The sequence below is a fragment of the Sphaerisporangium album genome, from assembly GCF_003323745.1.
Taxonomy (GTDB): domain Bacteria; phylum Actinomycetota; class Actinomycetes; order Streptosporangiales; family Streptosporangiaceae; genus Sphaerisporangium; species Sphaerisporangium album.
Map to the genome: position 1 here is coordinate 1 of NZ_QOIL01000033.1, position 55,868 is coordinate 55,868.

A 55,868-nucleotide genomic window follows, 5' to 3' on the forward strand; every position below is an offset into this window, starting at 1 on the left:
TGCCCTTCGTCGGCGAGGTGCCGCCGCCGACGAACTCCCCGGTCACCCGGAACATGCATCCGATCTTGTCGGCAGACAGGATGCCGCATTCCGCCCACTACATCGGCATCTTCAAAGTCGTTCAACACCAGGATCAGCGACGCCGACGCAGGAGAGACCGCAGGCGTAGACGACCAGGTCAAGGACATGCGCGTGTTCGTGGCACGCCGGGGATGGAGCCTGGATGAGGCTCACGTGCTGGTGGAGAACGACACCTCTGCGTTCAAGCGCCGCAAGATCAAGCTGCCCAACGGGCAGACCGAACTACGCACCGTCCGGCCCAAGTTCCGCCGCGCGCTGGACTTACTGGCGACCCGTCAGGTTGACGTGCTTGTGGTTCTCGACCTCGACCGGCTTGCCCGACAGCCGCGAGACCTTGAGGACCTGATTGAGCTTGTCGAGGCTTCCCGCTTCGCCGTCACGTGCGAGAGCCTTACCGGCTCTTGCCAGCTCACCAGCGACGCCGGGATCACCATGGCCCGGATCATGTGCGCTGTGGCCAACAAGTCCAGCAAGGACACCGCGCGCCGGGTGAGCCGGGCACGTCTGCGCCAGGCCGAGGCAGGGCAGTTCGGCGGAGGTCCCCGCCCGTATGGGTTCGACGCCGACGGGATCACCGTCCGGCCGCAGGAGGCAGCCGAGATCGTCAAGATGGCGGATCTGGTACTACTGCCCACCTTTGGGAAGAAGGGCGGCCCGAGCGTGGCCAGCATCGCCGTAGATCTACGGGCACGAGGAGTGCCCAGCGCCAACGGGCTTCCATGGCGGGCAACGACCGTGCGTGACGTTCTGCTCAGGCCCCGCAATGCCGCCCTCATGGTTCACAAGCCCGGAGAGGGACGCAAGCAGTACACCCCCGCTGACGTGGTCGCCCGCGCGCCATGGGAGCCGATCATCTCCGAAGACACCTATTGGGCGATCGTTGCCAAGCTGTCGGACCCCTCCCGCCGCACCAACCCCGGACCGGCCCCGCGCTGGTTGGGCAGCGGTGCCTACCGGTGCCCGTGCGGGGAGGTCACCCGCGTGCACAGCGCAGGCGGCAACGCGAACCGTCCGGTGTACCGGTGCCAGGCCACGGGGAAGGGACACGCCACATGCCCCCAAGCCGCGCTTGACGATTACGTGGAGACGGTGGCTATCGCGATGCTGGCACGCGACGCGGCCCATCTGATCAGACCCGCCAATGCCGATGTGGACATTCCCGCCATGCGCGCCGAGCTGATCGCGTTGCGTCATCGCAAAGCCCAGCTTGCCGAGGACTACGCGGAAACGATCATTGAGCGCCCGGAATACCTCAAAGGCATCAAGAAGGCCCAAGTCAAGATCGACGACATCGAGCGCCGTCTTGCCGAAGTGGCCGAGGCTTCCCCCCTGGCACCGTTCGCGGGCATCGAGACCGAGCAGGAGGCCCGCGAGATCTGGAAAGGGTTGGGGGTCACCGGACAACGGGAGATCATCAAGGCGATCATGACCGTCACATTGCAGCCGACAGGCCGAGGCAAGCGCCCGCACATCACCGAGCGCGTCACCATCGAGCCGATCACGCCGACCGCCGCATAACCCCCGGGACATGCAAGTGCGTCCCTGCCGAGGCTTAGACGGCAGGGACGCACCAGGCTTCACACTAACGACCGCTACGCAGCACCAGCGCCACCCGGTCAAGCTGATCTTGTGTCAGCGGAGGCCACTCCGCGATCAGCGCCCGAGCGTACGCGGCTAGATCAATCTCGGCGGCATCTGACGTGTTCCCACGACCCCGCCGCCCTCCCTCTCGACCATCCGACCGTGCCCCGTGACCACGACCCGTAGCAGCCGCTTGCTGTTCCTCCCTCTCTCGGCGGCCCGCCCACCCACCCAGGGGGCTAGCGGTGCCTTCGGCGCTGCCCTATCCGTGCGTCCCTCGCCTGCCCACGCACCCACCAACCCGCTAGAACGCCCCCCGCCAGCCGTTACCGTCATCCCCGAGCTTGCGCTTTTGCCCGCCGTGCCTGAAAACCCACGTCTGCACCACCCCACCCTCGCGACTGGTCACATACACCTCCCTGCCACCCACCCCCCGCGACTCCTCCTTAGCCAGCTCCCGAACGTCCTCCCACGACATCCGGACCTCACGCCCGCCACCCCGCACGGTCCCGATCACCCACACCCGCCGATGCTCACCCCCAGGCCGGTACACCACACCCCGATCACGGTCCGACACCGGCGAACGCCGCACCACCCGATCCTCTGCGTCCTGCCACCGCCGGTCAGCCCGACGAGTCGCCGCCATGACCACCACCGCGACCACCGCCACGACCACGACCCCGACCACCAGCGGACTCAACACCGAACCCACCCGCACACCTCCCGGACCTGACGACCGACCCCGACCGACCCTGCCAGCACACCGCAGCGCCCCGCCCTAGTAGTCGCTGCGCACGTACTCACCACCTACATAGACCTCAGTTCGCCCGCCCCCGCCCGCCCGCGTGACCGTGATCTCCATGCCCTCATTGGCCGCCGACTCCGCTTTCGCAACCTCAACCGCCCGCGCGTACTCACCCCACACGATCTGGTAACCGCCCCCCGGATAACCGACCCGGTACCGCTCACCCGACTCTCGCTGCCACCACTGTTTAGGCTGCGCCTGCCACTTCTCCCGATGGTGATACCAGTACCAACCCACGATCCAGACGGCCAGCCCAAGCAGGCACCACAGCAAAAACCAGTTATCGACGCGATGACGACGCATCACAAGCATGAGAAGCACGTGCATGTCTTCGCCGATCAACGGCACCCCTTCCATCTGTGATCTGTCCTGACACCGAACGACCCCCGCCGCGCGGACGGTACGCGCGCCGGCAGGACTAGCCTCCGGCTGCCCCTCCGGGGTGACCTTCGGTCATCCAACCGGCCCGCTCCCCGCCGCACATCACTCCCAGGGCTTCACATCCCGGAACCGGCCCACCCGCACCCCGCCCCGCCACACCCAGGTCTGGACCACGCCACCCTCCCGGCTGGTGACGAACACCTCACAACCCAGCAGACCCCCCCGCGACTCCCGCCGGGCCAGTTCCACCACTTCCGGCCACGACATCCGCACATCCTGCCCCCCATCGCGAATGGTGCCGATGACATACACCCCCACACCGCCCGCAGGCACCGTTCGATCGCGCTCGGACAGAGACGACCGCATCACCGCCGATGCCTCCTCCTGCGCCCACCGCCGATTACGCCACCGGACCATCAGCCGGTGCAGGATCAACGCCCACGCCCCGCACACCAAAGCGACCGGAACGAAGTCCCACGGACTGCTCATCTGACTACCTCCCTATGTTGAGATCGGATCGGACGCCTCACCCGCAACGGCCTCACCGGACCGCAGCACCCGCCACACCATCCGGCGGCCCCTCAGCCCGCACCGCCAGATCCGCCAGATACGCCCGCCAACGCTGACGCTCCGCGACCTGCCGCAGCGTCCGCACCGCCCGCGACTCAAGACCGGCCGCCCCGTCCGGCACCGGAGCCCACAGGTACCGGCCCGGCTCGTGCGCCTGCTGGTCGTCCGCGATGCCGAGCACGTTCAACACCCAGGCCCGCCGGTCCCGCCTGTGCTCACCGAGCGTCTTGCCCGACCACTTACGCGACACCAGCACCCGCCGCCCCGCATAACCCAGATGTTCCGGCTTGTGCGCCTTGCCCCGGCACCGGCCCGGCACCATCCCCGCCTTAGCCCCCTTGGGCTGCACTCCATACCGCAACCAGTTCGGGCACGTCGGCGCACACGGCTCAAACCGCAGCGCTTCAACCAGCCGGGACGCATGCGCCCGCCGCCTGGACTCCTCCGGTGCCACCGTCCCCCCGATGGACTTGGTCAGGTATTTGGCCAGGTACCGGATGCACTGGTCAGCGTCCTTGGACCCGGCTAGGACGCCTTGCACGTCCACCTGAGAACCGAAGCGGAGCACATGCAGCGGCTCTGCCTGTTCAGCGGAGCCCAGCTCATCCAGCGCATCACCCCACGTCGGCAGCACCTCACCCGACGCAGGATCGACGTAATCCCCGCTCTGGCCGTCCCACCACGCCGAGCCGTCCTCACGCTCCGGACGCTCCACCCACACCGGCAGACGGTCACCCTCGTACACCACTTCATCGGCCTGCGGCCACCACACCTGGTGATACGTGGCCGCCACCACCGCCCGCACATCCGCGCGGCTCATGGTCCCGCGGATTGCCATGTGCAGATGCGGCGCGAGCCGCTTTTGCGGCTCCACCGTCGCGAAGTACTGGAGATCGAACCCCGCGACTCTGCGAAGGTTCTGCACGAGCCGATCCACCAGCTTGGAGAAGTGCAACGCGTCCCGCGCCGCCCGCCGGTAGTCGTACCGATCCGGCTCGACCGGAGCACCGTCCCGCACCCGCCCATAGCTGGGGAGGGTCAGCGTGAGGAACATCGACGGCCGGAACCGCTTGCCGTCCGGCGTGACGTAGACCCGCCCGAGCGTCGTATCCGCCATCTGACGCCGAGGCAGATCCGGCGCGTCCTGACGACGACGCGTCGAGCGCACCCGACGATCACCCGCCGCGCCCTCGTCAGCCACCGGCCCCCGCAGCCCAGACGCGGCGATCTCCGCGTCAACCTCTTCCAGCGCGCCCGCCCAGTCCGCCGCCTCCGGATCCCCCGCCGCCACCGCCGCATCCCGACGCGCCATCAGGTCAGCGCGCCATTCGATGAGCCACTTCTGGTCATCGGTCGGCGGCTCCGCGTCGATCACCGGTTCGGCCTCCAGATGCCAGCCCTCCCGGCACTGAGCCATCCGCGTCTGACGCGCCCGCTTGGCACACGGCCCGCAACGGTCCTCACGCGTCGCCCCGCAGGGGATCTCAACCACCCGGCTTTGACCGGTCTGCGTGTCGGTCACCCGGTAGGCGATCGACCGCACACACACCCCGTTCTGTTCGGCCACCAGTTCGGCCACATCCGAAGCCAGCAACGCCCGCACCCTGCCCGCCACGCCACGCGTCCCCGCGTCGGTCACACGCCCTCCGGTCTCTCTGCTCGTCTCTACGTCTTGCCTGTGGGTCGCTCTCCGTCGCGGTGTCGCCGGCCGGACTCCCTTACGGTCGCCCCTCCGGGGTGCCTGACGGCATCCAGCCGGCCACACCGCTACCGCACTCCGGGATCAGGCCCCCGCCCGCTCAATCTCGCCGTCACTCACCAGCGCCGATTGCCCGCACGACTCACACGAGGCGATGCCCCGCACGTGATCGACCACCAGGTAACCGACCGCCTTGCACAGCGCGCACCGCAGCCCCGACAGCCGCTCAGACATACGCCCGATCCCACCCGCCGCCGTCGTACAGGTCGAAGCCGTAGGACTCCGGACGGCCGGGGTCGTCCTCACCCACCACGTTCCGATCCCCGCAGGCACGGCACTCGACCACGCCCCGAACGGTGTCGTGCCAAAGCTCGTCCTCCGTCTCACAGGCCGGGCACACCAGGCCGTAGAGGATGACCGAGAGCGACGTCACACAGCCTCCATCGAGAGAAGAACCATCTGCCGAATGTCCGCGTCCGACACGTAACCCGCCCGCACCCGCACCGGTTCGGGGGAGTTCTCCAGCCGCACGTACGCCACCCCCGCACCCACCGAAGGGTCGGAAGGGTCACGCGCGATCTGATCGGCCAGCGCGCCCCGATCACGCGCCCCATCCCCGAGAACCATGTCCACCTGCTCCGGCTCGTCCAGCCGAAGCGCGATCCGGTCGGGGAACAGGTTCCGGATCGACAGCACGTCCTTGCGCGGGTCTTGCAGCGCCGCCATCACCCCGACCCCCACCGCCCGGCCCTGCGTCGTCAGCGTGGCGAGAGCAGCCTGAATCCGCACCTTGAGCGCCTTGTCACCCTGGTAGGCCGTCAAGAACGCGACCTCATCCACGATCACCAGCACGAACGGATCAGACGCCGTGGGAACGTGATTGCGCCGCACCCCCGCATACCGGTCCGCCCGCTCCTGCATCACCGTGACCGCATCGTCCAGCAGCTTGGCGCAGTCCTCCGGACGTGCCGCGTACCGGTCGAACAGCGACAGACCGTAAGACAACTCCATCCGCTTGGGGTCCAGCGCCCACAGCTCAACCAGCCCCGCCCGCCGCGCAGGCAGCAGGCCCCGCACCACCGACCACAGGAACGAGCCCTTACCCGCACCCGTCGCCCCCGCGATCAGCACATGCGTCCCATGCACCCGCAAAGCGAACGGCGAACCGTCCTCACACAACCCGACATCCACCGGACCGACAGAAGCCGTCGCAGGCACCGGACGCGCAGCCACCACCGACGCCAGCCGATCCGCCCGAGGCAGCGTCAACACCACCCACCCCGGACGCGGAACCGACACCCGGCACGACGGCGCACCGAACCCATGCGCGATGTTCGGCGCGCGATCCGCGTAATCCTGATCGGACTGCCCTTCGAGCATGCGGACCGTCACCCGATCCGCCCAGCGATCCGACGCGACCTCGACCAGCTCAGGCGCATACCCGCGCCCCCCGACGTTCACAGCCAGGCCCGAGACCGACACCACCCCGCGCCAGCGACGCCGGTAGACCCACATCCACCGGCCCCACGACACCACCCGCCAGCCGACGACCCGCAGGAACGAGGCAGGCCACAGCGCCGCCCAGGCCGCCAAGCCACAGCAGGCCACCGAGCAGGCCAGCACCGCCACGCGCCAGCCGAACAGCCAGCACAGCCCGCCCGCCACGGCCACCAGGCCGCACGCCCACGGGTGCCGGACGATCGTCTTGACCAGGCCGACCAGCAGCCGCCACACCCACACGACGATGACGACGATCGCGGGAGTGCGCACCACCGTAGGCCGCCACACAACCGCCGTGTCCGGCGTCGTGGAAACCACGTTCTGAACCTCTGTGCCAGGCAACTTGCGCAGCACGAAAGAGTCACCCTCTCCGATGACTTGAGGAAACGCGAAGGAACGAGGGGACAGGAAAGGGACCGCCGACAACCCGACAGGAGTCAGCGGCCCCTCGCCCGCCTCACGAATACGGAGCCCCACGCCCCGCAAGAGAAATGCGTGCCCCACGCACGCCCGACCCGCCTAACGTAGGATCGGCATACCGGCCGCCGAGAACTCAGGCAGCCCCGGGGATTATCCGGCCTTAGCCGGTCGAGTCGCCCCCGCCGCGCGCATCCCGCGCGCCTTGTAGCTGTAGGCCAGCCGGTTATTCGACTGATCCACGTACGGCGTCACCGTCAAGCCCTCGAAGACCACCGGGATAAACGGCAGCCCCGCCATCTCAGCGGGAGGCGCAGGAATCTGCGGCTCAACCGCCGAAAGGATCTTAACCGAGACCGCTTTCGCCTTGGCCTTCAAGCTGGTGTCCCCGTCCATCACAGGAACCGCCCACATCAGCTCACCCGTGGCCTTGTCCCGCGCGGGCACCGGCCGATCCTTCGTGCTCGCCTCGAAATCCAGCACAGGCGAGACCTCCCCGACGACGTAACAGCCGAACGGGAACACCACCTCATACGCCACAGGGATAGGACCCTGTAAGGCCAACGCAACCCCTCCGCTCTGCCGACCGACTAACACACGGCCCAACGGATAAGCCACGCATAAGGTTCCCCGAAAACCCCCCGAAACCCACATTCACCAGGAGATGCCCATAACCCCGAGTTAAGACCGCCCGTAAACAGTCCGGTCTCGCTGTCGAATTCGGCTTTGTTGGGTCATTCCAGCATGAAGACATCATCTTTACCGTGTCGGCAACCACGTTTCGTGGCCGAAGATCTACATTCAGTGCTGCCATCGCGGGCCGGGAGATCATCACCCGGCCTGATCAGAAACCTGCCCCCGTACGGTCCCTTCGCTCGAAAAGAGAGCCAGCATGCCGCACATCAAGAAGACCACCACGAGCATCGCCGTAACCCTGACCGCCTGTGCCGCCACGCTGGGCGCATTCGCCGCCCCGGCACATGCCGATCTCGGCGGCGCCACGGGCCCGGCTGTCCGCGCCGCCGCCATCGTCAACGCCAACGGCTCCGTCGTGCGCTCGAAGGGCGTCGTCGGCGTCCGCAAGATCGCCACCGGCCAGTACTGCATCCGGCTCGACTCCGATATCAACCCCGCCAACACAGTCCCGGTCGCCACCGTCCAGTGGCAGAGCGCACCCTGGGACTCCAGCATCTTCGTCCGCCCCGACAACATGGCCTCCTGCGGGGACGGCCGCGATGTATTCGTCGGCACCGGCATCGCCTCCGGCGCCCGCGACATCGGCTTCCACCTCATCGTCCCCTGACCTAAGCCGCCCATGAGGCGGTCGGCCAGTTGCCCAGGCGGTCCGCCGCCTGGGCAACGATTGCCCTAACGACGAACGCGACCTATATACATTGCCGAATTGAGCTTATAAAGATCAAGGCGGCGCGCAAGCGCGCCGCGCGGCCCGCCGCTCTGCCGCACACCGGGCATGCGGCCTTCGGCCGGTCCCGGCGGCGGCAGCTCCGGGCCGCAGCCCACACGCCCCGATCTCCTACATGCCACCAGCCCTCAGCGCTCACTCACCCGCGTCCCCGCGCCCCTCGGACAGCCGTTGCGCCTCCGCATCCAGACGCGCCCGCTCCTTAGCGGTGAGCTGATGGTCCAGAAGCTCCCAGGCGTAGGAACGACGACGCGCGTCCAGCACCCCGTTACGCCAGTCCCACACCCTGTAGCGGTGCTTCTTGTCCGGTTCACTACGCACCCAGGCCCGCACCGTCCCCATCCGACGCGACTCACGTTCCGCCCAGACACGCGCCTGATACCACGTGCCCGTCAGAGGCTTCACCTCATGCGTGCCGTCGCCCCGGTCAACCCCCATCAGCCAGCTTCGCGGCACCCCCCTCGGGGTGTAGAGCCCACCCTCCCGCCTCGTCATCGGCGTACCCGTCTGAATGTTGTAGATCGTGACGGCCAGCGTCACCACCGCCACGCACACCAGGAAGGCCACCATCACGACGACCCCCGGAGGGAAACCCCGACCAGGCTCCTCCACAGGAAGCGGCCACTCACACGCATACGCACCGCACGAAGGCGTCACCCCCATCAGACCGCCCCCGACGACGCCACCTAACGCAGGCCCACCCACCAGACGCACACCCCTCTCTGCCAGCCCCCGAACCTACAAACCGAGAACGCACGACGATACGCAAAAGGTCCGACTGCCGAAAGAACCAGCAGCCGGACCCGCCTCACTCTCCCCCGCAGTGGCGCCGGCCGAACTCCCTCACGGTCGCCCTACGGGTGGCCTACGGCCATTCCGCCGGCCCCACCGCTCCCGTACCAATCACCGGGGCACACCAGCCCGTACGCACTGTCCATCCACGGCACTACCGCACGGGAACCTGCGCTACGAACCGTCTCCCAGACCTTGCGGCCTTCAGCCTTTCAGCGATCAGCGGATGAAGAAGACGCAACGCCTCTTCCGGACGACTCAGCCGCCATGCCTCCAGTTCGCTCGCCTGAAGACGCACCGCCGTTGTGTGCAGATGAGCCGAGAAGACGAACACCAGGCGGCCCGGATGACCACGACGCGCCACCCAAGCCACGATCACCAGCTCGACCGCCCGCAAAGACAGCCCCGTCTCTTCACTGGTCTCCCGTTCGGCCGCAGCCAGCGGAGACTCCCCACGCTGGACCAGGCCCCCCGGTAGCTGCCACCGGCCACGATGACGGACCAGCAGCCAGCGGCCCACATCGTCACTGGCCATCAGGTACGCCGCCGTAGGAAGGGCTACCGCCGTGCTCACTTGCGCGTGGCGGTGATCAGGTGGCGCGCCCCCTGATGAAGCAGATCCGAGGCCACGCGGGACCCGAGCGTCGCGGGATCTTTGGGGTCGCCCCACAGGTGCGAGCGCACCCATTGCGACCCGTCCCGGTTGAACACCATGCCGAACAGGCTCAACTGCCCGTCCGGGGTCGTGCTGGCGTACCCGGCTATCGGGCTGTTGCAGTGCCCGCGAAGCATGTGCAACATCGTCCGCTCGGCAAGGATGTCCCGGGCGGTCTCCTCGTGGTTCAGCTCGTCCAGCAGTTGCATCACCGGCACATCGGCCGTACGCGCTTGAATGCCGATGATCCCCGACCCCACCGCGGGCACCATCGCCACCCGCCCCCCACCAGCGGGAAGAAACTCCACCGGCAGCACCTCAGCCACCCGGTCCAGCAGGTCCAGACGCGCCAGCCCGGCACGCGCCAGAATCAACGCGTCATACCGCGTATCGGCGTCCAGCTTGGCGACGCGGGAACCGACCGCGCCCCGGATACGCTCGGTGCGAAGCTCAGGCCGATACAGCCCAAGCTGTGCCCGGCGCCGAACACTGGAGGTCCCCACCAGCGCCCCGGCAGGCAGATCAGCCAGCGTGCGACCGTCGCGGGTGACGACCACATCATGCACGTCATCCCGGGGCAGGTAGGCACCGAACGCCGTCCCCGCAGGCAACGGCACATCCCCCGGAACGTCCTTCATGCAATGCACGGCGACGTCCACCCGCGCGCCCATCAGCGCACGATCGATCTCCTTGGTGAACGTCCCTTTGCCGCCCAGCTCTGCCAGGTCACCAGGCCACAGATCGGCACTGGTCTTGATCGGGACCAGCTCCACCTTGACCTGTGGAGCCCGCTCGGTGATCAGAGCCGACACACGTTCGGCCTGATGCATGGCCATCGGAGAGGTACGCGTACCCAGCCGCAGCGACGAACCGGCGAACCGCTCAGCCAGCACGGCACCCAGGGCATCAGCCATCGAAGACACTCTTTTCGGGATCAGGCGTCACCATCGACGCGCGGACATGGACAGGGCGACACTGCGGGGGCCGCAGCAGTCACCGCCGCCCGGTGAACGAGATCAGATGTAGGTACTCACCAGCGATAGGTCAATGCGGTCGGTGTCCAGGTCCATGACCACACCCCAATGATCGCTAGCCTCACCGACATCCACACGCCGGTAATCCACGATGGCCGCCTTAAGAGCCGGGGTCACGTGGAACTGATCAACCCGGACCCCGCCCAGTCCGGTAGCGGCCCTCAGCGACACATCGCCCCGTCGATCAGCCAGATACGCCGCTACGTCGATCATCCCACCCGCCGCCAGCTTGCCGCCGACGATCGTATTCGCCCGCCACGGCTCATCCGGAGACGATCGCGGAAGACACCGGTTCATCCGGTTGTAGGGCGGCACCCCCTCCCACTCAGGTTCGGGATCCCCCACCGGGCAGCAGTTCAGATCCCCGCCCAGCACCCCCAGACCGTCGTACCGGTAGGCCCGCGCGGCCAAAAGTTGTGCCTCTTCGGCTGCGCCCTCCACCGAATAGGCAGTCAGGTGAGCACTGATCACCACCAACGGCACCGGCAAGCCAGGGAGAGCGAAGCGCGCCGCACTATAGCCCTGCATCAAGGTGTAGGGGTTGCTCTCGAAACCCGCCACCGGCAGCTCAGGAGCATGCGCGACAACGGTATGGCTCTTGGTACGCGAAAAACCCACCCATACCCGCATCCCCAGATCCTTCTCAGCGGCGATCACCTGTCTCATGTCGTTGTCCAGCCACCCCATACACTCCTGAAGCAGCAAAATAGAGGGATCGTGCTCCCGGATGATCTGAGCCAGGCGCACCCATCGGCCGTCCCGGTGTGCGCCGAGCTGAACATTCTGCGACATGATCCGCAAAAGCATAGACAGATCCTTCCGCTACAGCTATTAATGGTCGGAATTCATCACCCTGCGCTAAAAGGGAGACGGCGCGGGTAAGAAGTAGTCACCGCGCCGCCGCCCGGCTCATAGACTTCGTTCAGACCCAGGCCATCGCACCCCGACGCCTACGCCGACCATCCCCGCGAGAGGCCCCAGTCCCCGCAAGGTGCCAGAAATCGCAATGACGACAGCGATAGGTCCGGAAGGGAAGATATCCAAGCTGCTGTAAGACGGGATCCGGGTTCTCTCGGATCCTGGTCAATGCCGCCCGGCCCTGTTCCTCAGAGAAAAGAACCCTCTTACCCGTCTTGCGGCACCACGCACGCCCTTTGTCGTCACGCTTTACCAGCGACGACGTTTGCCCGCCGCTACCCTTCTTCCGGGACTTGCCCATTAGAAATCCACCTTTCAAAAGGTGAGTATGGCAAGTACGTCAGACGTACCACTGCTGAGGGCATTTCTCGCACTTCATCAGCTCCGACGTCACGTGCTTCATTCTGTGCTTTCGGTCGGCGAAGCCGGGGCACTCATGTGGTTGCAAGGGCTTAGGCTCAGGCTTCGGCTTTTTCTCCTCATTCTTAGCCATTCCTGCCCCTTCCTGGATGGGAATGGATAGCCCCCGGCAACGGAGAACCGGGGACTACCAAGGTGAACACATCATTGACCATGTCATTCGCTACACGCTGATAGGCGGCTCCCATTCCCGGCGACCCCAGACGAGACCGCACGCGTTCGGCATCACAACCCCCGAGATCCCCGATACCTAGCGGTCCTCGGATAGGAATGAAATATCCGCGAGCCGCGATAGCAGGCAGGCTAAAGACTGCGTAGGGACGGGAGGATTTGAACCTCCGAGAGCCCCTTGGCGGGGCGCAGAGCATGACGCCATCGACATCTTGACCCATGAAAGGGGTATTACTAGCCATGCCCGTTTTCCCGCCAAGGACTACAGCTCATCTTCCGGCTATTCGTCCCCATGATTTAGAACCCGCCTGACCGGCGCACCTAACCGTCAGGCTTGAGAGAATGCGACGACTCTTCTAGCGCCAGACTGGTCGCCACCACACGAGCGGCCAGTCTCGCCGTCTCCTTAACCGCACTGCCGTCGTCTGCAAGAGCGCCCCACTTGTAACCGACCTCAAACCAAACCGTCCGCCCGTCAGCGTCGTTGGCGATGCCCCACCGAATAGACAGATCGTCAACGAGCGAAAGCCCGCGCCCACCTTCGGCCATGGGTTCCCGCTTTACATTCGGGAACGACTTCCCACCGGCGTCCATTACATCTACGTGGATGCACTGGAAGCAGTCAGCGACCGCGACTATGACGCTACCGCCGTGCCGTGAATCCGAATGCACGACCGAATTCGTGAACAGCTCCGACACCAACAGCGTCACTTCATCTACGACCGGATGACCGGCCCCGAGCATCCGCCGCACGAAGCCGCGCGCCAAAGCAACGCTCTCCGGATTTGCAGGCAGTTGTACGACTCCTAACAGTCGTCCCGCAATGACCGACTTGCGGCGTACCTCCAATGTCCTAGGATCACCCATAGATCGCACCTCCACTGTGCGGTCGAGGAACCCGTACGGCGTTGTGACGGACGCCTACGGGTTCCGCTATTTCAGCGGTTATACGTTGAGCGAGAGGGCGATGTTCCGCACCGGCCCGCCCCTGTGGCTCCGTGACTACGTTGTGCGGTGTCCTAAGGCTGGACTAGACTTAGGGCCGCTACAAGGCCGTTAAAGGGACGTCAATGGGCCTCCAAGAGGACTAAGCATGGTGCGATTTGTCCACTTAGTCCTAAGAGAGGTTCTTTAGTGCTCCATCAGCCGACCCGCACGGGAGGGAACACCACATGCCCCGCCCCTCTGGAAACGTCCAGCTCAAGAGCGCGCGCCAGTACGCCGGCTATGCCTCGCAACAAGCCCTAGCCGATGCGCTCACCCAGGCTGCCCCTGAGATAGGGCTAGGACCGATGGAGGTGAGTGTCCGACAAGTGCGACGCTGGGAATCATCAACGCCGCCATGGCCACAGGCCCACCATCAGCGTCTGCTCGTGCACGTGCTGCAAGTCCCGTTCGAGGAACTTGGATTCACCCCGCCCTGGGGTGATCACGCGACCGGTGTCTCTCCAGCATCCGCCACGGCTCCACGCCCGCAAGCATCTCCGACCCCGGGCGCCGCGCTTCCTCTCCCAAAGGCTTCAAGCACAATGCAACCGGCAACAGTCGGGGCCGATTATGCCGCGATTACTGCCGCATATCGCCGTCTGTACTGGACGGTTCAGCCAGCACAAATGCATCCCGCCGTTGTAGAACACGCTCGCCTAGGCACTCAGCTGCTGGCGGAGACTGCCACCCCTACGCGGCGACTTCTGGCCACGGCTCTCGCTGAGTCATTTTTACTCGCTGGTCGCATCGAATTCTTCGACCTTCGCCAGCCTCAAGACTCCGCCGCCACGCTTATTCGCGCTCTCCAAGCGGCAGGAGAAGCAGAGGATCCACTACTAGGATCAGCCATTCTGGCACACGCGGCATTTGTGCCAGGTTGGGCAGGGCAGAGCGAAGAGTCTGCCGAACGCATAAGAGCGGCGCGTGCCTACGCTCGCCGTTCCCAGACATCGGCGGAATTCCTTGCTTGGCTCGACGCGGTGGAGGCCGAGTGTGAAACTCGTTGCGGTCACATCAGAGAAGCGCTGCGGCTCATCCACCACGCCGAGGAGGTTCTTTCAGCAGGGAGCCCGCACACATCGCCTGACTGGTTCAATTGGTTCTCGCCTGCTCGGCTTGCCTCTTTCAAAGGCAATGTGGAACTAAAGGCGGGTCACCTTCCTCAAGCACGCGAAACACTTCTCGGCGTCCTTGACGCTCTATCACAGAGCGACGGAAAACAGCGCGTCGTCGTTCTTGGCGACCTAGCGGCAGTAGACGCCGCCGAGAACAAGCCCAAAGATGCATGCGCTCGTCTAGAACAGGCGCTAGACCAGCTAGCCGTGACATGGTACGCAACCGGTATGGACCGCATACGCGACGTGCGACGCGGTTTGCAGGCGTGGGCCGAACAGGATTACGTGCAGCGTCTGGACGACCGGCTATACGAGTGGAAGACGACGCTTACAGCATTGCAGCGTTGAACGTACGGATTCGATCAGGAAGCTCACCCAGTGAATCTATCCGCATAGTAGGGATCCGTTCCGCTTCGGGGTCATTCCGCTGAATGACGCCCCATGGACCTCTGCGAATTAGCGCTGTACGTAGCCCCATCTCTGCCGCCGGTCTAATGTCGTTGTCAAGCCGGTCACCGACATACAAGATTTCACTCGGGTCACATGAAGCTGCGTCCACTACGCATTGGAAGAAGTGGGTATCCGGTTTAGATACACCCCAATCGTCAGAGGTGGCAATCATATCTGCGGGCAGGTCTAAGTCCCGGAGAATGGTGCCAGCTCTGACGGTTTGATTGCCAGCTATGCCAACCCATTGCCCGTTCGCGCGCAGGGTCTTTAAGGTCGGACGTACGTCTGAATAGAGGTCTTCTTCTCCGAACCATTCGCCCTGCCCAAGCTGGACCCGCTTCTCTCGTTCTTGAGTGAGATCGAAGCCGGGGCGAAAAACCTGGAATGTCTCGCGGTAGTCCAAGCCCTGGGCAATGATCGCACCGAATACGGCAGAGAAGGTGTGTCGAGGAACGCCCAGCCAATCAGCCCACGTGCCATACTCTCGGGTCTCGTTGACCAGGCACTCACCGACATCAAAGACCACGGCTCGAATCATGCTCAGCAGTTTACGGCTTACTAAAGCGCCTCCGGCGGGGGACTCCGGCCCCGGGAGCGGCCGAACGCTGGCCAGGACCGTAGGCGGCTGGTGTGGAAGGCCGTCCCGCCCGCCGTCATCCCAGGCCAGCCAAGCAGACCAGGGGGCAGGGGTACAGGTCGTTCATCCAGTGGGGTGCTCCACCTGTACCCCTGCCCCCTGGCCCGCTTCCCCACGGGTGGGATGACGGCGAACGGGACGGCCACGCGGCCCCATGCTGGGGGAACACCACAGGCAGAGGTATCACATAACTGTCACAATCCGTTGTTCGGCTTTCCCGCGCCGTTGGGTCCGAGGAACCCGGTCACCCGTCCGGGCCCGACCTCGAACGACAGCCGGTCGACGGCGAGGGCGCCGCCGTAGCGTTTGGTCAGCTCTCTGACTTCGATCACGCCGCAACGGTGCCGCACGCGCCTCCGGGTCCGCATCGGACCTCGGCCCCGTTCCCCGCGTACCGCCCAGGGCGGACGGCGGCGGGATATGGGCGGCGAATGAGCCCCGAGGATGACGTTCCCAGGGATATGGGCCCGGAGGACGACGTTCCCGGGGATGAGGCGCGGGGTGGTCCCGCGCGGGTACCGTCGTCGGGTGCACGATGCGTACGACCGGCCGCGGAGCCCGTGGCGGTGGCCGATCACGGGCGCCGTCAGGCGTCGCCCGCCGTTCCCCCTCGGCCGCCGGCATCGGCCGGTCGTCCTGGACGGGCTCTTCGCCGCGGGATACGTCGCGCTGTTCTCCGTCTCGACTTTCGAGCGGGTGCCGGACGGCGACGCGGGGACGGCCGTGGCGTGGGGGCTGCTGCTCGCCGGCATGGGGCTGCCTCTGGCCGTCCGGCGCCTGTGGCCGGTGCCGGTCTTCGGCGTGGTGCTCGTCCTGGGCGTGGTGTCGGCCCTGCTGGACGCGGTGCGCGATCCGTTCGCCGGCGCGGCCTTCGCCCTGTACACCGTCGCGCTCACGGTGCCGGGGGTCCGCTGGGTGTCCACGCGGACGATCGGCCTGGTCAGCGCGGTGGTGATCATCGGGTCGGCCATGGCGGGACCCGCGGCGGGCTTCGTGCGCGGCTTCCCGTACCCGGTGCTGCTGTTCGGCGCGACCCTCATGGGCGGCTCATGGACCATCGGCCGGGCCGTGCGCGAGCGCCGCACCTACGTCGCGCGGACCGCCGAGGACGCCGCGCGGCGGGCGGTCACCGATGAGCGGCTGCGCATCGCCCGCGAGCTGCACGACGTGGTCGCCCACAGCATGACCTTGATCACGGTGAAGGCGGGCATCGCCGATCACGTCGCCGACCAGCACCCCCAGGAGGCCCGCGCGGCGCTGCGCGAGATCGAGTCCGTGAGCCGCGGCGCCCTCACCGAGATGCGCCACATGCTGGGCGTCCTGCGCGCCGAGACCGTCGCGGAGCCGGACCGGGACGACCTGCACCCCGCGCCCGGCCTGGCGCGGCTGCCGGAGCTGGCCGAGGGGGCGGCGGTGGCCGGGGTGCGCGTCGAGCTCGACGTCCGGGACGTGGAGGGGCTGCCGGAGGGCCTGGAGCTGTCGGCGTACCGGATCGTCCAGGAGGCGCTGACCAACGTGGTCCGGCACGCCGCCCCGGCGCGGTGCCGCGTCGTCGTCCGCGGCTCGCGCGGCGCGGTGCGCATCGAGGTGACCGACGACGGGCCGGGCGCGCGCGTGCTGCCCGCCGCGGCCGAGTCGGCGCCCGGCCACGGCCTGGCCGGGATGCGCGAGCGGGTGGCGATGTACGGCGGGGAGTTCGCCGCCGGGCCGCGTCCGGAGGGCGGCTTCGCCGTGTCCGCCCGCCTGCCGTACGAGTCTGGGGGACGGGCCCTGTGAGCGGGCGCGCCGGAGACGAGGCCGGCCTCGGCGGGACAGGGCGGACCGGAGACGGGACGGACGCCGGCGCGACGGGGCGGGACCCGGGCACGGGGCGCCCGGTCCGCGTGGTGGTCGCCGACGACCAGGCCCTGCTGCGCGGCAGCTTCCGCCTCCTGATCGACACCGCCCCGGGGCTGACGGTGGTCGGCGAGGCGGGGACGGGCGCGGAGGCCGTCGAGGTGGCCCGCCGCGAGCGGCCGGACGTCGTGCTCATGGACGTGCGGATGCCCGAGATGGACGGCATCGAGGCTACCCGCCGCATCTGCGGCTCGCCACAGACGGCCGGGGTGCGAGTGCTGATCCTCACCACCTTCGACCTGGACGCCTACGTCTACGCGGCGCTTCGGGCCGGGGCGGCCGGCTTCCTGCTCAAGGACACCCGTCCAGCCGACCTGCTGGCCGCCATCGGCGTCGTCGCGTCCGGCGAGGCGCTGCTGGCGCCGACCGTGACCCGGCGGCTGATCGCCGAGTTCACGCGCCGTCCCGAGCCGGACCGGACGCTGCCGCGCGAGCTGGACGGCGTCACCGAGCGCGAGCGCGAGGTGCTCGTCCACATCGCGCGCGGGCTGTCCAACGGGGAGATCGCCGAGCGTTTGCACCTCAGCCCGGCCACGGTGAAGAGCCACGTCGGGCGGCTGCTGGCCAAGCTGAACGCCCGCGACCGCGCCCAGCTCGTCGTCGTAGCGTACGACAGCGGCCTGGTCACGGCCCCGCCCCGCCCCTGAGCCGGCTCCGCCCGGGCCGCGCTCGCCACGAGGACGCCGCCCGCCGTACCCTCACGGGTACCCGGCGACCGGGCGGCGCCTGACCTCGGCGTACAGGCGGCGTCACCCGGCGTACGGACGGCGGTGAAGATTTTCCCGGCTCGGGCGGCCGGGGATGTCCGAGATCGGCGCGCGGCCTCGACGTCCCGGGCGAGCGGCACCGCGGGGGTGCCGGTGGAGAGGAGCGAACGTGAAGTACATGATCATGTTGTACGGCGCGCAGCGGGACTTCGACATGCTGTCCGGGAAGGACGCCGGCCGACCGGCCTGGTCCCCGGAGGACGCCGCCGAGCTGCACGCCTTCATGGTGAAGTGGAACCAGGACCTGGTCGAGTCCGGCGAGTTCGTCGACGCGCAGGGGCTGACCGCGCCCGTCCACGCCCGCAGGATCCGTCTGCGGGAAGGCGTGCCGGTCGTGACCGACGGGCCCTACCCCGAGACCCAGGAGGTCCTCGCGGGCTACACGCTGGTCGACTGCGAGAGCTTCGACCGGGCGACCGAGATCGCCGCGAGGCTGGCAAGGACGCCGCATCCGAAGGACGCGGAGCTGGACCGCGAGTGGTACGTGGACGTCCGGCCGGTCGCCGACGGCATGGGCGACCTCGAGGCGTAGGCGTGCCGGTGACGGGGGACGACGTCGAGGGCCTGCTGCGCGCGCTCGCGCCGCAGGTCCTCGGCGCGGTGGTACGGCGTTACGGAAATTTCGCCACAGCCGAGGACGCGGCGCAGGAGGCGCTCCTCGCGGCATCCGTCCAATGGCCGCGCGAAGGCGTCCCGGACAACCCGCGCGGCTGGCTGATCACCGTCGCCTCGCGCCGGCTGACCGACCTGCTGCGCGCCGAGCAGGCCCGGCGGCGGCGCGAGGACACCGTCGCCCGGCAGGTCCTGCCCGGCGAGTGGCTCGCGCCCGCCGCCGACCGGCCGCCGCCGGAGCCGGACGACACGCTGATCCTGCTGTCCATGTGCTGCCACCCGTCGCTGTCCACGGCGTCGCAGATCGGGCTGACGCTGCGCGCGGTCGGCGGCCTGACGACGGCGGAGATCGCCCGCGCGTTCCTCGTGCCCGAGTCCACCATGACGCGGCGCATCAGCCGGGCCAAGCAGCGGGTCAAGGAGAGCGGGATCCCGTTCGCCATGCCCGCGGGTCCCGAGCGGGCCGCGCGGCTCGGGGCGGTCCTGCACGTGCTGTACCTGATCTTCAACGAGGGCTACGCCAGCACCTCGGGGCCGAGCCTGCACCGCGGCGAGCTGTCGGCCGAGGCGATCCGGCTGGCGCGCCTGGTCCACGGCGTCCTTCCCGGCGACGGCGAGGTGGCGGGGCTGCTCGCCCTCATGCTGCTCACCGACGCCCGCCGCCCGGCGCGTACGGGGCCGGACGGCGCGCTGATCCCGATGGCCGAGCAGGACCGGTCCCTCTGGGACGCCCGCCACATCGCCGAGGGCGTCGCGCTGGTCACCAAGGCCCTGTCCCAGGGCGTGCCGGGCCCGTACCAGCTCCAGGCCGCGATCGCGGCGGTGCACGACGAGGCCCCAAGCGCCGAGGCCACCGACTGGCCGCAGATCACGGCGCTGTACGAGCTGCTGATGCGGATCTCCGACAATCCCCTGGTGCGGCTGAACCACGCCGTCGCCGTGGCCATGGCGCACGGCGCCCCCGCCGGGCTCGACCTGCTCGGAAGGCTCGCGGCCGACGGCCGCGTCGCCGAGGACCACCGCCTGTACGCCGTGCGCGCCCACCTGCTGGAGATGTCGGGCGACCACCCGGCGGCCCGCGACGCCTACCGCGAGGCGGCCGCCCGGACGACGAGCCTCCCCCAGCAGCGCTACCTCCACAGTCGGGCCAATCGCCTCACCTGAAAGGTGACGAAAACGGGACTCCACGGTCCTCCCCGACGGCGCGGATCGAGGGATGTCCTGCACGCGGCGAGGCGGTGAGCCCGCCGGAACGGACCGAACGCACGCGATGCACTCCGTACAACGTCCGGAGTTCTTGCAAGTGCGAAGATATTGATCGTCAGCCCGACCTCGCCCCGAAGGACTCGAAATGACGAGGGCGGCCCAGCCCGCTGACGGGCGGGGCGTGACGGCGGAGGTCACATCTCGGAGAGGATCTTCGCCTTGGCCCGCTCGAACTCCGCCGGCGAGAGCGTGCCCGCGTCGAGCAACTCGCGGAGTCTCTGGAGCCGGACGATCGGATCCCGGCCGTCCACGGGCCCGGTGGGCGCCTGTCCGGGAGGAGCCTGCCCGGGGGTGAACATCTGCCAGGAATGGGGTGTCTCCCCACGGGGGAACACCTGCCCCCTCGTCACGATCACCCGGCCGCCCAAGCGAGTGGCCGGGTCCGACGACGCCTCTGTACGGTCCGTTGGGGCGGGCCCGAAGCCCTTGAATACGCCGAGGAAGAAGCTCAGCAGGCCGCCGATGATGGCGCCGGGAAGGATCCAGGCCCATTTCTCCGTGCCCGGCGGGCATTCGCGCGCGGAGACATAGTTGCCGCCCGACGCGCAGCTACCGCCACGGATCAGCTGATACAGCGCGTAGAGCGCGAACCCCAGGCAGACCAGGGAGATCAGCGAACCGATGCAGACACGAATTCGGTACATCACATCGCGAACCGTACATGAGTGGACCGAACTTCCGCGGTCACCAGGTCGAAGGCTCTCCCTTCTGGTAGAGCCACACGTCGAAGAGGCTCGTCAGGCCATGCCCGACTCCTCTTGCGCCTGACGGACGGAGTCGGCGGGCCGCGACGCCTACCGCCAGGCGGCGGCCCGGACGACCGGCCTCCCCCGGCGGCGCTACCTCCACGGCCGGGCCGATCGCCTCACCAGAAGGTGACGAGAACGGGACTCCGTGATCCCCTCCCTGAGGGCGTGGATCACGGGAGGTCCTGGACGCGGCGGGATGATGAGCCCGCCGGAACAGATCGAAGGCACGCGAATGCACTCCGTACAACGTCCGGAGTTCTTGCAGGTGAGAAGATATGCGCGTGCCACCCACGATCCACCGCAGTGGGGCCGGCGACCCGGCTCGCACCCTCGAATTGCTCTGGAGGGAGCCGGGCGCCCGTCCCTCGCAACGAGGGCCCCGTCAGGGCCTGACCCTCGACGAGGTGGTCGCGGCCGCCATCACCCTCGCCGACTCCGAGGGGCTGGAGGCGCTGACCATGCGGCGCGTCGCGCAGGCGCTCGGCGTCGGCGCGATGTCCCTCTACACGTACGTCCCCGGCAAGGCCGAGCTGCTCGATCTCATGGTCGACACCGTCTTCGGCCGCATGCCACGGCCCGAGCTGTCCCATCTGCCGTGGCGGGCCCGGCTGGAGGCGGTGGCACAGGACAACCGGGAGCTGTACGAGCGGCATCCGTGGATGCTCGCCGTGTCCACGGGCCGCCCGCCGCTCGGGCCCGGGGTGCTGGCCAAGTACGAGCACGAGCTGCGCGCGTTCGAGGGCCTCGGGCTGGACGACGTCGAGATGGACGACGCCCTGACCTACCTGCTGGGGTTCGTCCACACCTCGGCCCGCGCGGCGGCCGACCTGCGCACCGCCCAGCGCGAGAGCGTGCTCACCGACGAGCAGTGGTGGGAGGTCAGCGCGCCGCTGCTGGCCCGCGTGTTCGACGGCGCCCGCTACCCCACCGCCACCCGTGTGGGCGCGGCGGCGGGCGCGACGCACAACGCCCCCGCCAGCCCCGACCACGCCTACGAGTTCGGGCTGCGCCGCGTCCTGGACGGCCTCGGCGTCCTCATCGACCAGCGCGCCGGCGGCTCCCACGAGGCCCGTTAGCGTGCGGCCGCGCCGCCCCCCGTACGGCAGGGGAAGCCCGCTGACCCGCACCGGCCGGTCGTCCGGGCGGATCCGGGGGAACCGCCCGGACACCACGATGGCGGCCGGGAGCCGGGAAATCGATTACGCCCCGGGTAAGCGGCGCCGTGACGGCGAGCGGTGACGCGGCCTCGCAGGGCCGGTCGTGGTCAGCGGCTCAGACGACGGTAGCGCCGCACCGACAGCGGGAAGAAGATCACCAGGATGAGCAGCGGCCAGGCGAGCGCCATCAGCGGCGCGTGCTGCGCGGCCCAGGAGTCGCCGCCCCAGCCCGGGTTGCCGAACAGCTGCCGGGTCGCCGCGACCGTGGCCGACAGCGGGTTCCACTCGGCGACCGCGCCCAGCCAGCCGGGCATGGTGGCGGGCGAGGCGAACGTGTTGGACAGGAAGCCGAGCGGCCACACCAGGATCTGCACCGCCATCACCGCCTCGGGGCTCTTGATGGCCAGCCCGAGGTAGATGCCGATCCACAGCAGGGCGAAGCGCAGCAGCAAGAGCAGGCCCACCGCCGCCAGCGCCGCGCCCGGCCCCTCGTGCCACCGCCAGCCGATCGCGAGCCCGCAGGCGATCATGACGGCCAGCCCGGCGACCGAGTTGAGCATGTCGGCGGCGCTGCGCCCGGCCACCACCGCTGAGGAGGCCATGGGCAGCGACCGGAACCGGTCGGTGACGCCCCTGGTCGCGTCGGTGCTGACCGCCGTGAACGTGGTCTCGATGCCGAAGACCATGGTCATCGCGAACATTCCGGGCATGAGGAACTCGCGGTAGTCCCCGCCGCCGGGGATCACCATGCCGCCGCCGAACAGGAAGGCGAACATCAGGACCATCATCACCGGGAACAGCAGCCCGACGACGAGCTGGGCAGGCCGGCGGGCCCAGTGGGACAGGTCACGGTGGGTGATCACCCAGGCGTCGGACAGCGCCCACCGAAGCCGGTCCGGCCCGCCGCGCGGGGCGACCTCGCGGGCCGCCGGGGAGGCAGTCGTCACGCGGCCACCTCCTCCGCGGCGCGCTCCCCGGCACGTTCATCGGTGCGGTGTCCGGTGAGGCGCAGGAACACCTCGTCCAGGGACGGGCGGCGCAGCGTGATGTCCTCGGCCACGATGCCCGCCTCGTCCAGTGCCCGCACCACCTCGGTCAGGGCGGCCACCCGCTCGCGGACCGGCGCGCCGACCCGGCGCGTGTCCGGGTCGGACTCCGGCTCGCCGCCGGTGACGCGCCCGATGATCGCCATGGCGGCGGGGATCTCGTCGGCGGCGCGCAGCACGACGTCGACGCGGTCGCCGCCGATCGCGCCCTTCAGCTCGCCCGGCGTGCCCTCGGCGATCACGCGGCCGGAGTCGACCACGCAGATCTTCGCGGCCAGCCGGTCGGCCTCCTCCAGGTACTGCGTGGTGAGCAGCACCGTGGTCCCGGCCGCGACCAGGGAGCCCACCGCCTCCCAGACCTCGTTGCGCCCGCGCGGGTCCAGCCCGGTGGTCGGCTCGTCCAGGAACAGCACGGAGGGGGCCAGGATCAGCCCGGCCGCGAGGTCCAGCCTGCGGCGCATGCCGCCGGAGTACTGCTTGACGGGCTTGGCTCCGGTGTCGGCGAGCCCGAACCGTTCCAGCAGCTCGTCGGCCCGGCGGCGGGCCCTCGCCAGGCCCAGGTGGTAGAGCCGGCCGAACATCACGAGGTTCTGCCGCCCGCTCAGCACCTCGTCCAGCGCGGCGTGCTGGCCGACCAGCCCGACGTGGTACCGCGCCCGGGCGGCCTGGCGCACGACGTCGAACCCCGCGACCTCGGCGCGGCCGGCGTCGGGCCGGAGCAGTGTGGTCAGCACCCGCACGGCGGTCGTCTTGCCGGCGCCGTTGGGGCCGAGCAGCCCGCACACGGTGCCCTTGGGCACGGCGAGGTCGAACCCCGCCAGCGCCTCCGTGCCGCCGTACCGCTTGCGCAGCCCCTCGGCGACGATCGCGTGTCCCGTGGAATCCACTGGCATCCTTCCTCGGTTCGCTGTCTCCGTACAATGTACCGTACAAGACACGGGAAGTCGTACGGTACACCATGCGGCGAGTGGGGGCGCGCACACGAGACCAGGCGGACGAGGAAGCGATCAGGGGATCGGGGGCCCGCCGCCGCCCGGCCGCCGGGAAGGGTGGGCGATCCGGGCGAGGATAGGATTCGAGCCACGATGACCACCGAGTACACCGGCGCGGGCGACCCCGCGCGCAGCCTGGCCCTGCTGTGGCGCACCCGCGAGAAGTCCAGCAGGAAGGGCAGGCCGGACCTCAGCGTCGACCGCATCGTCGGGGCGGCGATCGAGGTCGCCGACACCGACGGCCTGGCCGCTCTGACCATGCGCCGCGTCGCCGAGCGGCTCGGGGTCGGCACCATGTCGCTGTACACCTACGTCCCCGGCAAGGCCGAGCTCCTCGACCTCATGCTGGACACGGTGATCGGCGAGACCGCCAGGCCCGCCGTCGAGGGCGGCTGGCGCGCCAGACTGGAGATGATCGCCCGCGAGAAGTGGGCCCTGTACCAGCGCCACCCCTGGCTGCTGTACGTCGCCACCACCCGGCCGCCGCTCGGCCCCAACGTGACGGCCGCCTACGAGTACGAGCTGTCCGCCGTGGACGGCGTCGGCCTGACCGACCTGGAGATGGACTCGGTCGTCACCCTCATCGGCGGGTACGTCCACGGCGCGGCGCGCGGCGCGGTCGAGGCGGCGCAGGCCGAGCAGCGCACCGGCATGTCCGACGAGCAGTGGTGGTACGCCCACGCGCCCTACCTGGGCAAGGTCATGGACGCCGGCCGCTACCCGCTGGCCGCCCGCGTCGGCACGGCCGCCGGCGAAGCGTACGGCGCCGCCTCCGACCCTGCCCACGCCTTCGAGTTCGGCCTCGAACGGGTCCTCGACGGCATCGCGCACCTGATCGACCGGCGCACTCCGCCGCAGTCCTAGCGGCCGCCTGACCGGGTCCGCGGACCTCGATCGGCCGGCCCGATCTACCGGCTTCGCCCGGTCAGGCCGGTTTGCGGGCTTCGATCAGGAAGCGGGTCGAGTGCGCGATGAAGGGGCCGTCGGCGGCGATCTTCTCGTGGAGGGCCCGCAGGCGGGTGAGGTGCTCCTCGACCGTGAAGCCGGGGACGGTCCAGATGACCTTCCGCAGGAAGTAGATCACGGCTCCGACGTCGTGGAACACCATCCGCAGGCGCTGGTAGCGCAGGTCCGCCACGCTGAGGCCCGCGGCCTCGGCCGCCGCTCTGGCGACCTCGGGGTCACGCGTGTACGGGCCTGGCCGGGGGCCGAGGAAGAACTCGGTCAGCTCCGCCACCGTCCGGGGTCCGACCTGCTGCGAGAAGTAGGCGCCCCCCGGGCGCAGGACCCGGGCGATCTCCTCCCAGCAGGTCGACACCGGGTGACGGCTGCTCACCAGGTCGAAGACGCCGCCGGCGAACGGCAGCCGCTCGCCATGGGCGTCGATCACCGCCACCCCCCGCGGGCGCAGCCTCTCGGTGGCGCGGGCCAGATTCGGCGGCCAGGATTCCGTCGCCACGGTCAGGGGCGGCAGCAGCGGCACCCCCGCGAGCACTTCGCCACCGCCGGTGTCCAGGTCGAGCGCCGCCGACGCGCGAGCCATCCGCTCCGCGAGCAGCCGCGCGTACCCCCACGACGGCCGCTCCTCGGTCGCCCGCCCGTCCAACCAGGAGAAATCCCACCCGTCAACCGAAACCGCCGCGGCCTCGGCCACCAACTCGTCAAACGCCCGCCCAGCACCCATGCCCCGAGCCTGACGTCCGAGCCCCCATTGATCAAACCGATTTCCCCACCCCGGCACGCCGAGGCGGCCCCGCCCGCGGCGCGTGGGCGAGGGTCCGGGGGCGCCCCGTGCGCCGTGCGGGGTCGCCCTGGGCATGACCAAAGGCGTGCAGGCAGTATGGTCGTCGCGGTAGCGGACTCGTGCCGGGTCGGCGGCTGGCTATGTAGGTGGAGGGTGCCGGTGGATGTCAGTGGGCGAAACCCCGCGTACTGGCCGATCACCGATGATCTGGGTGGGTTGCGCAGGCAGGTCGGCGGTTACGCCGGCGATGCCGGGCTGGCCGGTGTCCGCCTCCAGGATCTGGTCCTGGCCGTCAACGAGGCCGCCGCCAACGTGCTCGACCACGCCGAGGGCCAGGGGCACGTCCTGGCCTGGCACGACGACCGTTACGTCACCGTCGAGATCCACGACCGCCTCGGGCTCCTGGTCCCCGCCCATGCCAACGCCTCCGACCCGGGGGTCGGGAGGCTCCGCGGCCGGGGGCTGTGGCTGATGGGGCAGCTCTGCGACGAGGTGAGCATCATCCGGGACGACCGGGGCTCGGCCGTGCGGCTGCGGCAGGCCCTCACCGCCGCGCGGGAATAGACCCCGCTCCGCCCAGGCTCCGCCGTATCAGGATGGAGGTCAGGGAGCCGGGATCGCCCGGGAGAAGCCCGCCGGGACGTCCGGGCCGCGACGGCGGGGATCGTGGCGAGTGGGCAGGCAACGCCGGTTCGCATATCGTCACCGACGTGAAGGATCCGCCAACGGGGGCCCGGCTGGCGTGCCCACGTGGCCGTGCCCGCCATACCCGCCGTACCCCTGTGCCCGCCATGCCCGCCATGACGTTTCCGCCCCTCCGCTGGTCCAGCGCCCGCTTCGAATAGGTCGTCCATGAACTTCACCGTGCACGTCGACGCCGGCTCCGGCGATCCGCAGCGACCCTGGGCGCGTACCCTGGTGCTCACCGGGGAACTCGACCACGGCAGCGCCTCGCGCCTGCAGAAGGCTCTGGACAAGGCTTACGCCGAGGACGCCCGATACCTGGTGATCGACCTCACCGGGCTGACGTTCTGCGACTCCACCGGCATCAGCGTCTTCCTGGGCGCGCGCCGCGCCGTGGCCGCCCGCGCGGGCGGCGTCCTGCTGGTGGGCCTCAACTCCCGCATCGAGCGGATCTTCCGCCTGACCGGGGTGGCGCGCGCCTTCGCCACCTACCCGACCCTGCGGGAGGCCCTCGCCGCGCTGCCCGAGTCCTGACCGCCTAGCGCGGGCACGGTGCCCTCGGGGTCGCGGGCGAGCACCGACCGGCCTCCGTCCACCGGCACCGTGGCGCCGCTGACGAAGCTCGCCTCGGGCGACAGCAGATGGACGATCACCGCGGCGACCTCCTCGGGCCTGGCCACCCGCCCCGGCGGGTGCAGCAGCCGCATCTCCTCCTCCACCGCCGCCCGCGCGCCGGGTTCCTGGGCGTCGAGGAACGCCTGGTAGCGCTCGGTGCCGACCGAGCCGGGCGCCACGGCGTTGGCGCGGATCCCGTGCGGGCCGTACTCCACCGCCAGCGCGCGGGTCAGCCCTTCCAACGCCGCCTTGGCCGTCACGTACGGCAGGCAGCCGGGGACGGCCTGGCGGGCCTGGTGGGAGGAGACGTTGACGATGGACCCGCCGGTGCCCGCGGCCAGGAAACGGCGGACCGCCACCGCCGATCCCGTGACGGCCGCCTCCAGGTTGCCCGCGACCAGGTCCAGCACCAGGCGGGCGGGAGACGAGTGCAGCGAGGCGTCCCGGAACGTGGCGGCGTTGTTGACCCAGCCGCCGAAGACCCCGGCCTCCCCCGCCAGGTCGGCGGCCCGCTCCGCGACGGCCTCCTCGGCGGCGTCGCCCTCGACGAGGGACAGCCGGTCCCCCTGCGGACGTCCCCGCGCCCAGGTCTGCGCGGCGGGGTCGCGTTCGATCGCCACCACGGCGTGACCGTCGGCGAGGAGCCGCTCGGACACCGCCCTGCCGATGCCGCGCCCGCCGCCCGTCACGACGTAGGACCGGACCAGCTCGCCCACCCGGTCCGAGGGGCATGAGCCCGGCGGCGTCGAAGCCCTCGCCGGGGACGTGTCACGGGGTGTGCCGGTCATCTGCCCGCACCTTCCTTCGCGGATGCCTTACCGAGCCGCGGACGGGGCGGCGGACGCCGTCCCGCCGTCTCTGCCGTTTCCATGAGACGCCACATCACGCCGATCAGTCAAGCGCTTCGATCGAAGCACTTCGATATACCATCGCCGCCGACGCCCCCGTAGTGACCCGCGTCCTGGTGACCCGTCTCAGGTGGTGCGGCGTTCGACCAGCCGCAGGTCCAGCCTGATCTCGCGGGCGGGGGCGGAGGGCGACTCCAGCCGCTGGAGCAGGCGTTCCATCGCGGCCCGCCCGGACTCCTCCAGGGGCTGGCGCACCGTCGTCAGCTCCAGCGCCTCGGCCAGCTCGCCGTCGTCGAACCCGGCCACGGCCACATCGTCCGGCACCCGCAGGCCGAGGCCGCGCGCGGCCTTCACCACCCCCGCCGCGAGGACGTCGTCGCCCGCGAAGACGGCGGTGGGACGCTCGGGCCCGGCCAGCATCGCGGCGGCGGCCTCGGCGGCGGGGCCGACGCCGTGGACGGTGAACCGCACGTCGCCCCCGGGAAGGCCGTGACCGGCCTCGGCCAGCGCGGCGCGGAAGCCGTCGAGCCTGCGCCGCGAGGGCGAGACGTAGGCGCCGGTGCGCTGGGCCTCGCCGAGGAACCCCAGCCGGCGGTGCCCGCGGGCCAGCAGATGCCCGGCGACGAGCCGGCCGCCGGCCTTGTCGTCGGCGTGCACGGAGTCGAAGCCGGGGTGGCGCACGTCGACCAGCACCGCGGGAAGGCCGAGGCCGGTGAGCCGCTCGGCCGCGCCGTCCTCCAGCGGAAGGCTCACCACCAGCAGGCCGTCCAGCCGCCCGGTGACCGGCAGGCCGGCCAGCAGCGGGGAGGAGCTCGTGGCGGCGGACTCCTGGTCGAACAGCACGACCTCCAGCGGCCGCCCGGCGACGGCGGCGAGGACGCCGTTCACGCGCCGCGCCACGGTGGCGTAGGAGGTGTGGGGGCCGACCACGCCGATGCGGCCCACCCCGCGGCGGGCCCGCGCCACGGCGTCGGTCTTGGGGACGAAGCCGAGCGCGTCCACCGCGTCGAGCACCCTGCGCCGGGTGCCCGCGCTGACCCGCGCGGGCGAGTTGAGGACCAGCGACACCGTCGAGATGCTGACGCCGGCCTCGGTGGCGACGTCGTAGATGGTGGCCCGGCCCGGCACGGGAACCTCCCTGGGAGCGCGGGCGGCGGCGCTCCGCCCGGTGGTGGCCAGGTTACGCCCCGCGCGACCTCCGCCGCGTCCTCCCGGGCGTCCTCCTGCCGGTGTCCGGAGCGGCGGCTCATCGCGGGGTCCGCGTCCTCGTGCCGGTGTCAGGGCGACCCGCCGGAGCGGCGGGCCGTTCCGGGCGGCGGCTTGACCTGGAGCGCGCTCCACATCCTAGGGTTCGGCGTATGACCGACTCCCCTGTCACATTGATCACGGGCGGATCCAGCGGCATCGGCGCGGCGGTGGCCCGGCAGCTGCTGGACCGGGGCGGGCGCGTCGCCGTGACCGGCCGGGACCGCGACCGTCTGGGCCGGTTCACCGCCGGGCTCGGCGACCCGCCCGGCCTGCTGGCCCTCGCCGGAGACGCCTCGGACTACGACGCGGTGTCCTCGGCCGTCGAGTCCACGGTGAAGGAGTTCGGACGGCTGGACGCCGTCGTCGCCAACGCCGGCTTCGCCAGCCACGACACCGTCGACAACGGCGACCCCGCCGTGTGGCGCGAGATGGTCCTCACCAACGTCCTCGGGCCCGCGCTGCTGATCAGGGCGGCCCTTCCCGCGCTGCGGGAGACGCGCGGCCGGATCGTCCTGGTCGGCAGCGTCGCCGGCTTCGTCAACACGCCGGGCAACATCTACGGCGCGACCAAGTGGGCGGTGACCGGCCTGGCCGAGAACACCCGGCGCATCGTGACCGGGGACGGCGTCGGGGTCACCCTGATCGCCCCGGGACGGGTCGAGACGCCGTTCTGGGACGGCATCGGCGGGCCGCCCGAGGGCCTGCTTCTGACCGCCGACCAGATCGCCGCCTCCATCGTGTGGGCGATCGGCCAGCCCGAGGGCGTGGACGTCAACACGGTCGTCGTCCGGCCGATCGGCCAGCCCGTCTGACCTCGTGACCAGGCCCGGGCCCGGCGCGCCTCGATCGAGCCCGCGCCCCGGCTCGGTTCGATGGAGCCCGCGCCCGGCTCGGTTCCATCCAGTCCGGGCCCGGCTCACTCTTCTCGATCAAGCCGCGGTCCGGGTCACTCCTCGCCGGAGAACCGCTCCCAGGCGGACTGCCGGGTCATGCCGAGGGCGGCGCCGATCCTGGCCCAGGTGACGCCCCTGTCGCGCAGGCGCTGCACCCAGACCCGGAGGTTCTCCTCGACCTGGGCGCTCACGGCGGCGACGCGGGGCAGCATTTCGAGGATCTGCTCGTCGGTCATGACGTCCGGCCAGGGGATCTCCGGCGCCGGCGCCGCCGGTTCCTCGGCCAGGATCTGGGCGCTCAGGCCCACGCAGCCGTCGCAGATGTGGACGCCGGGCCCGGCGACGAGCTTGCGCACCTCGGTCTTGGGCTTGCCGCAGAACGAGCAGCGCAGGTCCTGGTCGGCCTGGGACGGAGCGGGCATGGGTCCTCCACGCGTGATTGTCAGGCTATTCCTGACGGACTGACCCGACCCTACGCCCGTCAGGCGATGCCTGACAACCCCGAGTCCTCCTCACGACGACGCGGGTGATGGGTGCGACGGGGCGACGGGGGCGGCCCAGAACTTGAACAAGTCTTTTCCTGGAGTCATTCAAGTCTGGTGTTAGCGTTGGGGCACCTCAGAAGCGTGACCCGGCTGCTCGATCCGGTCGGCGCCGGCCGCCACGCCCGCCCTCGCTCCCCCGCCCCACCTCGATTGGAGCGTCCACAGATGTCCGCCTCGTCCTCCAGAGTCCCCGCTCACCGTCCGTCCCGTCCCGCGCTTCGGCGCAGCCCATGGTGAGCGCCGTACTCGGCCGCACGGGCTTCGGCAAGATCAGGCGGTGGAGGGGCCTTCCCGTTCCCGGCTCCATCCGCGCCCGCTACACGCTGCTGTCGGTCACGCTGTCCATCATCTTCCTGACCACGGTCGGCGCCAGCCTGGACGCCGCGATCCGGTACAAGGTCCAGGCGGACGCGTTCGACCTCAACAAGAGCGTCGCCGGCCAGTGGAGCGCGGCGGTGCGCAACGGGACGGTGCCGCGGACGATCCCCACCCAGGCCCCGGTCGACCTCGTCCAGGTCGTGAACGCGGAGGGCCACGTCACGCAGGCGAGCAGGTCACTGAGCGGCCGCGCCCCCCTGTCCGACGTCCGCCCGCCCCCCGACGACCGCTTCCAGAACATCACCGAATGCGGCCCGGTGACGGGATGCGCCATGCTCATGGCCATCCGCGTCTCCCCCGCGCCGGACTCCCCGGTCGTCTACGCGGGCATGATCGAACCGTCCATCCTCACCACCAGCGAGCTGGACTTCGGGATCGCGGCCGCCGCCCTGCCCGTCGCGGCCCTCGTCGGCTGGATGACCTGGAGCATGCTCGGCCGGACGCTGCGCCCGGTGCAGACGATCTGCGCGCGGATGTCGGAGATCACCGGCACCGACCTGAGCCTGCGCGTGCCGCTGCCGCCCGGACGCGACGAGATCACCATGCTCGCGCACACCGCCAACCAGACCCTGGCCCGGCTGGAGACGGCGGTCAAACAGCAGCGCAGGTTCGCCTCCGACGCCTCCCACGAGCTCCGCTCGCCGATCGCCGCGCTTCGCGTGCGCCTGGAGGAGGCGCTGACCTACCCCGACGACGTCGACCCGCGGGAGACCATCCGCGCCGCGCTGTCCACCACCGACCGCCTGGAGGCGATCGTCGGCGACCTGCTGGTGCTCGCCCGCCTGCGCGCGGCCGAGCCCGTCCCGCCCGAGCCGGTCGACCTCGCCGCGCTGGCCCGCGAGGCGGCGACCGGGCGGGTGAACGCCGTGCCCGTGCGGGTCCGGGCGTCCGGGCGGGTGCCGGTGAACGGTTCACGCATCCGGTTGATCCGCATCGTGGAGAACCTGGTCGGCAACGCCCAGCGGCACGCCGACTCGGGGGTCGAGGTCACCGTCGAGGCCGTGGGCTCCGAGGCGGTCCTCGCCGTCACCGACGACGGCGCGGGCATCGCCCGCAAGGACCGCGAGCGCGTGTTCGGCCGCTTCACCCGCCTAGAGGACGCCCGCCGCCGCGACCGCTCAGGCAGCGGCCTCGGCCTGGCCATCTCCCGCGAGATCGCCGAAGCGCACAACGGCACCCTCGCTGTCGAGGACTCCCCGCGCGGCGCCCGTTTCGTCCTGAGACTTCCCCTCGTGGAGGACGAGATCCTGCCTCCGCCCTCCTCCGGCACCTCCTAGCGGCGTGTCTTCCGCCTGCTCGCACGGGTTTGATGCATAATCGCAGCACTTTGAATGAACCCTGGGAACCGGTGCGGAGGCGTCGTGGGTGATCACGTCCCCTTGGTGCTGATGCGGCTGCCGGAGGCCATCACCGAGTTCCTGTCGTCGCTGCGGGCCAAGAAGCTGTCGCCGCACACCCTCGCCGGGTACGGGCGCGACCTGCGCCTGGTGGCGCGCGCAGCCGCGGACGCGGCGGGCGTGCCGGTGGAGGACCTGGAGGTGCGCGCGCTCGGCGGGCGCCTGGTGCGGGCGGCGTTCGCCGACTTCGCCGAGCCGCGCTCGGCGGCCAGCGTCAACCGCGCCTGGAGCGCCTGGAACCAGTTCCTGACGTTCTGCGTGGCCGAGGGCATGCTGGAGGGCAACCCGATGGCGGCGGTGCCCCGGCCCAAGCAGCCCGCCAAGGCACCCAAGCCGCTGCTGGGCGACGGCTCGGCGTCGGCGACGCTCCTGGAGCGGGTCGCGGCCGGCGCGCGCGAGTCCCGCGACCCGTGGGTGGAACGCGACCTGGTCGTGCTGGCCCTGGCGCTGGTGACCGGCATGCGCTCGGCGGAGCTGCTGAGCCTGACGCTGGGGTCCATCGGCGGGGCCGAGGGGGACCGGCGCGTCCAGGTGGTCGGCAAGGGAGGCAAGACCCGGTCGCTGCCGATCGAACCGCCCATCGAGCACCTCATCGACGCCTACCTGAGCAGCAGGCTGAGCCGGTTCGGGCTCGCCACGCTCCCCCGGTCGGCCCCCCTGCTGGTCGACACCCGCAACGAGCCGCTGCGGCGCGGCGGGCTGCAGTACCTGGTGCGCCAGTGCTACCGGTACGCCGGGATCCACGACCGGGTGCAGAAGGGGACGCTGGTGCACGCGCTGCGGCACGAGTTCGCCACGCGGCTGGCCGAGCGGGGCGCCTCCGCGCACGAGCTGATGGAGCTGCTCGGCCACTCCTCGATCGTGACGGGGCAGGCGTACGTGGCCTCGACGGCGCGGGAGGTGCGCGGCGCGGCGCGGGCGAACCCGGCGTACGGGGTGCTGGAGGGCCTGCGGCCGCCCGGCGGCCGCCCCCGCGCCGGGGAACGCGACGGCGGCTGATCGCACGGCCGTGCGCGGCGCGCTGATCGTGCGGCGCTGATCCTTCGGGCGGGGCGTCGCAGCCGTCAGAGCTGCCGGACGAAGGCCTCGGCCTCCTCCTGGCCCATGCCCGTCTCCCCGCGCACCAGGTAAACGGCCTGCTCGGCGCGACCGTCGGCCTTCAGGCCGCGCGCCCGCGTGGCGAGGTCGTCCTTCGAGGGGACGGCCGCGTCGGCGATCGGAGGCCGGTCGGCGACGGGAAGCAGGCGGGCGACGGCCGGCGGCACGGGACGACCCTCGGCCACGGCGTCGACGTAGGCCTTGGCCTCCGCGAGTCCGAGCCCGGTACGCCCGCGGACCAGCTTGATCGCGTGGATCTTCTTCCCCTGCGCGGCCAGGAGGCGGGCCTGACGCCCGAGATCGTCCAGGTTCGCCGGCGCGGAGCCCTCCTGCCAGGCGGAGACGTACGACGGGGCGGACTTGTCCGTGCCCCGGCGCGCCAAGCCGAACATCACCCCGAGGAAGCCGCCGGCGACCACGAGGAGGATGAGGAGCTCCGGCCATCCGATGCCAAACATGCCTGGATCCTAGTGGTTCGGACCGCCCCGTGGCCGGGCGGGCCATGGGGCGTACGGATGATCAAGGAATGACGGCGGTGGCGGTGATCTCGACCATCTGGCCCGAGTAGCCGAGGAAGGAGACGCCGAGCAGGGTCGAGGTGTGCGGGCCCGCCGACAGCTCGGACGCCTGGACGACCTCCCAGGCGCGCAGGAGGTCCTCGTGCCGGGTGGTGGCGACGTAGACGGTGCTGGCGATGACGTGCGAAAGGTCGCTGCCGACGGCGCGCAGGGCGGTCTCCAGGTTGCCGAGCACCTGGCGGGCCTGGGCGGCCGGGTCGCCGGGGCCGACCAGGTTCCCCTCGGCGTCCATCGGGACGGCTCCGGCCATGAACGCCAGGCGCTCCCCCGTCTCGACCACGGCGGCGTGCGCGTACCCCGGAGGTGTGAGCAGGGCGGGGACGATGGTGCGAAGCGTCATGATGCTCCTTCTGCGCGGGCGGCGAGCGGGGCGGGCGTGGGTACGGACGCATGATGCCGGGGCCCCGGGGCGGGTGTCATCCGCTTTTCCGTGCCGCATCCCGTGCCCTATCCCGTGCCCTCTTCCCTGCCGCCCTTCCGGGCCCCTCGCGGTCCCGATTCCGCAGATCGGCCGGCCCGTTCCCGCGCGGGGCCCGGGATTGTCGGTGGGACGGGGTACGGTCGGCGTGATCCGTACCGGGAAGGGATCGGAAAGGACCGGAGCTGATCGATGCGCCCCGCCGAGCTGACGCGAATCACCGTCGAGGAGTCCACCGACCGATACGTGGAGCTGGTCCGCGCCAAGACCGTCACCGGGGCGCTTTCCCCGGCGACGGCGGAGGTCTACGCGCGCGACGTGGCGACGTTCTCGGCGCTGGCGGGCCCCGGCCAGGTGCTGGACGACCTGACGGGCGAGGACGTCGACGCCGTGCTGCTGGCGTTCGCCCGCAAACCGGACGGGCGGCGCGCCTCCCCGACCGGCGAGTCGCAGAGCGCCTCCTCCCAGTCGCGGTTCCGGCGCTCGGTGTCGGCGTTCTTCAAGCACGCCACGCTGTCGGGGTGGGTGCAGGTCAACCCGATGACGGCGGTGACGGTGACGGCCAAGGAGCGCGGCGGGCTGCGCGCCGAGCGCCGCGCGCTCACCCGTGAGCAGGCGCAGGGCCTGGTGGGGGCGGCGCGGTCGCTGTCGTCGGCCGAGCCCGAGCGCGGGCGGCGCGACCAGCGCATGGAGGCGCGGGACGCGCTGATCGTCCTGTTGCTGTCCACCCTCGGCCCGCGCGTGTCGGAGCTGGTGCGGGCCAACGTCGAGGACTTCTACACCAACGACGGCGTGCGCTACTGGCGCATCTTCGGCAAGGGCGGCCGCACCCGTGACGTGCCGCTCCCGGCCGACGTCGCCGAGGCGCTGGACGCGTACGTGTCGGGCAGCCGCCCGGCGACGGCCGAGAAGGCGCTGCTGCTGTCGTGGCGGGGCAGGCGGCTGGCCCGGGGGGACGTACAGGCGGTGATCGACCGCGTCCAGCGGCACGTCGACCCCTCCCAGCGGCGCTCGGTGACGCCGCACGGCCTGCGGCACACCACCGCCACCCACCTGCTGGCCGACGCCGTGGACATGGACGCGGTGCGCCGCGTGCTCGGGCACAGCGACCTGGCGACGCTGGGCCGCTACCGCGACGAGCTGCCGGGCGAGCTGGAGGTCGCGATGCGCACCCACCCGCTGCTCCGCCGCCCGCCCGCCGCCCGGTGACCGCGACCGGTCGTCACTGCGGTCTCGACGGCCACACGGTCGCGGTCGCGCCATCGCGGGATTCATCCGGTTATGCCCTGTCGCACCAGTAGCCCTGGGGAGGGCTTCAGCCGGCCAGGCGGCCGTGCCGGGCGGAGTGCTCGGCGCAGACGGCGGCCAGCGCGTCCAGGGAGATGCCGAGGGCCTCGGCCAGGGCCGAGACGGTGAAGAAGGCCGGCGTCGGGATGCGGCCCGTCTCGATCTTGCGCAGGGTCTCGGCGGAGATGCCGGCGGCGGTCGCCACCTCGGCCATGCTGCGGTCGCCGCGCGCCTGCCGAAGCAGGGAGCCGAGCAGCTCGCCGCGCTCGCGTTCGGGTCCGGTCAGCGGGATGCGCACCATGCCGTCTATAGTACCGTGATTGTAATACCGGTATTTCTATTGGGAGGCTGGCCCGGATGGTGGAGATCAAGACCGACGCCGAGCTGGACGCGATGCGCGAGGCGGGGCGGGTGGTCGCCCGCGCGCTGGCCGCCGTCCGCGAGCGCGCGGCCCCGGGGGTGCGGCTCACCGAGCTGGACGAGGTGGCCCGCACGGTGATCTACGAGGCGGGGGCGAGCGCCCCGTTCCTGCACTACAAGCCGCCGTTCGCGCCGACGCCGTTCCCCGCGGTGATCTGCGCGTCGGTGAACGACGTCATCGTGCACGGCATCCCGGACGGATACCGGCTGCGCGCGGGCGACCTGGTGAGCATCGACTGCGGGGCGCGGCTGGACGGCTGGACCGGCGACGCGGCGATCAGCTTCACCGTCGGCCCGGCCCGTCCCGGCGACGCCGAGCTGATCGACGCCGCCGAGCGGGCCCTGCGCGCCGGGATCGCCGCGGCGCGGCCCGGAGGACGCGTCGGCGACATCGGGCACGCCGTCGCGGCGATCGGCAAGGAGCGGAGGTACGGCATCCCCGTCGACTTCGGGGGGCACGGCATCGGACGGCGGATGCACGAGGACCCGCACGTGGCGAACCGGGGCACTCCGGGCCGGGGGATGCCGCTGCGGCACGGCATGGTGCTGGCCATCGAGCCGATGTTCATGGCCGGCGGCGCCGACCGCTACCTGACGGACCCCGACGGGTGGGCGCTGCGCACCGTCGACGGCAGCCGCGCGGCGCACGTGGAGCACACCGTGGCGATCACCGACGACGGCCCCCGCGTCCTCACCCTGGTCTGACCCGTCCCCACGCCGCCGATTCGACGCCCGCGATCGGGACGCGGGCCGGGCCCGCGGGCCCTCTCCGGGGAGTTCGACCCGCACCTCCCCGGCCGCCCCTGGTCGATCCCGGCGACGCGACCCGTCAGCGCGCGGGCCGTACCGGCTGGCGCAGGATCGTGCGCAGGCCCTCCGGGTCGCCGTCGCCCAAGCCGGTCAGGTAGATCTCGTGGTGCAGCCCCGAGGGCACCAGGCCGTGCTCGGCCATGAACGCCGCCATCCGCGTCAGCGACCGGTGTTCGTCCGCGAAGGAGCCGTGGTGGGTCATCTGCACGCACCGTCCCTCGGTGAAGGTGACGAGCTGCACCTGCTCCACCCCCGCCGCCGAGCCGCGCGCGGCCTCGCGGGCCTGGTCGGCCAGGGCGGGCTCCACCGTGCCGGGCAGCTTGAGGAACAGGTGCCAGTACCACTCGTCGCGGGGCACCTCCTGGTGCGGCCGCAGGTCCTGCACCCACCAGCGGCCCTCCAGGACCGGCATGGGGAGGCCCCCGGCCATGCCGATCAGCGTGCCGGCGACGGCGTACAACGCCTTCAGGCGCTCGGTGAACACCGCGCCCCCGGGCTCGCCCTGGCCGGTGACGCCGAGCCCGCGCGCGGTGCCGTGGAAGGCCGCCTCGGGGACATCGGCGGCGGTGTACCAGTCCGATGGGTTCGTCATCATTCCTCCACTTGGATCATCAGGTAGGTGATCAACGCCTCCGGCGGCGTGACCGAGGGATCGGAGACGTAGACCTCGCGCAGCGGCCCGGGCGGCCGGTGCCCGCGCTCGGCGCACCAGGCCAGCAGGCCGTGCGCGGTGAGGCCGGTCTGGTCGTAGGGCCCGGTGTGCACGGCGCGGGCGAACGTCCCGCCGGGCAGCACCCCGGGCGTCAGGCCCGGGGACGTCCGGTCCCCCGCGAGCGCCGCCACCGTGACCGGGATCCGCTCGCCGAAGTCCAGCGGGAAGAGCCCGATCATCGAAGCCCGCAACTCGCAGGGGAACCGGCTCACGCACAGGGAGGTGATCCGGCCGATGTCGCCGGGGCCCTCGGCCAGGTCGCCGGTGAGCAGAACCCGGTGGGCGGGCTCGCGCACCACACTCACCGGCACGATGGGCAGCCCGTCCGCCAGCAGGTGCTCCAGGGTCGCCAGCGCCCTGCGGCGGCGCGCCAGCTCGGCCTCCATGTCGTCGCGCACACGGCCCAGCGCCTCGGCGGGCGAGACGCCGGTCAGCACGTCGCCGATCGCGGCCAGCGGCACGTCCAGCGAGCGCAGCAGCCCGATGGACAGCGCCTCCCGGGCCTGGTCCGCCCGGTAGTAGCGGTAGCCGCTGTCCGGATCGACGCGCGCCGGTTCCAGCAGGCCGAGATCGGCGTAGTGGCGCAACTGCTTGACGCTGAGCCTGCACAGCCGCGCGAAACGGCCGATCGGCATCAGGTCGCCGGGTCCCTCCTCGCTCATGCGCCCCAGCATGGACTCTTCCCTTATGGCAGAGTCCAGCCGGGTGTCCGACGGGGTGTGCGGGGCGGGTGGCGGGTGCCCGTACGATCGGGGACGTGGAAACGCGTGAACTGGGCAGGACGGGCAGGCAGGTCGGGGTCGTGGGCCTCGGCGCGTGGCAACTCGGCGCCGACTGGGGCGAGGTCGGCGAGGACGAGGCGCTGGCCACGTTGCACGCCGCCGTCGACTCCGGGGTGACCTTCATCGACACCGCGGACGTCTACGGCGACGGCCGCAGCGAGCAGATCGTCGGCAAGCTCCTCAAGGAGCGGCCGGGTCTGACGGTCGCCACCAAGATGGGCCGCCGCGTGGCGCAGGAGACCTCGGCCTACAACCTGGACAACTTCCGCGCCTGGAACGACCGTTCCCGGCAGAACCTGGGGGTCGACACGCTGGACCTGGTGCAGTTGCACTGCCCGCCGACCCCCGTCTACGCGCGGCAGGAGGTGTACGACGCGCTCGACACCCTGGTGGAGGAAGGCCGCATCGCCGCCTACGGGGTCAGCGTGGAGACCTGCGAGGAGGCGCTGACCGCCATCGCCCGGCCGAACGTCGCCACCGTGCAGATCATCCTCAACGCCTTCCGGCTCAAGCCGCTTGAGCGGGTGCTCCCCGCGGCGGCGGAGGCCGGGGTGGGCATCATCGCACGGGTGCCGCTGGCCAGCGGCCTGCTGTCGGGCCGCTACGACGCGCACACCGAGTTCGCCGCCGACGACCACCGCAACTACAACCGGCACGGCGAGGCGTTCGACGTCGGCGAGACCTTCTCCGGCGTCGACTACGCGACCGGCCTGGCCGCGGTCGAGCGGCTCAAGCCGCTGGTGCCCGAGGGCATGACGACCGCGCAGTTCGCGCTGCGCTGGGTCATCGACCAGCCCGGCGTCAGCGTGGTGATCCCCGGCGCCCGCAACGAGCGCCAGGCCAAGGGCAACGCGGCGGCCGCGTCCTTCTCCCCTCTGACCGAGCAGACCCACGCGGCGGTCGCCGGCGTGTACGACGAGCTGATCCGCCCGCTGGTCCACGACCGCTGGTAAGCCGCCCGCGGCTCCGGCCCGCCCGCACGCGTGCGCGGCGGGCCGTCCCCTGCCGTCCCCGGTCCCGGGTCACTGCGGGGCGTGGACGGCGCGCGCCAGTCTCAGGGAGCCGGTGGTGTCGGACAGGACGTCGGTGCTGTCGGAGAACTGGTCCACCGTGCCGACCGGCGCCAGCGACCCCACCTCCGGCCCCGCGCCGGCCAGCAGCGCGTCCGCGAACCGCGAAGCGCCGATCACGCGGAACGGCCGGTCGAAGAACGGGCGCACCGACGGGTCGAGCGGCTCGGTGAGCGCCAGCCGGTTGTGCAGGCCGGCCACCCGCTCGTACGCCCGGCACAGGTGCTCCTCGCGCGCGCGCCAGCCGCGCGCGTGCAGCGCCGCCGTGAACATCTCCCCCAGCTCCGCCGAGCCGGACAGCCGGGCGAACGCGCTGCCCAGCCACTTGGCGTACGGCGGGTAGCGGCGGCGCATCAGCAGGCACAGCCGGATGAGATCCTCCACCAGCCGGGCGGTGACGATCATCGAGCCGAGGTCGTCGCCGACCTCGCCGCAGCGGCCGGGGAAGCTCTCGATCTGGGCGATACGCCGCCATTGGCACGCCAGCACGTACCGCCACAGCCCCGGCGGGTACCAGCGCAGGTTCGCACGGGCGCGGCCGAGCTCGCCGAGGCCGTCGTGGAACACTTCGCCGTTGGTCACCTCGGCCAGGCGCTGCCACGAGACGCCCAGCCAGTCGGCGGTGGTGATCTCGCCGCGCGGGTCGAACCCGAGCCGTGACCGCGCCCAGGATCCGAAGCCGGTGACGACGACCCCGTGCCTCGCCGGGTGGCGGTCGGATCCGAGCACCGTGGGATATCCGCGGAACCGCTCGGGCAGCGCCCCGGGCAGCCGCGCGGCGATGCCGTCGGCCAGGGACGGTTCCACGAAGACCAGGACGCGTGGCCCCCAGTCATGGTCGGCGGAACGTTCGGTGTCGAAGGCGAGCACCTCCGAGCCGGGGCCGATGAGGGCGGCGCCGTGGGGCACCTCGCCCAGGAGCGGCTTGACCACCTCCGTGTAGTAGGCACGCGACAGCTCTCGGCCGGGCACGAAACCAGAAGCGAAATCGGACATCACTTCATAACTGTGCATCGCGGATCTGCCTGGTTCACCTGGTTTTCCCGGGGGCTCCCCCGCCAACAGGAGTGCGCCATCAAGAGAAGCTCGTCCCCGGACGCCCATGCGACGTCCTCGATCCGGTGAGGGACGCCTCGGTGACGTCATCGATCCGGTGAAGACCGCGGATCACAAGATGGCGCCCGGACGGTAGGCCGCCGCCTCCGGGTGCCGTGCCACCACCGCGCCCACCCTGGCCACGACCTCGCCGACCTGACCGGCCGCCGCGCCGGTGAACGGCGCCGGGTCGGCCAGCAGCGCCCGCAGCGCGGGCAGGTCCAGCGGGAACCGCTCGTCGCCGGCCAGCCGGTCCAGAAGCGTGTTGTCCGCGCCGGTCTCGCGCATCGCCAGCGCCGCCGCGACCGCGTGCTCCTTGATCAGCTCGTGTGCGGTCTCCCGGCCGACCCCGGCGCGCACGGCCGCCATCAGCATCTTCGTCGTCGCCAGGAACGGCAGGTAACGCTCGAGCTCGGCCTCGATCACGGCCGGGAACGCGCCGAACTCGGCGAGAACCGTCAGCATCGTCTCGACCAGCCCGTCGAAGGCGAAGAACGCGTCGGGCAGCGCCACCCGGCGCACCACCGAGCAGGAGACGTCCCCCTCGTTCCACTGGTCCCCGGCCAGCTCGCCCGCCATCGAGGCGTACCCGCGCAGGACGACCGTCAGGCCGTTCACGCGCTCGCAGGAGCGGGTGTTCATCTTGTGCGGCATCGCGCTGGAGCCGACCTGGCCCGGCCGGAACCCCTCGGTGACCAGCTCGTGCCCCGCCATCAGCCGGATCGTCTTGGCCAGGCTGGACGGCGCCGCCGCGAGCTGCACCAGCGTGGTCAGCACCTCGTAGTCGAGCGAACGCGGGTACACCTGCCCCACGCTGGTCAGCCCGGCGGAGAAGCCGAGGTGGCGGGCCACCCGTCCTTCGAGCTCCGACAGCCTGGCCGCGTCGCCGCCGAGCAGGTCCAGCATGTCCTGCGCGGTGCCGACCGGGCCCTTGACGCCGCGCAGCGGGTAACGGGCGATCAGCTCCTCCAGACGGGCGAACGCCACCAGGAGCTCGTCGGCGGTGGTGGCGAACCGCTTGCCCAGCGTCGTCGCCTGCGCGGCCACGTTGTGCGAGCGCCCGGCCATCACGGTGCCGGCGTGGGCGGCGGCCAGGCCGGCCAGCCCCGCCAGCAGCGCCACGCACCGGTCGCGCACCAGGAGCAGGCTGTCGCGGATCTGCAGCTGCTCGACGTTCTCGGTCAGGTCGCGGGAGGTCATGCCCTTGTGCACGTGCTCGTGCCCGGCCAGGTCGTTGAACTCCTCGATGCGGGCCTTCACGTCGTGGCGGGTCACCCGCTCGCGCTCGGCGATCGACGCCAGGTCGACCTTGCCGAGCACGGCCTCGTAGTCGTCGGCCACCCCGGGCGGGACGGGCACGCCCAGGTCGGCCTGCGCGCGCAGAACGGCCAGCCACAGCCGCCGCTCGGCCACCACCTTGTGCTCGGGGGACCACACCTGGGCCAGCTCGGGCGAGGCGTAGCGGGCGGCGAGGACGTTCGGGATGCGCGGCTTCACGGTCACGTTGCCTCAGTCTATGGGGACCGGCGGCCCCGGCGGCGCACAGGGCCGCCGCGTGGTGGCCGGCCCCCAAGGGTCCCCCTGATCCGCCACGGCCGCGAAGCCACATGATCCGAGGCGGGAGGAGTCGGAGGCAATGCCGCGGATCAAGCATTTACCCACGTGTCGGCGTGGGGCCCGGCGGGACAGGGGACTCTCCCGTGCACACGCGGGTGCGTGCGGTGAAACCGGAGAACCGGGCAAAACGGAGATATTGTGGAAGATCATCACTCGTCGGCGGTGAGCCGCCGTGACCTGCTAAGCCTGTCCACCGTCGCCCTGGCCGGCGCGGTGCCCCTCGCCGTCCATCCCGGATCCGACACCCCGGCTCTCGCGGCGGCGTCTTCTTCGCAGGTCCACGGGCATGGGCGCAAGCCGGGGGTGACTCCTCCGGAGGACCTCATGCGAGAGCACGGGGTGCTGAAGAGCATCCTGCTGGTGTACCGGGAGGGGATCCGGCGGATCCAGCGCGGCGAGCAGGTGCCCGCCCAGCCGTTGCACGCCGCCGCCCGCATCATCCGCGACTTCATCGAGCGCTACCACGAGTACCTGGAAGAGAGGTACGTCTTCCCGCGCCTGCGCGAGGCCGGCAGACTCCGCCACACGGTCTCGGTCCTGGAAGTGCAGCACAAGCGGGGACGCGAGGTGACCGCCCGCATCCTGGCCGCCACCCACCATTCCAGGGCCTCGGCCCACCAGCGCCACGCCCTGGTCTCCGACATGGCCGCCTTCATCCGCATGTACGAGCCCCACGAGGCCCGGGAGGACACCGTGGTGTTCCCCGTCTTCCGCAAGGTGACGCCCGCCAGGGAGTTCGCCCGCCTGGGTGAGGTCTTCGAGGCCGAGGAGCACCGCCGTTTCGGGCAACGCGGCTTCACCGCCGTGGTCCACCGGGTCACCGACATAGAAAAGGCCCTGCACATCCACGACCTGTCCCAGTTCACCCCCCGAAGGGCATCCCCCCACCACCGACACGGCCGAACCTCAGCCCGCTGACCTCTTGCCTTCTGTCCCCCCTCGACACCGACGCTCCCAACCGACGCCAGGCCGGCGGGACGTTGTGTCATGCCCGCCGGACATCCCGTCGCCTATCGCATCTCCGGGTCGAGCGCCGGTTCCTCGCCGCTTCGCACGGTGCCGTGCGGCCTTAGCCCGGACGGCGTCACGTTGAACGGACGGAGAGATCTTCTGTTCGCCGTCCCTCATCTCCGGCACTCGGAGGCACCCGATCGCCGGACGAAGGTCGCCGCCGCCTGGTGAAACGATCACGCATCAGTGCCGCACTGACCACAAGGGCGGGCACCAGGACCAGCGTGAGCAGCGTCGAGGACACCAGGCCGCCGATCACCACGACGGCCAGCGGCTGGCTGATGAACCCGCCCGACCCGGTCAGGCCCACCGCCATCGGGGTGAGCGCGCAGATCGTGGCGATGGCGGTCATCAGGATCGGGCGCAGCCGGCGCCGACCGCCCTCGATCACCGCCTCGGTGACGCTCATGCCCTGCTCGCGGTACTGGTTGATCAGGTCGATCAGGACGATCGCGTTGGTCACCACGATGCCGATCAGCATGAGCATGCCGATCAGCGCCGGGACGCCGAGCGGGGTGTCGGTCACCCGCAGCAGGCCGATCGCGCCGGTCGCCGCGAACGGGATCGACACCAGCAGGATCAGCGGCTGCACGAAGCTGCGGAACGTCGCCACCATGATCATGAACACGATCGCGATCGCGGCCAGCATCGCCAGGCCGAGCTGCGCGAACGCCTCGTTCTGGTCCGCGCTCACCCCGCCGATGCTGTAGGTGACGCCGGGCGGCAGCGTCAGCGTCTTCAAGCTCTCGGTGATCTTCGCCGTGACGCTGCCCAGGTCGGCGGCGTCGGCCGCCGCCGACACCGACGCCGTGCGGTCGCCGTCCTTGCGGGTGATCTGCGTCGGGCCGGCCACCCGCTCGACGTCGGCCACGCTCGACAGCTTCACCGGGCCCGCCGCCGTGGGCAGCTCCAGGTCGCGCACCGCCGCCAGGTCGGCGGGCGCGTCCTCGCCCGACCGCAGGATGACGTCACCGGGCCGGCCGTCCAGGGTGATCTGGCCGATCGGCGCGCCCCGGAACGCCTGCGCCACCACCTGGCCGACGCCGGCCTCGGTCAGGCCCTTGGCCGCCGCCTTCTCACGGTCGACCCGCACCTCGACGCGCGGCGCGCTCGCCTCCAGGTTCGAGGACACGTCCCGCAGCCCCGCGATGCCCTTCATCGCCTCCGCCACGGTGCTCGCGCCGGTCGTCAGGGCCGCCAGGTCCGGGCCCTGCAGGACGACCTCGGCCCGGTCGGAGGAGAAGCCACCGCCGCCCTGCCCGCCGACCGTGACCTCGCCGACGTCGCTCAGCGTCGCCAGCCCGTCTCGCAGCCTGGTCTCCAGCGCCGGGGTGTCCACCCCCTCGGCCACGGTCACCGAGAACGACGCCCGGTCGGCCGAGCCGCCGACCCCGCCGCCGAACGATCCGCCGGAACCGACGTTCACCTGGTAGGACGAGACGCCTTCGCTCGCGGCCAGCACCTTCTCGACCTTCCTGGCCGCCGCGTCCGTGGTCGCCAGGTCGGTGCCCGCCGGCATCTTCTGGGTCAGCGAGATGGTGTCCTGGCCCGAGGAGTCGATGAAGTTGGTCTTCAGGCCCGGCACGAGCGCCAGCGTCCCCGCGAAGACGAGGACGCCGATCAGCACCGTCACCAGCCGCCGCCGCGACGCGAACCGCAGAACCGGCAGGTAGGCGCGCTGGAGCGGGCTGCGCAGTTCCTTGGCCTCGGCCCGCTCGCGGAACTCCACGGCCTGCTCGGCCGACAGCTTCTGCGCCTTGAGGAACCAGTACGCCAGCACCGGGATCACGGTCAGCGACACCAGCAGGGACGCCAGCAGCGCCACGGTGACCGTGATCGCGAACGGCGCGAACAGCTCGCCGACCAGGCCGCCCACGAACGCGATGGGCAGGAACACCGCCACCGTGGTCAGCGTCGAGGCCGTCACCGCGCCGCTCACCTCGCGCACGGCGGTCAGCACGGCCGTGCGCTTGTCCTCGCCGTACCCCAGGTGCCGCTTGATGTTCTCCAGCACCACGATCGAGTCGTCCACGACCCGGCCGATGGCGATCGTCAGCGCGCCGAGCGTCAGCAGGTTCAGCGAGTAGTCGCCCGCCCACAGCGCGATCAGCGCGATCACCACCGACAGCGGGATCGACACCGCCGTCACGATCGTCGAGCGCACCGACAGCAGGAACAGCAGGATGACGACGACCGCGAACGCCAGGCCCAGCAGGCCCTCGGTCGACAGGTCCTCGATCGACCGCTCGACGTACGGCGCCTGGTCGAAGACCACCGTGATCTCCGCCCCGCCGCCCAGCGCGCGGGCCAGGCCCGGGAGCTTGTCGCGCACGTCGTGCGAGATGCGCACCGCGTTGCCGTCGGGCGCCATCGTGATGGACAGGCCCAGGCTCGGCTTGCCGTTCGTCCGGGTGACCGTCGTGGCGTCGGCGGGCCGCTCCTGGATGTCGGCCACGTCGCCCAGCTTGACGGGCTTGGGCGCCGCCGGAGGCTCGGGCGCCGCCGTGGGCCGGGCCGCCGCCCCGGACGGGGCCCGTCCCTGCTGCCCACCGGCCGCGCCCTGACCGGGGGCCGCGCCCTGGCCCGGACCTCCGGGCGCCTGCGCGGGCGCCGCCTGCGGCGTCAGGTACAGGTTGCGCAGGTCGTCCACCGTGGCGATCCGCCGCCCGATCTGCACGGTCAGCGACCTGCCGTCCTCCACCAGGCTGCCCGCCGGGATCGGCGTCCCGTTGGCGCGGAGCAGCTCGGGGATCGCCGCCGGCGACAGGCCCTTCTTGGCCATCTCCTTGGTGTCCGGGGTGATGACCACCGTCTGGTCACGCGCGCCCGTCACCGACGCCTCGCGCACGCCGGTCACGGCCTGCAGTTCGGGGACCGCGACGCGCTCCAGCCTGCCCAGCATGTCCCGCTGGTCGCCGCCGCCGCCCACGGCCATCACCATGACCGGGATGTCATCGGTGTTGCCCGCCACCACCGTCGGGTCCACCCCGTCCGGCAGCTGCGCGGCCAGCCGGCCCACGGCCTGCTGGAGCCTGCTCACCGCGCCCTCGACGTCGGTGCCGTACTCGAACGACACCTGGATCTGCGCCATGCCCTCACGCGAGGTCGAGGTGACCTCGGTGACGCCCGCGATGCCCTGGAAGCTGCTCTCGATGGGCTTGGTGACCTGCTCCTCCACGATGTCGGGCGACGCCCCCGGGTAGGGGGCCACCACGAACGCTCCCGGGAAGGACAGCGAAGGCAGCAACTGCTGCTTCAGCGACGGGATCGCGAAGGCGCCGAACGCGCTGATCACAACCGCGATCAAGATCACGAGACTGCGGTTGGCGAGGCTGAGCCTGGCCAGAGCGGTCATGGACGTGGACCCCCGTATCGGTCAGTGCATAGTTAATGCAGGGCAAAGGCACCGCCATGGCACCGTAAGTTTGGACGACCCTAACACTTCGCGATATACGAACATTTAGCAGGGCTGTGAACACTTGGTAACCTGCCCTCGCGGGGACCGAAAGGTGGACGTGGACGAGAGAGAAGAGCTCATCGCTCGCATCGGGGAGGCCCAGCACGCCCTCGGGCGCGTGTTCGCCCACGACAGGTCCATGCCGTTGCTCGCGCTCAACCTCACGATGCAGCAGCTCAAGGTCACCCTCATCCTCGCCGGCCGCGGCTCGGCCTCCGGCCAGGAGCTCGCCCACACCCTGGGCACCGGCCTCGGCACCGTCACCGGCATCGTCGACCGCCTCGTCGCCCAGGGCCTGGTCTCCCGCCACGAGGACCCCCACGACCGCCGCATCCGCCGCATCCGCCTCACCGACGCGGGCATCCGCATGACCGAGGAGCTCGCCGACGCCGGGCTCGCCGGCTACCGGCGCCTGCTCGACGCCCTCGACCTCGACACCCTGCGCCAGCTCGAACACGTCATGCGCAAGCTCCAGGAGGCCGCCACCGAGCTCATCGAGACCTGGTGATAACTTCGGGCCCCATGCGCGCCCCCGCCGACCCGGCGCCCCCCGCCGGCGCCTACCTCGCCCGGCTCTTCTCGCTCTCCGGACGCACCGCGCTCGTCACCGGCGGCAGCTCGGGCATCGGCTACGCGATGGCCGAGGCGATCGGGCGCGCGGGAGCCGCCGTGGTCGTCGTCGCCCGCAGACCCCCCGAGCTCGCCGAAGCCGTCGCCGCCCTGCGTGCCCAGGGCGTGCGCGCCGGCTCCATCGCCGCCGATCTCGCCGAGGCCGAGGCCGTACGGGACGTCTGCGCGCGGGCCGCCTCCTTCTTCGGCGAGATCGACATCCTCGCCAACGTCGCCGCCAACAACATCCGCCGCCCCATGGCCGAGCTCACCCCCGACGACCACGACCTCACCATGCGGGTCAACGTCACCGCCCCCTTCCTGCTCGGCCAGCACTTCGGGCCGCGCATGGCCGCGCGCGGCTGGGGCCGCATCATCAACGTCGGCTCCCAGCAGTCGATCAGCGCGTTCGGCGACAGCGGCGTGTACGGCGTCAGCAAGGCGGCCATCGCCGGGCTGACCCGCTCGCAGGCCGAGGCCTGGTCGCGGCACGGCGTGTCCGTCAACACCGTCATCCCCGGGTTCGTGCTCACCCCGCTCACCGCGCCCGCGCAGGCCGTGCCCGGCCGGGTCGAGGCCATGGCCGCCCGCTCCATGATCGGCCGCAACGGCCTGCCGTCCGACTTCGCGGGCGCCGCGGTGCTGCTCGCCGGGGACGGCGCCGCCTACATCACCGGCCAGACCCTGTACGTCGACGGCGGCTTCTCGGTGCATTGACGGCTCTCGCTCCGGTGCGTGGCGCGCTCGTGGAGGGTAGGGGGGATCTGACCTCTCCCGCGCCCTTTACAACGTAGATCACAGGAAAGCGATTTGACCTGGAGCGCGCTCCAGCACGAAGACTGTGGTCACAAGCGAGAGCATCGAGGAGTACCACGCATGAAGCAGAGAACCCTCGGCCGGGGCCTGACCGTCTCCTCCCTCGGCCTCGGCTGCATGGGAATGAGCGAGTTCTACGGCGCCGGCGACGAGGCTGAGTCCCTCGCGACCCTGCACCGCGCCCTCGACCTCGGCGTCACCTTCCTGGACACCGCCGACATGTACGGGCCCTTCACCAACGAGCGGCTCGTCGGGAAGGCGATCGCCGGGCGCAGGGACGAGGTCGTGCTGGCCACCAAGTTCGGCATCGAGCGCGACCCCGACGACCATGCCCGGCGCGGCGTCAACGGCCGGCCCGACTACCTGCGCCGGGCCTGCGACGCCTCCCTGCAGCGGCTCGGAGTCGACCACATCGACCTGTACTACCAGCACCGCGTCGACCCGGACGTCCCGGTCGAGGAGACCTGGGGCGCCCTCGCCGAGCTGGTCGCCCAGGGCAAGGTGCGCCACCTCGGCATCTCCGAGGCCGCGCCCGGTGTGGTGCGCCGCGCGCACGCCGTCCACCCGATCACCGCGGGGCAGTACGAGTACTCGCTGTTCACCCGCGACCCGGAGGACGAGATCATCGCGACCTTCCGGGAGCTCGGCATCGGGCTGGTCGCCTACAGCCCGCTCGGCCGGGGGTTCCTCACCGGCGCGATCACCAGCGCCGACCAGTTCGAGGCCGGGGACTTCCGCGCGGCCAACCCCCGCTTCCAGGGCGAGAACTTCGCCGCCAACCGGGAGCTGGTCGTCCAGATCGAGCGGATCGCCGAAGACAAGGGAGTCACGCCCGCCCAGCTCGCCCTCGCCTGGGTGCTGGCCCAGGGCGAGGACATCGTGCCGATCCCCGGCACGAAGCGGCGCTCCTACCTGGAGCAGAACGTCGCCGCCCTGGACGTCGCCCTCACCGCACAGGAGCTCGCCGCCCTGGAGAAGGCCGCGCCCCGGGACGCCGTCGCGGGCGAGCGCTACCCGGCCGCCAGCCTTCCGCGGATCACGTCCTGAGCGACGGGCCCGCCGCCGCGCGCGCCGGACTTCCCCGGCGCGCACGGCCCGTCAGCGGGTGTCGGTGACCGCGCGCAGGCCGAGGCCGATCAGGACCCCGGCGTACGGTGTGTCCCGTGTTGTGACATTTAGCGGTGCTTTTCCCGGCGCTTTGGCGGCACGTCACTTCACACCAGCGATGCTCGGTGGGGAGGAGGTTTTCGTGACCCAGAAGACGACCCGGCCACGCATCGTCGTGGGCGTGAACCACTCCCCCGCCGCGACCGCCGCGCTGCGCTGGGCGGTCGGCGAGGCGAGTCTCAGGGACGCGGCGATCGAGGCCGTCCACGCCTGGCAGTGGTCGGGCCAGCACCGGGCGTCGTACGCGCCGATGGGAACCTGGCGCTCCCACGACGAGGAGTTCCAGGCGGCGCGCGAGCGGACGCGGCGCATCGTCGCGGACGTGCTGCCGTCGGCGGAGCCCGTCGTGGCGCACGGCCCGCCCGCCCAGGTGCTGCTCGCCCATTCCGAGGACGCCGACCTGCTGGTGCTGGGCATCCGCAGCCCGGCTCCCGGCGTGCCCGCCACGGCCACGCCCGTGCTGGCCGCCTGTCTCATGGGCGCGCGCTGCCCGGTGGTCGTCGTCTCCCCCGAGATGCTCCCGGCCCCGGACCTCACCCCCTACGACGTGACGCTCAGCGGCGCCCCGATCCGCTGAGGCGACCTGAGCGTCGCCGCGCCGGTCGCCCGGGAGGCTTCAGCGTCCCCGGCCGAGAGAGCGGGGCGTCTCCAGGGAGCCGGGCGTGTCCGGCACGGCGTACAGGGCCGACAGTTCCCCGATCGTGGCGATCAGGAGGTCGCGCAGTTCGGGCGGGCCGAGCACCTCCAGGCTCGCGCCCATGCGCAGCAGCAGCCAGCAGGCGTGGCGGGTCGACTCGATGGGCAGCCGCAGCACCCGCCAGCCGTCCTCCCCGGGCGGCCCGGCCGCCGCCAGGGCGGCCTCGACGGGACGCGTGCCCGCCGTGAGGCGCAGCATCTGCTCGGCGCCGGGGGCGAGCCGCACGGTGGCCTCGTGCGGGTACATGCGCTCGCGGAAGCCCTCGGAGTAGTCCTGCCAGAACTCCGCCAGGTCGAAGCCCTCCGGGCGGGTGAAACGGGCGGCCAGGATCTCCGCCGACAGGATGCGCGAGACCCGGTAGGTGCGCGGCTCGGCGCCCTCGGGAGCCGCGACCAGGTACCAGGACCCGCCCTTCAGCACCAGCCCGTACGGCCGAACCTGGCGGGTGACGTCGGCGGGGCCCCAGCGGCGGTAGAGCATGCGGATCTCACGGCCCTCCCAGACGGCGTCGGCGACCAGCCCCAGCAGCGGGACCTCGTCGGCGTCGCGGTACCACCCCGGGACGTCCAGCAGGAACCGCTCGCGCATGCGGGAGGCGTGCGAGCGGGGTTCGGGGGGCAGCGCGGCCAGGAGCTTGAGCTCGGCGGCGGCGGCCACCTCGGCCAGGCCCAGCTCGGCGGCGGGCCCGGGCAGCCCCGCCAGGAAGAGCGAGGACGCCTCCTCGGCGCTGAGGCCGTTGAGCCGGGTGCGGTAGCCGTCCAGCAGCCGGTAGCCGCCGGTGGGTCCCCGGTCTGCGTAGACGGGGACGCCGGCCGACGACAGCGCCTCCACGTCCCGGTAGACCGTGCGGATCGACACCTCCAGCTCCTGGGACAGCTCGGCGGCGGTCATGCGGCCGCGCGTCTGGAGGAGCAGGAGGAGGGACAGCAGCCGGCTCGCGCGCATACAGGACAGTCTCCACGATTTGCCAAAGAACACCAATGATGTTCATATGAACGCATGGATCGTTTGCGGGCAATCATGGAAGCCCTCGTGACCTCGGACAGCGTGTCGGTCGCCGAGCTCGCCGCAGAACACGGCGTATCGGAGATGACCATCCGGCGGGACCTCGACGAGCTGGCCCAGCAGGGCGTCGCCCGGCGGGTCAGGGGCGGGGCGCAGAGCCTGTTGCTGCGCGGCGAGGAACCCCCGTTCGGTGTGCGCGAGCGCGAGTCCACCGGCGCCAAGCGGCGCATCGCGGCCGAAGCGGCCGCGCTGATCGCCGACGGCGAGGCGGTCGTGCTGGACGGGGGGACCACGGCGCTGGAGGTCGCCCGCGCCCTGCACGACCGCAGGCTGACCGTCCTGCCGTTGTCGCTGCAGTCGATCCTCGCCCTCGCGGACGCCCCGCGCGTGCGGCTGGTGCTCCCCGGCGGCGAGGTCCGCCACGGCGAGCTGAACGTCACCGGGCCGCTCACGGTCGCCACCATCGGCGGGCTGCGCTTCGACACCGCGGTCATCGGCTGCTGCGGCCTGTCCGCCGAACACGGGATGACCGCGCACGACCTCGCCGACGTCGCGGTCAAGCAGGCCGCGATCGGCTCCGCGCGGCGCGTCATCGCCGTCGCCGACTCCTCCAAGTTCCGCCAGACCGCCTTCGCCGCCGTCTGCCCCGCCGGCCGCCTCGACGTGCTGATCACCGACGACGGCATCCCCCGCGACCAGCACGACGCCCTCACCGCCGCCGGTGTGACCGTGCGCGTCGCCGCGTGAACGCCGTGACCGGAACCCTCACCGCCCTGTCCGGCACGGACGCCGCGCTGCGCCGCGCGCGCCTGGCCGTGTACGTCACGTTCGCGATCCCCGGCATCGCCCTCGGCGTGTGGACCGCCCGCATCCCCGCCATCAAGGAACGGCTCGCGCTCGGGGACGGGCAGCTCAGCCTGGCCCTGCTGGCCGTCGCCGCCGGCGCGCTCGCCGGCATGCAGGTCATCGGACGGCTGGTCGACCGCCACGGCGGCGCCAACGTCATGGTGCCGCTCGCCTTCGCCCAGGCCGTGGTACTCCTGCTGCCGGCCGCCATGCCCGACCTGATCGGCCTGGCCGCCTCGCTGGCCCTGTTCGGCGTCGTGCACGGCATGCTGGACATCGCGATGAACGCGGTCGCCGTCGAGGTGGAGCGGGCCTGGAGACGGCCGCTGATGTCCTCCTTCCACGCCGTCTTCAGCGTCGGCGGCTTCGCGGGCGCGGCGATCGGCGGGCTGTTCGCCCACGCGGGCGTGGGGGCGTGGCCGACGTTCGCCGTCACCGCCGCGCTGCTCGCGGTGCTGGCCGCCGTGGGGTCCCTTCCGATCCTGCGGGCCATGCCCGCCGTGCGCGCCGCCGAGGCCGGTCGGTACGCGTCGTCCATCAGCGCCGTGCCCGGGGACGCGGCCCCGACGAAGGCCACGGACACCACGGAGACCGCCGAGACCGACGCGGCGGCCTCACCCGGCGCTCCGGGGACGAACGGCGGGACGCCGGCGCGGGCGAACACCGGAGCGCTGAGCGTGCTCTTCCTCGGCCTGCTCGCGTTCTGCTGCATGATCGGCGAGGGCGCCTCCGCCGACTGGGGCTCGGTCTACCTGCGTGAGGACCTCGGCAGCTCCGCCGGTCTCGCCGCGGCCGCCTACGCGACCTTCTCGATCATGATGACCGCCGGGCGGCTGGCCGGGGACCGGCTGGCGGCGCGGTTCGGCCCGGTCGCGCTGGTGCGCTCCTGCGGGCTGCTGGCCGGCACCGGCTTCGCGGCCGCCCTGCTCGTGGGCCATCCCGTGGCCGGGATCATCGGGTTCGGCTGCTTCGGCGCCGGCCTTTCCTGCATCGTCCCCCTGGTGTTCTCGGCCGCGGGCAACCGCGACCCCGCGCGGGCGGGACGGGCGCTCGCCCGGGTGGCCGGCCTCGGGTACACGGGCCTGCTCACCGGGCCCGTGCTGATCGGCGGCGCCTCCGAGGCGATCGGCCTGCCCCGCGCACTGGCGATCCCGGCGGCGCTGGCCCTGTTCGTGGCGCTGGCCGCCCCGGCCGTGCGGGACGCCCGCGCGGCCCGCCGGTGACGGGGCGCACGTCCGGGCCGCGTGAAACCCTCGCGGCTCCCTACGGCTTGCGGGCGACCCCTCCGAGGAAGATGGGGCCGGGCGGGTCGAGGCGCGGGGTGCCGTCCGGGCGCCAGCGCGCGACCGGCACGACCCCCGGCTCCAGCAGCTCGAACCCCTCGAAGAAGCCCGCGATCCGCTCGGGGCTGCGGGGCGTGATCGACCCGGCCGACGTCATGGCGTAGGTCTGCACCGCCTTGGCCAGCTTGTCCGGGGCCATTTTCTCGGCGGTCGCGTGCGAGATCACCATGTAGCTCCCCCGCGCCATCCGCCCGGCCAGCGCCGCCACGACGTCCTCGGGGCCGTCGGTGTCGGGGAAGAAGTGCAGCACGGCGAGCATGAGAACGGCCACGGGCTCGTCCAGGTCGATCAGCCTGCGCAGGTCCCGGTGCGCGAGGACGTCCTCCGGGTCGCGCAGGTCGGCCTGGATGACCACCGTGTCACTGCGGTTGGCGAGCAACGCGCGGCCGTGCGCGAGGACCATCGGGTCGTTGTCGACGTACACCACGCGGCAGCCGGGGCTCACCCGCTGCGCCACGTGGTGGACGTTCTCCTGGGTGGGCAGGCCGGTGCCGAGGTCGACGAACTGGCGGATGCCCGCGTTCGCCATGTGACGGACCGCGCGCCCGAGGAACTCGCGGTTTTCCTGCACCCTCTGGCGAACGTAGGGCGCGGCCCGGACGATCTCGGCCGCCGCCGTCCTGTCGGCGGCGAAATTGTCCTTCCCCCCCAGGAAATAGTCGTACATGCGCGCGACATTTGGTTTCGTCGTGCTGAAACCCGACACGACCGGGTCCTCGCCCGTCATCACGGCTCCCCTTGAGAAACGCCGGTGCACCGATGGTCTGCATCGATCCCGTCGCGGCTTAGAACGCCTTCTGGCAGAACATGGTATATGGCCAGCTTGGCCGTATTTCACCCCATCTTTCGGAAGCGCAGGATCCTGGCGTGGTATGCGTTATCTCTCCACCCGAGGAAGAAGCGCAGATGCCCGCGAATGGACCGGACGAGCCGCTGCTCCTCCTCGGCGGGAACGGCGCGCTCCGACAGCCGCGCCTGCGCCCACGCCATCGACTGCACCCAGAACTCCGTGGTCGGGGCGGTGACGTTCACGTTCCGGTCCATGACGAGCCCGGCCCGCCCGGCGGCCCTCTCGTACTCCGTCACCGTGCCGATGCGGGTCCTCCAGTACTCGTCGAACGGCTCGCGCCACGCGGGGTCGGCCAGGAAGACGTCCTCGACGGCGAACACGCCGCCGGGCCGCAGCGCGGCGCCCACGCGCTGGAACGTCTCGGCGCGCGGGATGTGGCAGAGGCTCTCCGTCGCGACGGCCGCGTCGAACCTGAGCGAGGACGGCAGCTCGCGCACGTCCGCGACGAGCGGGCGGATCCGGCCGGCCAGCTCCGCCTCGGCGGCGAAGGACGCGACGACGCCGGCGTGCTCGGGGACGTTGGTCAGCGCGGTGACCTGGACGGGGTGCCGCTCGGCCCAGTAGATGGCCCCTCCCCCGAGACCGCAGCCGACGTCCAGCAGGTCCCCCGCGAAGAACCGGGACGCCTCGCAGACCTCGGCGACGCGTTCCAGCATGCGCTCCTGCGCGGCGACGATCCCGGCCCGGACGCGCTCCGCCGTCGCGCCGGACGGCGGATGCGGGCGGTCGAACAGGCCGAGGTGGTAGTGCACCCGGGGCCCGGGCCCGTAACGGTCGACGATCGCGGCGGTCTTGCGGCGGTAGTGGTCCCGGACCCTCGTGTCCGGCCGCACCGCCACCGGCGTCGCCTCGCCGAGGCAGTCGAGGGAACCGACGGGGTCTAACTGGGCAGTCGTCATCACTGATCCTCTGGGGGGTTCCGCGCGTCCTGGCCATCGCGGGCGCGCGTCGCTGCGGCGCGGGCTCGGCCGCGCGCCGGGGAGATTACGGGAAGAGAGGGAAAGCCGGGGCGACCGGCGGACGGTACGCCGGCGCCGGGAGGGGAACCCGGATCGATCCGGTGCTCCGCCACCGCGGGGGCGGACAAGGCACCTCCGGGGGAAGAGGCTCGGAGGGCTCCATCTAGGCCACCTCTATGTGGTTCACCGGCTCCGGGACACCGCCCGGCCCTTTGACGGGCGCCGGAGACCGCGTCCCCGCACAATTGGACATGCCCGGACATCCAGCCCGGTCGATCCCTTACTGCACGTGGCCAGCAATCAACCGACAAACCCGCAATTATGAGCTTTTGTCGCATTTAACGCCATGATTCCCACGGCGAAACATGGCAGACAGTAGCAGAACCAATGTTCCGGACGTGTTACTTCCCTGGTTTCCTCACCCGGGCTTCGGACTCGTCGAAGTGCGGCCTTTATCGCGGTCCGAAATACGAGAACGCTCCAGGAACGCCCGCGCCCTGATCGGGAGCGGCATCGGCGGCGCCGAGGGGCGGATTCCGGTCAGATGTCGTCCCCCGGAGGCGACGACGGCTCCGGCGTGGAGGAGCGGGTGTCGCCCGGGGACGGGGAGGGCGACGGCTTGAGGGTGTCGTTCGGCGAGGGCACCGGCGGCGGCGTGGGCTGGAAATACGTGGCCGGGAGCGGCCGGGAGGGCGGCATGGTCTCGTCGTCCCGGCCGAGCAGCAGCCAGACGATGGCCCCGGTCAGC

Annotated in this window: 57 protein-coding genes and 1 pseudogene (1 of these 58 running past the window's edge); 24 read left to right on the plus strand and 34 right to left on the minus strand. The window is 71.2% G+C overall.

Annotated elements, in window-relative coordinates:
• A partial coding sequence (locus DQ384_RS43440; RefSeq protein ID WP_245967058.1) for a hypothetical protein occupies window positions 1-188 on the minus strand: 188 nt, incomplete at its 3' end.
• Here DQ384_RS43440 and DQ384_RS37560 point away from each other — a divergent pair.
• Window positions 187-1,599 carry a recombinase family protein gene (locus DQ384_RS37560; RefSeq protein WP_114033647.1) on the plus strand — a complete coding sequence of 471 codons (1,413 nt, stop codon included), beginning with the start codon at window positions 187-189 and terminating at the stop codon, window positions 1,597-1,599. The two genes, DQ384_RS43440 and DQ384_RS37560, sit on opposite strands and share 2 nt — an antisense overlap.
• Window positions 1,600-2,440: 841 nt before the next feature.
• On the opposite strand, the gene DQ384_RS37570 is transcribed toward DQ384_RS37560, so the two are convergent.
• From DQ384_RS37570 to DQ384_RS37595, 7 genes are all read right to left on the minus strand, one after another.
• Window positions 2,441-2,809 (minus strand): hypothetical protein, encoded by a 369-nt coding sequence (locus DQ384_RS37570; protein ID WP_147269050.1) that lies wholly within the window; start codon window positions 2,807-2,809, stop codon window positions 2,441-2,443.
• A gap of 141 nt (window positions 2,810-2,950) precedes the next feature.
• Window positions 2,951-3,337: a hypothetical protein gene (locus DQ384_RS37575; protein ID WP_114033650.1), complete on the minus strand. Its 387-nt coding sequence runs from the start codon at window positions 3,335-3,337 to the stop codon at window positions 2,951-2,953.
• Between the two features lie 52 nt (window positions 3,338-3,389).
• On the minus strand, window positions 3,390-5,057 hold the full coding sequence (locus DQ384_RS37580; protein WP_114033651.1) for a replication initiator: 1,668 nt from the start codon (window positions 5,055-5,057) through the stop codon (window positions 3,390-3,392).
• 144 nt (window positions 5,058-5,201) lie between these two features.
• Complete coding sequence (locus DQ384_RS41860) at window positions 5,202-5,351, minus strand: hypothetical protein (protein ID WP_181871637.1); 150 nt, start codon at window positions 5,349-5,351, stop codon at window positions 5,202-5,204.
• Entirely contained in the window at window positions 5,344-5,550 is a 207-nt protein-coding gene (locus tag DQ384_RS37585; protein WP_114033652.1) for a YheV family putative zinc ribbon protein, read from the minus strand. The genes DQ384_RS41860 and DQ384_RS37585 overlap by 8 nt, the downstream gene beginning before the upstream one ends.
• A complete protein-coding gene (locus DQ384_RS37590; RefSeq protein WP_114033653.1) occupies window positions 5,547-6,971 on the minus strand; it encodes an FtsK/SpoIIIE domain-containing protein in 1,425 nt (474 codons plus the stop codon). Before DQ384_RS37590 ends, DQ384_RS37585 begins: the two co-directional genes overlap by 4 nt.
• A 216-nt stretch (window positions 6,972-7,187) precedes the next feature.
• Window positions 7,188-7,574: a plasmid replication, integration and excision activator gene (locus tag DQ384_RS37595; RefSeq protein WP_342769492.1), complete on the minus strand. Its 387-nt coding sequence runs from the start codon at window positions 7,572-7,574 to the stop codon at window positions 7,188-7,190.
• 352 nt (window positions 7,575-7,926) lie between these two features.
• On the opposite strand from DQ384_RS37595, the gene DQ384_RS37600 reads away from it, so the two are divergent.
• Window positions 7,927-8,337, plus strand: a complete 411-nt coding sequence (locus tag DQ384_RS37600; RefSeq protein WP_114033655.1) for a hypothetical protein — start codon at window positions 7,927-7,929, stop codon at window positions 8,335-8,337.
• A gap of 255 nt (window positions 8,338-8,592) precedes the next feature.
• On the opposite strand, the gene DQ384_RS37605 is transcribed toward DQ384_RS37600, so the two are convergent.
• From DQ384_RS37605 to DQ384_RS37625, 5 genes are all read right to left on the minus strand, one after another.
• Window positions 8,593-9,027 carry a hypothetical protein gene (locus DQ384_RS37605; protein ID WP_147269051.1) on the minus strand — a complete coding sequence of 145 codons (435 nt, stop codon included), beginning with the start codon at window positions 9,025-9,027 and terminating at the stop codon, window positions 8,593-8,595.
• Window positions 9,028-9,403: 376 nt separating this feature from the next.
• Entirely contained in the window at window positions 9,404-9,784 is a 381-nt protein-coding gene (locus tag DQ384_RS37610) for an NUDIX domain-containing protein (RefSeq protein WP_181871638.1), read from the minus strand.
• Window positions 9,785-9,819: 35 nt separating this feature from the next.
• Window positions 9,820-10,818 (minus strand): hydroxymethylbilane synthase, encoded by a 999-nt coding sequence (hemC, locus tag DQ384_RS37615; RefSeq protein WP_114033658.1) that lies wholly within the window; start codon window positions 10,816-10,818, stop codon window positions 9,820-9,822.
• 102 nt (window positions 10,819-10,920) lie between these two features.
• Window positions 10,921-11,745, minus strand: a complete 825-nt coding sequence (locus tag DQ384_RS37620) for an endonuclease/exonuclease/phosphatase family protein (protein ID WP_114033659.1) — start codon at window positions 11,743-11,745, stop codon at window positions 10,921-10,923.
• 1,023 nt (window positions 11,746-12,768) lie between these two features.
• Window positions 12,769-13,314, minus strand: coding sequence for an ATP-binding protein (locus DQ384_RS37625; protein WP_114033660.1), 546 nt, complete (start codon window positions 13,312-13,314; stop codon window positions 12,769-12,771).
• Window positions 13,315-13,619: 305 nt separating this feature from the next.
• Here DQ384_RS37625 and DQ384_RS37630 point away from each other — a divergent pair, with 305 nt between their 5' ends.
• Entirely contained in the window at window positions 13,620-14,897 is a 1,278-nt protein-coding gene (locus DQ384_RS37630; protein ID WP_114033661.1) for an NsdA family TPR-like regulatory protein, read from the plus strand.
• On the opposite strand, the gene DQ384_RS37635 is transcribed toward DQ384_RS37630, so the two are convergent.
• Together DQ384_RS37635 and DQ384_RS37640 are read right to left on the minus strand one after the other, a co-directional pair.
• Window positions 14,878-15,537 carry an HAD family hydrolase gene (locus tag DQ384_RS37635; protein ID WP_114033662.1) on the minus strand — a complete coding sequence of 220 codons (660 nt, stop codon included), beginning with the start codon at window positions 15,535-15,537 and terminating at the stop codon, window positions 14,878-14,880. The two genes, DQ384_RS37630 and DQ384_RS37635, sit on opposite strands and share 20 nt — an antisense overlap.
• 311 nt (window positions 15,538-15,848) lie before the next feature.
• Window positions 15,849-15,968 (minus strand): annotated as a pseudogene (locus DQ384_RS37640) (ABC transporter ATP-binding protein); the annotation flags it as partial.
• Window positions 15,969-16,164: 196 nt separating this feature from the next.
• On the opposite strand from DQ384_RS37640, the gene DQ384_RS37645 reads away from it, so the two are divergent.
• From DQ384_RS37645 to DQ384_RS37660, 4 genes are all read left to right on the plus strand, one after another.
• Window positions 16,165-17,412 (plus strand): sensor histidine kinase, encoded by a 1,248-nt coding sequence (locus DQ384_RS37645; protein WP_220183359.1) that lies wholly within the window; start codon window positions 16,165-16,167, stop codon window positions 17,410-17,412.
• 107 nt (window positions 17,413-17,519) lie between these two features.
• The gene (locus tag DQ384_RS37650; protein ID WP_245967066.1) at window positions 17,520-18,179 is read left to right on the plus strand and encodes a response regulator; all 660 of its coding nucleotides are present in this window, start codon (window positions 17,520-17,522) and stop codon (window positions 18,177-18,179) included.
• A 238-nt stretch (window positions 18,180-18,417) separates the two neighbouring features.
• On the plus strand, window positions 18,418-18,831 hold the full coding sequence (locus tag DQ384_RS37655; protein ID WP_245967067.1) for a YciI family protein: 414 nt from the start codon (window positions 18,418-18,420) through the stop codon (window positions 18,829-18,831).
• Between the two features lie 8 nt (window positions 18,832-18,839).
• Window positions 18,840-20,075: an RNA polymerase sigma factor gene (locus tag DQ384_RS37660; protein WP_220183364.1), complete on the plus strand. Its 1,236-nt coding sequence runs from the start codon at window positions 18,840-18,842 to the stop codon at window positions 20,073-20,075.
• A 236-nt stretch (window positions 20,076-20,311) separates the two neighbouring features.
• On the opposite strand, the gene DQ384_RS37665 is transcribed toward DQ384_RS37660, so the two are convergent.
• Window positions 20,312-20,821, minus strand: a complete 510-nt coding sequence (locus DQ384_RS37665) for an SHOCT domain-containing protein (protein WP_147269052.1) — start codon at window positions 20,819-20,821, stop codon at window positions 20,312-20,314.
• Between the two features lie 380 nt (window positions 20,822-21,201).
• Here DQ384_RS37665 and DQ384_RS37670 point away from each other — a divergent pair, with 380 nt between their 5' ends.
• Window positions 21,202-22,002, plus strand: a complete 801-nt coding sequence (locus tag DQ384_RS37670) for a TetR/AcrR family transcriptional regulator (RefSeq protein WP_114033668.1) — start codon at window positions 21,202-21,204, stop codon at window positions 22,000-22,002.
• Window positions 22,003-22,190: 188 nt separating this feature from the next.
• Here the strand turns inward: DQ384_RS37670 and DQ384_RS37675 are convergent, their stop codons facing one another.
• Together DQ384_RS37675 and DQ384_RS37680 are read right to left on the minus strand one after the other, a co-directional pair.
• Entirely contained in the window at window positions 22,191-23,030 is an 840-nt protein-coding gene (locus DQ384_RS37675; RefSeq protein WP_114033669.1) for an ABC transporter permease, read from the minus strand.
• Window positions 23,027-24,022, minus strand: coding sequence for an ATP-binding cassette domain-containing protein (locus tag DQ384_RS37680; RefSeq protein WP_181871639.1), 996 nt, complete (start codon window positions 24,020-24,022; stop codon window positions 23,027-23,029). The genes DQ384_RS37675 and DQ384_RS37680 overlap by 4 nt, the downstream gene beginning before the upstream one ends.
• A gap of 192 nt (window positions 24,023-24,214) precedes the next feature.
• Between DQ384_RS37680 and DQ384_RS37685 the strand changes: the two genes are divergently transcribed.
• Complete coding sequence (locus tag DQ384_RS37685; protein ID WP_114033671.1) at window positions 24,215-24,985, plus strand: TetR/AcrR family transcriptional regulator; 771 nt, start codon at window positions 24,215-24,217, stop codon at window positions 24,983-24,985.
• Window positions 24,986-25,046: 61 nt separating this feature from the next.
• Here DQ384_RS37685 and DQ384_RS37690 read toward each other — a convergent pair whose 3' ends face one another.
• Window positions 25,047-25,805: a class I SAM-dependent methyltransferase gene (locus DQ384_RS37690; RefSeq protein WP_114033672.1), complete on the minus strand. Its 759-nt coding sequence runs from the start codon at window positions 25,803-25,805 to the stop codon at window positions 25,047-25,049.
• A 219-nt stretch (window positions 25,806-26,024) separates the two neighbouring features.
• Here DQ384_RS37690 and DQ384_RS37695 point away from each other — a divergent pair, with 219 nt between their 5' ends.
• Window positions 26,025-26,429: an ATP-binding protein gene (locus DQ384_RS37695; RefSeq protein ID WP_245967060.1), complete on the plus strand. Its 405-nt coding sequence runs from the start codon at window positions 26,025-26,027 to the stop codon at window positions 26,427-26,429.
• A 288-nt stretch (window positions 26,430-26,717) separates the two neighbouring features.
• Window positions 26,718-27,083 (plus strand): STAS domain-containing protein, encoded by a 366-nt coding sequence (locus tag DQ384_RS37700; protein ID WP_114033674.1) that lies wholly within the window; start codon window positions 26,718-26,720, stop codon window positions 27,081-27,083.
• Here the strand turns inward: DQ384_RS37700 and DQ384_RS37705 are convergent.
• Both DQ384_RS37705 and DQ384_RS37710 read right to left on the minus strand, forming a co-directional pair.
• Window positions 27,038-27,952, minus strand: a complete 915-nt coding sequence (locus DQ384_RS37705) for an SDR family NAD(P)-dependent oxidoreductase (RefSeq protein ID WP_114033675.1) — start codon at window positions 27,950-27,952, stop codon at window positions 27,038-27,040. The genes DQ384_RS37700 and DQ384_RS37705 overlap by 46 nt on opposite strands.
• Before the next feature lie 186 nt (window positions 27,953-28,138).
• Window positions 28,139-29,140, minus strand: a complete 1,002-nt coding sequence (locus DQ384_RS37710) for a LacI family DNA-binding transcriptional regulator (protein WP_114033676.1) — start codon at window positions 29,138-29,140, stop codon at window positions 28,139-28,141.
• 230 nt (window positions 29,141-29,370) lie between these two features.
• Between DQ384_RS37710 and DQ384_RS37715 the strand changes: the two genes are divergently transcribed.
• Window positions 29,371-30,072 carry an SDR family oxidoreductase gene (locus tag DQ384_RS37715; RefSeq protein WP_114033677.1) on the plus strand — a complete coding sequence of 234 codons (702 nt, stop codon included), beginning with the start codon at window positions 29,371-29,373 and terminating at the stop codon, window positions 30,070-30,072.
• Between the two features lie 134 nt (window positions 30,073-30,206).
• Here the strand turns inward: DQ384_RS37715 and DQ384_RS43890 are convergent, their stop codons facing one another.
• Window positions 30,207-30,575 carry a ClpX C4-type zinc finger protein gene (locus DQ384_RS43890; protein WP_114033678.1) on the minus strand — a complete coding sequence of 123 codons (369 nt, stop codon included), beginning with the start codon at window positions 30,573-30,575 and terminating at the stop codon, window positions 30,207-30,209.
• 353 nt (window positions 30,576-30,928) lie between these two features.
• Between DQ384_RS43890 and DQ384_RS37725 the strand changes: the two genes are divergently transcribed.
• Both DQ384_RS37725 and DQ384_RS37730 read left to right on the plus strand, forming a co-directional pair.
• Window positions 30,929-32,353 (plus strand): HAMP domain-containing sensor histidine kinase, encoded by a 1,425-nt coding sequence (locus DQ384_RS37725; RefSeq protein ID WP_114033679.1) that lies wholly within the window; start codon window positions 30,929-30,931, stop codon window positions 32,351-32,353.
• Between the two features lie 111 nt (window positions 32,354-32,464).
• Window positions 32,465-33,472, plus strand: coding sequence for a tyrosine-type recombinase/integrase (locus DQ384_RS37730; protein ID WP_114033718.1), 1,008 nt, complete (start codon window positions 32,465-32,467; stop codon window positions 33,470-33,472).
• A gap of 65 nt (window positions 33,473-33,537) precedes the next feature.
• Here the strand turns inward: DQ384_RS37730 and DQ384_RS42535 are convergent, their stop codons facing one another.
• Entirely contained in the window at window positions 33,538-34,029 is a 492-nt protein-coding gene (locus DQ384_RS42535) for a ribosomal protein L7/L12 (protein WP_220183360.1), read from the minus strand.
• Between the two features lie 61 nt (window positions 34,030-34,090).
• Entirely contained in the window at window positions 34,091-34,489 is a 399-nt protein-coding gene (locus DQ384_RS37740) for a RidA family protein (RefSeq protein ID WP_114033680.1), read from the minus strand.
• Between the two features lie 270 nt (window positions 34,490-34,759).
• Between DQ384_RS37740 and DQ384_RS37745 the strand changes: the two genes are divergently transcribed.
• Window positions 34,760-35,776 carry a tyrosine-type recombinase/integrase gene (locus tag DQ384_RS37745; protein ID WP_114033681.1) on the plus strand — a complete coding sequence of 339 codons (1,017 nt, stop codon included), beginning with the start codon at window positions 34,760-34,762 and terminating at the stop codon, window positions 35,774-35,776.
• A 106-nt stretch (window positions 35,777-35,882) separates the two neighbouring features.
• On the opposite strand, the gene DQ384_RS37750 is transcribed toward DQ384_RS37745, so the two are convergent.
• Window positions 35,883-36,155, minus strand: a complete 273-nt coding sequence (locus DQ384_RS37750) for a helix-turn-helix domain-containing protein (protein ID WP_114033682.1) — start codon at window positions 36,153-36,155, stop codon at window positions 35,883-35,885.
• Window positions 36,156-36,211: 56 nt separating this feature from the next.
• On the opposite strand from DQ384_RS37750, the gene map reads away from it, so the two are divergent.
• Complete coding sequence (map, locus tag DQ384_RS37755) at window positions 36,212-36,979, plus strand: type I methionyl aminopeptidase (RefSeq protein WP_114033683.1); 768 nt, start codon at window positions 36,212-36,214, stop codon at window positions 36,977-36,979.
• 124 nt (window positions 36,980-37,103) lie between these two features.
• Here the strand turns inward: map and DQ384_RS37760 are convergent, their stop codons facing one another.
• Window positions 37,104-37,676, minus strand: coding sequence for a GyrI-like domain-containing protein (locus DQ384_RS37760; protein ID WP_114033684.1), 573 nt, complete (start codon window positions 37,674-37,676; stop codon window positions 37,104-37,106).
• On the minus strand, window positions 37,676-38,458 hold the full coding sequence (locus DQ384_RS37765) for a MerR family transcriptional regulator (protein ID WP_114033719.1): 783 nt from the start codon (window positions 38,456-38,458) through the stop codon (window positions 37,676-37,678). The genes DQ384_RS37760 and DQ384_RS37765 overlap by 1 nt, the downstream gene beginning before the upstream one ends.
• A gap of 95 nt (window positions 38,459-38,553) precedes the next feature.
• On the opposite strand from DQ384_RS37765, the gene DQ384_RS37770 reads away from it, so the two are divergent.
• On the plus strand, window positions 38,554-39,531 hold the full coding sequence (locus tag DQ384_RS37770; protein WP_114033685.1) for an aldo/keto reductase: 978 nt from the start codon (window positions 38,554-38,556) through the stop codon (window positions 39,529-39,531).
• A gap of 69 nt (window positions 39,532-39,600) precedes the next feature.
• Here the strand turns inward: DQ384_RS37770 and DQ384_RS37775 are convergent, their stop codons facing one another.
• Together DQ384_RS37775 and purB are read right to left on the minus strand one after the other, a co-directional pair.
• On the minus strand, window positions 39,601-40,644 hold the full coding sequence (locus DQ384_RS37775; RefSeq protein ID WP_114033686.1) for a DUF4037 domain-containing protein: 1,044 nt from the start codon (window positions 40,642-40,644) through the stop codon (window positions 39,601-39,603).
• Window positions 40,645-40,815: 171 nt separating this feature from the next.
• Window positions 40,816-42,246, minus strand: a complete 1,431-nt coding sequence (purB, locus tag DQ384_RS37780) for an adenylosuccinate lyase (protein WP_114033687.1) — start codon at window positions 42,244-42,246, stop codon at window positions 40,816-40,818.
• Between the two features lie 252 nt (window positions 42,247-42,498).
• On the opposite strand from purB, the gene DQ384_RS37785 reads away from it, so the two are divergent.
• A complete protein-coding gene (locus DQ384_RS37785; protein WP_245967061.1) occupies window positions 42,499-43,278 on the plus strand; it encodes a hemerythrin domain-containing protein in 780 nt (259 codons plus the stop codon).
• A 166-nt stretch (window positions 43,279-43,444) separates the two neighbouring features.
• Here the strand turns inward: DQ384_RS37785 and DQ384_RS37790 are convergent, their stop codons facing one another.
• Window positions 43,445-46,726 carry an efflux RND transporter permease subunit gene (locus DQ384_RS37790; protein WP_114033689.1) on the minus strand — a complete coding sequence of 1,094 codons (3,282 nt, stop codon included), beginning with the start codon at window positions 46,724-46,726 and terminating at the stop codon, window positions 43,445-43,447.
• Window positions 46,727-46,886: 160 nt separating this feature from the next.
• Here DQ384_RS37790 and DQ384_RS37795 point away from each other — a divergent pair, with 160 nt between their 5' ends.
• The 4 genes from DQ384_RS37795 (at window position 46,887) to DQ384_RS37810 (ending at window position 49,997) form a co-directional block, all read left to right on the plus strand.
• Entirely contained in the window at window positions 46,887-47,336 is a 450-nt protein-coding gene (locus DQ384_RS37795; RefSeq protein ID WP_245967062.1) for a MarR family winged helix-turn-helix transcriptional regulator, read from the plus strand.
• A 14-nt stretch (window positions 47,337-47,350) separates the two neighbouring features.
• Window positions 47,351-48,154, plus strand: a complete 804-nt coding sequence (locus tag DQ384_RS37800; RefSeq protein ID WP_114033691.1) for an SDR family NAD(P)-dependent oxidoreductase — start codon at window positions 47,351-47,353, stop codon at window positions 48,152-48,154.
• A gap of 159 nt (window positions 48,155-48,313) precedes the next feature.
• A complete protein-coding gene (locus DQ384_RS37805) occupies window positions 48,314-49,300 on the plus strand; it encodes an aldo/keto reductase (protein WP_114033692.1) in 987 nt (328 codons plus the stop codon).
• 202 nt (window positions 49,301-49,502) lie between these two features.
• The gene (locus tag DQ384_RS37810) at window positions 49,503-49,997 is read left to right on the plus strand and encodes a universal stress protein (protein WP_181871640.1); all 495 of its coding nucleotides are present in this window, start codon (window positions 49,503-49,505) and stop codon (window positions 49,995-49,997) included.
• A 39-nt stretch (window positions 49,998-50,036) separates the two neighbouring features.
• On the opposite strand, the gene DQ384_RS37815 is transcribed toward DQ384_RS37810, so the two are convergent.
• Window positions 50,037-51,062: a helix-turn-helix transcriptional regulator gene (locus DQ384_RS37815; protein WP_114033694.1), complete on the minus strand. Its 1,026-nt coding sequence runs from the start codon at window positions 51,060-51,062 to the stop codon at window positions 50,037-50,039.
• Between the two features lie 54 nt (window positions 51,063-51,116).
• On the opposite strand from DQ384_RS37815, the gene DQ384_RS37820 reads away from it, so the two are divergent.
• Entirely contained in the window at window positions 51,117-51,869 is a 753-nt protein-coding gene (locus DQ384_RS37820; RefSeq protein ID WP_281274187.1) for a DeoR/GlpR family DNA-binding transcription regulator, read from the plus strand.
• Window positions 51,866-53,191, plus strand: a complete 1,326-nt coding sequence (locus DQ384_RS37825; protein ID WP_245967063.1) for an MFS transporter — start codon at window positions 51,866-51,868, stop codon at window positions 53,189-53,191. The genes DQ384_RS37820 and DQ384_RS37825 overlap by 4 nt, the downstream gene beginning before the upstream one ends.
• A gap of 40 nt (window positions 53,192-53,231) precedes the next feature.
• Here DQ384_RS37825 and DQ384_RS37830 read toward each other — a convergent pair whose 3' ends face one another.
• From DQ384_RS37830 to DQ384_RS37840, 3 genes are all read right to left on the minus strand, one after another.
• A complete protein-coding gene (locus DQ384_RS37830; protein ID WP_114033696.1) occupies window positions 53,232-54,038 on the minus strand; it encodes an SAM-dependent methyltransferase in 807 nt (268 codons plus the stop codon).
• 107 nt (window positions 54,039-54,145) lie between these two features.
• Window positions 54,146-55,060, minus strand: coding sequence for an SAM-dependent methyltransferase (locus tag DQ384_RS37835; RefSeq protein WP_114033697.1), 915 nt, complete (start codon window positions 55,058-55,060; stop codon window positions 54,146-54,148).
• Between the two features lie 600 nt (window positions 55,061-55,660).
• Window positions 55,661-55,868, minus strand: the 3' portion of a protein-coding gene (locus tag DQ384_RS37840) for a hypothetical protein (protein ID WP_114033698.1). Its footprint extends 539 nt past the window's final position; 208 of the gene's 747 nt are visible here — the last part of the coding sequence; its start codon lies off the right edge, out of view — the gene reads right to left on this strand; it ends in the stop codon at window positions 55,661-55,663.

Bases quoted from the DNA above. Each gene is read 5' to 3' on its own strand.
- DQ384_RS37805 (WP_114033692.1), top strand. From the start codon at position 48,314: ATGAAGCAGAGAACCCTCGGCCGGGGCCTGACCGTCTCCTCCCTCGGC.
- DQ384_RS37745 (WP_114033681.1), top strand. From the start codon at position 34,760: ATGCGCCCCGCCGAGCTGACGCGAATCACCGTCGAGGAGTCCACCGAC.
- DQ384_RS37625 (WP_114033660.1), bottom strand. From the start codon at position 13,314: ATGGGTGATCCTAGGACATTGGAGGTACGCCGCAAGTCGGTCATTGCG.
- hemC (WP_114033658.1), bottom strand. From the start codon at position 10,818: ATGGCTGATGCCCTGGGTGCCGTGCTGGCTGAGCGGTTCGCCGGTTCG.
- DQ384_RS37560 (WP_114033647.1), top strand. From the start codon at position 187: ATGCGCGTGTTCGTGGCACGCCGGGGATGGAGCCTGGATGAGGCTCAC.
- DQ384_RS37630 (WP_114033661.1), top strand. From the start codon at position 13,620: ATGCCCCGCCCCTCTGGAAACGTCCAGCTCAAGAGCGCGCGCCAGTAC.
- DQ384_RS37605 (WP_147269051.1), bottom strand. From the start codon at position 9,027: ATGGTGGCCTTCCTGGTGTGCGTGGCGGTGGTGACGCTGGCCGTCACG.
- DQ384_RS37790 (WP_114033689.1), bottom strand. From the start codon at position 46,726: ATGACCGCTCTGGCCAGGCTCAGCCTCGCCAACCGCAGTCTCGTGATC.
- DQ384_RS37715 (WP_114033677.1), top strand. From the start codon at position 29,371: ATGACCGACTCCCCTGTCACATTGATCACGGGCGGATCCAGCGGCATC.
- DQ384_RS37665 (WP_147269052.1), bottom strand. From the start codon at position 20,821: ATGTACCGAATTCGTGTCTGCATCGGTTCGCTGATCTCCCTGGTCTGC.
- DQ384_RS37730 (WP_114033718.1), top strand. From the start codon at position 32,465: ATGCGGCTGCCGGAGGCCATCACCGAGTTCCTGTCGTCGCTGCGGGCC.
- DQ384_RS37765 (WP_114033719.1), bottom strand. From the start codon at position 38,458: ATGAGCGAGGAGGGACCCGGCGACCTGATGCCGATCGGCCGTTTCGCG.
- DQ384_RS37830 (WP_114033696.1), bottom strand. From the start codon at position 54,038: ATGACGGGCGAGGACCCGGTCGTGTCGGGTTTCAGCACGACGAAACCA.
- DQ384_RS37575 (WP_114033650.1), bottom strand. From the start codon at position 3,337: ATGAGCAGTCCGTGGGACTTCGTTCCGGTCGCTTTGGTGTGCGGGGCG.
- DQ384_RS37725 (WP_114033679.1), top strand. From the start codon at position 30,929: ATGGTGAGCGCCGTACTCGGCCGCACGGGCTTCGGCAAGATCAGGCGG.
- DQ384_RS37815 (WP_114033694.1), bottom strand. From the start codon at position 51,062: ATGCGCGCGAGCCGGCTGCTGTCCCTCCTCCTGCTCCTCCAGACGCGC.
- DQ384_RS37750 (WP_114033682.1), bottom strand. From the start codon at position 36,155: ATGGTGCGCATCCCGCTGACCGGACCCGAACGCGAGCGCGGCGAGCTG.
- map (WP_114033683.1), top strand. From the start codon at position 36,212: ATGGTGGAGATCAAGACCGACGCCGAGCTGGACGCGATGCGCGAGGCG.
- DQ384_RS37800 (WP_114033691.1), top strand. From the start codon at position 47,351: ATGCGCGCCCCCGCCGACCCGGCGCCCCCCGCCGGCGCCTACCTCGCC.
- DQ384_RS37635 (WP_114033662.1), bottom strand. From the start codon at position 15,537: ATGATTCGAGCCGTGGTCTTTGATGTCGGTGAGTGCCTGGTCAACGAG.
- DQ384_RS37700 (WP_114033674.1), top strand. From the start codon at position 26,718: ATGAACTTCACCGTGCACGTCGACGCCGGCTCCGGCGATCCGCAGCGA.
- DQ384_RS37600 (WP_114033655.1), top strand. From the start codon at position 7,927: ATGCCGCACATCAAGAAGACCACCACGAGCATCGCCGTAACCCTGACC.
- DQ384_RS37685 (WP_114033671.1), top strand. From the start codon at position 24,215: ATGACCACCGAGTACACCGGCGCGGGCGACCCCGCGCGCAGCCTGGCC.
- DQ384_RS37820 (WP_281274187.1), top strand. From the start codon at position 51,117: ATGGATCGTTTGCGGGCAATCATGGAAGCCCTCGTGACCTCGGACAGC.
- DQ384_RS37835 (WP_114033697.1), bottom strand. From the start codon at position 55,060: ATGACGACTGCCCAGTTAGACCCCGTCGGTTCCCTCGACTGCCTCGGC.
- DQ384_RS37680 (WP_181871639.1), bottom strand. From the start codon at position 24,022: ATGCCAGTGGATTCCACGGGACACGCGATCGTCGCCGAGGGGCTGCGC.
- DQ384_RS37705 (WP_114033675.1), bottom strand. From the start codon at position 27,952: ATGACCGGCACACCCCGTGACACGTCCCCGGCGAGGGCTTCGACGCCG.
- DQ384_RS37775 (WP_114033686.1), bottom strand. From the start codon at position 40,644: ATGTCCGATTTCGCTTCTGGTTTCGTGCCCGGCCGAGAGCTGTCGCGT.
- DQ384_RS42535 (WP_220183360.1), bottom strand. From the start codon at position 34,029: ATGTTTGGCATCGGATGGCCGGAGCTCCTCATCCTCCTCGTGGTCGCC.
- DQ384_RS37670 (WP_114033668.1), top strand. From the start codon at position 21,202: ATGCGCGTGCCACCCACGATCCACCGCAGTGGGGCCGGCGACCCGGCT.
- DQ384_RS37690 (WP_114033672.1), bottom strand. From the start codon at position 25,805: ATGGGTGCTGGGCGGGCGTTTGACGAGTTGGTGGCCGAGGCCGCGGCG.
- DQ384_RS37620 (WP_114033659.1), bottom strand. From the start codon at position 11,745: ATGCTTTTGCGGATCATGTCGCAGAATGTTCAGCTCGGCGCACACCGG.
- DQ384_RS43890 (WP_114033678.1), bottom strand. From the start codon at position 30,575: ATGCCCGCTCCGTCCCAGGCCGACCAGGACCTGCGCTGCTCGTTCTGC.
- DQ384_RS37760 (WP_114033684.1), bottom strand. From the start codon at position 37,676: ATGACGAACCCATCGGACTGGTACACCGCCGCCGATGTCCCCGAGGCG.
- DQ384_RS37655 (WP_245967067.1), top strand. From the start codon at position 18,418: ATGATCATGTTGTACGGCGCGCAGCGGGACTTCGACATGCTGTCCGGG.
- DQ384_RS37610 (WP_181871638.1), bottom strand. From the start codon at position 9,784: ATGGCCAGTGACGATGTGGGCCGCTGGCTGCTGGTCCGTCATCGTGGC.
- DQ384_RS37740 (WP_114033680.1), bottom strand. From the start codon at position 34,489: ATGACGCTTCGCACCATCGTCCCCGCCCTGCTCACACCTCCGGGGTAC.
- DQ384_RS41860 (WP_181871637.1), bottom strand. From the start codon at position 5,351: ATGTCTGAGCGGCTGTCGGGGCTGCGGTGCGCGCTGTGCAAGGCGGTC.